Below are 42,906 nucleotides of genomic sequence, written 5' to 3'. Positions count from 1 at the left end.
GCAAGGGGCGCCTCAGCGAGGCGGACATCGACGCCACGGCGCGCGAGATCCGTATCGCCCTGCTCGAAGCGGACGTGGCCCTGCCCGTCGTCCGCGCTGGCCCTCAGCGGGACGAGCGCTCCCGGAGGGCGCCGGCCGCCGCGCGCAGCGCCCCCGGGCGGGAGCGGGCGGCCGCCACGGCCGCCGCCGTCCCGAGGAGCCCCAGAGCGACCGCCGCGACCAGCAGCGGCGGGGGGCCGGTGAGGTGTCCGTCCGCCCGCACCGCTCCGAGGAAGTCCACCGGCGACACCCCGTTGAGGACCAGGTACCACAGCAGCGGGTAGACCGCCTGGAACGGGCGGCCGACCCGGCTCACCACTCCCAGGGCCAGCGCCAGTCCGGGGACGAACAGCGCCCCGGCCGCCCAGGCCGAGGCCCCGGCGGCGTCCCCGGACGCGACCATGCGGACCAGGGGCCCGGCGCCGACCAGCGCGGCGACGGCCACCCCCGCCGTCCACTCGGCCAGGAAGCGCGCGGCGGCACGGGGGTAGGAGGCGAACAGGACGTCGAGGCCGACCAGCCGGGCCCGGGTCCCCAGGCCCGACCAGACCAGGACGGGCCAGATCCAGGCGAGGAGGAGGACCATGGGCGCCGACCGCGCGGGCAGCAGGAGCGCCGCCGCGGTGATCGCGGCCACCCCGCCCCACCACCAGCGGCTCCGGCCGCCGAGCAGCATCCGCAGCTCTCCCGCGACCAGACGCGGGAACACGGCCCACGCGCCGGGGGAGCGGGTCGGAGAGGGCAGGGGCTCCAGCCGCGGCGGAGCGGTCGCGGAACCTCCCTCCCCGTCCGGGGAGGCGTCCTCCGGCCCCGGAGGGGTGTGCGGCGCGGCTCCCCGCGGGCGGGGCGCCCCGCCCGCGGCGCCCCGTGCGGGGTCGAAACGGTCGAACCACAGTGCGGGCAGCACGGCCAGCGCGACCGCGGCGGCCAGGATCACCAGGCGCGTCGCCATCAGCTCGCCGGACGGCTCCCACCCCGGCCACTCGATCGCGCGCAGCGGCTCGTCCACGTAGGTCAGGCCGAGGCTGAACTCGCCGGCGGACGCGTCGACGCCCTGGGCGGCGAGAGACGTGCGGAAGGACTCCGCCACGCTCGCCGCCCCCAGTCCGCCGAGCGGGGCCCGGGGCGACAGCCCGCCGAGGAGCAGGGTGAGCGCCGCCACCGACCACACGACGTTGCCCGCCCCGCCGCGCAGCACGGGCGCGGTCTCGAAGACGACCGCCGCGGCGGCGGTGAGGGCCATCAGCGGCAGGGCCAGCACGAGGTAGGGGGTGAGCAGCCGGACCGGGTCCACCCACACGGCCTCGCCCCGGGCGATCTGCATCACCGCGGCCGTCGCGGCGAGCACGCCGAGCATCGACACCAGGACGGTGAGGTTGCCGCCGAACTTGGCCAGCAGGTAGGCGGGGGAACGCAGCCGCGTGGCGGCCAGCAGCTCCCCCACCCCGGTCTCCCTGTCCCTGGCGACGGTGTTCCGCACGACGTAGAAGCCCGCCAGGGTCAGCCACAGGGCGCCCGCCAGCGCGGTGACGGTTCCGACGTAGGCGCTGTCGTACACGCCCCGGTACCCCGCGACGTCCACCACCGTCCAGTGGGAGTCGACGGCCGGGACCGCGACGTAGCCCAGGCCGACGGTGGCCAGCAGGGTCACCAGGTAGACCGGCCGACGGACCCGCTCGCGGACGTCGCCCAGCACGAGGCGCGCGTACCCCCTCACCACGACGACCCCCGCAGCGCCCCGGCGGGGCCGCCGGAGGTCCCGGCCCGGCCGGGCGGGACGACGAGGAGGTAGAGGTCCTCCAGGTCGGGCCGCACGCCGACGGCGCCGGCCAGCGGGGCGTGCGGGGAGAGGATCCGGACGCGCACCCCGTCCCCGGTGCGCACCATGCGGCTGACGTGGTGGCGCTCCCGCAGGTCCGCCGCGGCGTCGGGGGCGACGACGGCCTCCCACACCCGGCCCTCGGCCTCGCCCAGCAGGTCCTCGGGGGCACCGTGCCGCAGGAGTCGGCCGCCCGCCATCACGGCCAGGCTGGAGGCGGAGGACCCGACGTCGGAGACGATGTGCGTGGACAGGACCACGATCCGGTCCCGGGCCAGGTCCGTGAGGAGGTTGCGGAAGCGCGCCCGCTCCTCCGGGTCCAGTCCGGCCGTCGGCTCGTCGGCGATGAGCACCCGGGGGTCGGTGAGCAGGGCCTGGGCGATGCCGACGCGGCGCAGCATGCCTCCGGAGTACCCGCCCAGTGGGCGCCGGACGGCGCCCGTGAGGTTGACCAGTTGGAGGAGGTCGTCGATCCGGGCCCGCGCGACGCGCGCGGGGAGCCCCCGGGCCGCGGCGAGGTAGCCGAGGAACTCACGGGACGTCAGGTGGGGGTAGGCGCCGAAGTCCTGGGGGAGGTAGCCCAGGCCCGCCCGCAGCGGCCCGGGGCGTGCCACGGCGTCCGCGCCGTCCAGGAGCATCCGGCCCGAGGTCGGCCGGGTCACGGTCGCCATGATGCGCATCAGGGTGGACTTTCCCGCCCCGTTGGGCCCGAGGAGCCCGATCACGCCGGGGGTCAGCCTCAGGGTGAGGTCCTCGACGGCGGCGTGGCCGCCCCGGTAGACCTTGCCCACGCCGATGAGGTCGAGCACGGGCCCCGCGTCCGGCGCACGGCCCTGCGGCGCGGTCGCGGGGAAGGTTCGGTCGTCACTCATGGGGCGTCTCCCGGTGCGGCTTGCGTGCTGGGGCCCGGGGCCGGTCCCCGTCGTCGGTCTCGTCATGGCACCAGCCTGGCCGTGCCGGAGCCGCCTTCCCATCCCGCTGCGCCCCCTCCCGGGGGTGGGGTGCGCCCCACCCCCGGGAGGGTCCCGGTGCGTCGACCGGTCGGCCGGGGGCTCCCCGCACGTGTGGAGGGCCCGCCCGCTACGGGCGCGGGTCCGCGGGGCGCGGCCCTCGGAGCGCCGGGTCCGCGGACCGGTGCAGGAGGTCCGCGAGGGCCGCGGTCCGGCGGGCGAACTCCTCGGGGCCCTCGACCGTGAACGGCAGACCGGTGAGGGCGAGCACGACGGCGATCCACTCGAAGGAGTCCACCCGGGCGGTGTAGCGGGACCGGTCCGCGCCGACCTGCACGAGGTCGCCGTCCACGCGTGCGATCCGTGCGGCGACCTCCCGGGCGGGGGCGTCGAACAGCACCGACACGGCGTGCCCGGCCCCGCCCTCCCGGAAGTCCCGTTCCAGGAGGGCGGCGAGCCCCTCCCCCGGCTCCCCGCCCGGCATCTCCCTCGGGACGAAGGGGACCCGGGCCGGGACGACCTCGCCGACCCGGTCCAGCCGGAAGGTCCGCCAGCCCTCCGCGTCGCGGTCCCAGGCGTACAGGTACCAGCGCCGCCCCGACATCACCAACCGGTACGGGTCCGCCCTGCGGCGGCGCTCCTCCCCGTCCCGTCCCCGGTGGAGGAACCGCACCCAGTGCCCGGCCGCGACGGCCTCGCCCAGGGCCGTGAGGACGTCCGGCCGGACCCCGGGCCAGGAACGGCGCTCCGGCTCGACCGCCGCCCCCAGTGCCTCGGCCCGGCGCGCCGGCCGGGAGGGCAGGACCTGGCCGAGCTTGGCCAGCGCGCGTTCGGCGCTCTCCTCGACCCCCTCCACACCGCCGGGCCCGCCCGCGACGATCCGCAGGCCGAGGGTCGCGGCGACGACCTCGTCGTCCTCGAGCAGCAGCGGCGGCACCGCCCGCCCCGCGGCGAGGCGGTAGTGTCCGCCGGGTCCCCTGAGGCTCTCCACGGCGTATCCCAGCTCGCGCAGCCTGTCGATGTCGCGGCGCAGCGAGCGGGGGCTCGTGCCGAGGGCTTCGGCGAGGTCCGCCCCGGGCCACGCCCGTCCGGTCCCGAGGAGGGACAGCAGGCGCAGGATCCGCTGACTGGTGTCGGCCATGTCCCCATACTGCCCGCCGCCAGGGAGTTCCCGTGCGGGGGCGGCCACGCCCGGGAGCGCGGACGGCGGCGCCCCGGGGGGCGCGCCCGGACGTCCTGCACGACCCGGGGCCCGGTCCCCGCGGTGTCCGCGTTCCGGCGCGACACGCGCCTCGACCTCGGCGGAAGGGGCTTCGGCCCCGCTGCCGCCGACCGCCTCCGGGCGCACACCGCCGGGCTGCCGGGGACGTCGCGGGGTGGCGGCCCCGAGGCGTCCGCCGACGGCCGGTTCGCGTCCGGCAGGATGGGGGGACCCGGGAGGGCGGTGGACCCGTGCGGAGCGCAGGCGTCGCAGCAGAAAACCGTGCCCCAGGACGACCATCCAGCACTCGATCCCCTTACCAAGGCCTTATCCGTCCTGGGTAAGGGGCCGGGGCAACCTATGAAGTGAGAGAGCGATGTTCGACGACCTGATCGGTTGGTTCAAGGGACTCTTCGGCGGCGCCGCCGAGGAGGTGACCCAGGGGGTGACCGACACCCTGGAGGGCGCGGGCGTGGGCACCGCCGTCGAGTCCGCGCAGGGCTTCGGTGAAGAGGCCTACGGCGGCGCGGTCGAGTCCGCGCAGGCCTTCGGCGAGGAGACCTACGGCGGCGCGGTCGAATCGGCGCAGGCCTTCGGCGAGGAGGCCTACGGCGGCGTGGCGGAGGAGGCCCAGGCCTACGGCCAGGAGGCGCTCGGCGGGGTCACCGAGACCGTCGAGGGGGTCCAGGGACAGGCCGACGCGATCGGCGGCGTCATCGAGGACCCGGGCGCCGCCGCGGCCGACGCCGCCCGCGACCAGTTCTACGGCAACAACGGCTAGCCCCGTGCCCTCCCGCCCCGGGAGGGCGCACGTACAGGCCACCCGTGTCCCGGGGCCCGATGCCCGGGTCCCGGGACACGGTGCGTGCGCGGTGGCGTGCCGCCGGGCGCCGCCGGTCCGGCTCCGCGCACGCGGGCCCGTCTGCCGGTGGCGGCCGGAGCACCCGCCCGGCCGGCGGGCTCCCCGCCCTCCACCGACAGCTCACCGTGACCGGCCGGTGCCCCGAGGCGCGGCCCCGCGCCCGTCCCGTGCTCCGTCCTCCGGGGCCTCCGACGGCCCCCGCCTGCCTCCGTGACGCCTCCGGCCGGTGGCGGCCAGCGCCAGCAGCGCCGCCAGGCACGACCACGCGAAGGCGTCACCGATCCGGGAGTAGAGCGTGGTCACCCCCTCCCGGGGCACGTACGCCACCATGGTCTGCTGCCCGGTGGTGAAGTAGTCGGTCGTGGCCAGTGTCCGGCCCTGGTGGTCGGTCGCGTTCGACCGCCCCCTGCTCGCCTGACGGAACAGGGACGCCCCGTTCTCCACTGCTCGGAACACGGCGTTGCGGGCGTGCATCTCCTTGATCCCCTCCCAGGTGTTGGCGCCCACGAGGAGGACGTCCGCGTCGGCGGCGCCGGCCTGCCGGACGAGTGCCGGGAAGTCGCCGTCGTAGCAGATGGCGGTGGCCAGCCGACCCGCGGGCGTGTCGGCGACCGGGATGACGCCGTCGCCGGCCTCGTAGGGTTCGAGCACCGGGATGGGACGGCTCTTGTCGTAGGTCCACGCGACGTCGCCCTCGGGGGTGACCATGACCATCTGGTTGCGAAGGTGCGGTGCGTCCTCGGTGTAGACCGACATCCCCGCGTTGACGTACACACCGTGCTCCTCGGCGACCGCGCGCACGCGGTCCACCAGGTGCTCCTTGTCGGCCTCCAGGGTGAAGGCGGCGGACTCCGGCCACAGGACGACTTCCGCGCCGGCCACGGCCTCGCGCTCGGTCCCGGCGAGGAGGTCGTCGTTGACGGGGGCGAAGCGCCCGCGCATCTCCTCGGGATCGGCCGCGACGATCGCCTCCAGCGAGTCGTACTCGCGGAAGGCCGGGACGACCTCCTCCCACGCGTCCTCGGAGGCGGTGACCCCGGCGATCCGCACCGTGTCCGACGAGGGCGGCGCGAACACCAGGCGTGCCCCTCCCGCGGTCGCGACCAGCACGACCGTGCCGACCGCCCCGGCGGCGACCGAGCGGGCCGCCCGGTCGGAGAGGCCCCGCTCCCAGAGCAGCACTGCGGCCGACGCAACCCAGGCGACCAGGAAGCTCACCCCGAAGACGCCGGTCACCGACGCCACCTGGACGAGGGGGAGGTTCGAGGCCTGTGTGGCGCCGAGGACCCCGTGGACGGTCCCGAAGGGGGTGCCGACGGAGACCGCGAACTCCACGGCGACCGTGGCCAGCGGGAAGACCAGGGAGGCCCGCCACGGGCGGTGCTCCCCCAGCCGGGGGGTCAGGAGCCGGTCCAGGGCGAACGGAAGCGCCCCGGCCAACGCGAGCGGAAGCGCGAGCAGGATCAGCGACGGGGAGAGCAGGTCGGCGAGGGCGAGCCAGACGAGGGTTGCGGCGGTGGTGGAGCCCAGCACCCCGAGAAGGGCGGGAAGCGGTCGGCCGGTGCGCGCGAACCTCAGCAGCAGCACCGGGTGGACCCATGCCAGCAGGGCGATGTCCCATGCGGCCTGCATGGCGAAGAGGGAGAGGACGGTGCCGGCGAGGAGCCAGGCGGGGCGGAGGAGGGGAGGGCGGGGGTTCACTGGTTCCACCGTTCGGTACGGAGCGACAGGGGTCGGATTGCTGTGGTGGGTCTGCGCCCGGCCGGGGCCCCACGAACGCTACGGAACCGCGGGGCCCCGGCCCATGGGTGGTTCCGCCCGGTCGCCTGGGCGACCCGCCACCCCCGGTCATGCGGTGTCCCGCAGTACCCGCGCGCCCCACCGGCCGCTACTCTCCGAACGGGCTCCCGGCGCTCCGGGCGCCCGTGGAGAACCGCGTTCCCGGACCGCGGCGCCGCGGTCCGGGGCGCCGCTCCCGAGGGCCGGATCCGGCGGGGAGAGGGAGGACGGACGTGACCACGGACGACGGGACGCGGCCCGACGGGCACGGCGCCCGGCGGCACGGTTGGGCCCGGGCCCTCGCGGGCGCCGCCGCCGGCACGGCGACGGCCGGGGCCGCCGCGGTCCTCCTCGCCCTCCTCCTCGCGGCCTCCGTCGCTGTCCTGCCGTTCCTCGCGCGGCCCGCGGCCCGGACCCGATCGGCCGGCGCCCTCGGCGCGGCCGTCCGGCCGCTGGTCGCCCTGGAGCGGCGGCGCCTGGCGGCGCTGTTCGGCGTCGAGATCGTCGGCCGGCCCGGGACGGCCCGCTCCCTGGCCTATCTGGCGGCCCGCTGCCCCGTGGGACTCTTCGGCGGACTGGTGCTGGCGTTCCTCCCCGCGGGCCTCTACCTGGCGGCGTCCCCGCTGGAGGTGCTCGACGGGAACGATCCGGGGATCGTGCCCGTCGGCCTGGCGCTCGTCTACCTGAGCGCGCAGGGGACCGTGGGCCTGGTGGGCACGGAGGGCTGGCTGGCACGCCGGCTGCTCGGCCCCAGCCGCCAGGACCTCATGGAGGAGCGGATCGGGGTGCTGGTCGCGACCCGGGCCGGGGTCGTCACGGCCGTGGACGAGGAGCGCCGCCGGATCGAACGCGATCTGCACGACGGCGTCCAGCAGCGGCTGGTCCTTCTGGGCATGGCCCTGGGCCGCGCGCGGCGCGACCCGGGCTCGGAGAAGGGCCGGGCCCTGGTCGAGCAGGCGTACGAGGAGACCCGGAACGCGCTGCGCGACCTGAAGGAGGTCGCCTGGCGGGTCTATCCGGCCGCCCTGGCGGAGGAGGGACTGCGTGCGGCGCTCCACGGCCTGGTGGGACGGTCGGCCCTGCCGATCGACCTGGAGTACCGCCTGTCGGCGGCCCCGCCCCCGGCGGTGGAGACGGCGGCCTACTTCGTGGTCGCCGAGGCGGTGACCAACGCGGTCAAGCACGCCGGGGCGCGGCGCGTGGACATACGGGTGTGGGAGAGGGACGACGGGGGGACGAGGTCGGTGGTGGTGCGGGTGAGGGACGACGGGGCGGGTGGGGCCGACCCCTCGGGGACGGGGCTGACGGGCCTGGCCGGCCGTGTGGAGGCGCTCGACGGCAGGCTGTCCGTGGACAGCCCGGCCGGCGGGCCGACGACGGTCACCGCGGAGGTCCCGTGCGGGTGATCGTGGCCGAGGACTCGGCCCTGCTGCGTGAGGGACTCGTGCGGCTCCTGGAGGACGAGGGGCACCGGGTCATCGCGTCGGTCGGCGACGCGGACTCCCTGCTGGCCGCTGTCGCGGAGGAGGCCCCCGACGTCGCGGTGGTGGACGTGCGCATGCCGCCCACCCATACCGACGAGGGGCTGCGCGCGGCGGTGCGCATCCGGCGGGAACGGCCCGGCGTGGGCGTGCTCGTGCTCTCGCAGTACGTGGAGAAGCGCTACGCCACCCGCCTGTTCAGCGAGAACACCACCGGGGTGGGGTACCTGCTCAAGGACCGGGTGGTGGAGGTGGACGAGTTCCTGGAGGCCCTGGTCAGGGTGGGCGGGGGCGGCGCCGCCTTCGACCCGGAGGTCGTACGGCAGCTGCTGGCGGGAAGCAGCCGCCAGGACCCCCAGGGGCGCCTGACCGGCCGTGAGCGGGACGTGATGGACCTGATGGCGCAGGGGCACACCAATCCGGCGATCGCCGCGCGGCTGTTCGTGTCGCAGAGCGCGGTCGAGAAGCACGCGAACGCGATCTTCGACAAGCTGGACCTCGGTGACACCGCGGGGTACAGCCGCCGCGTCCTGGCGGTGCTCCGCTACATCGGCGCTTGAGGCCCCGCGCCGCGGGCCGGACCGCCGGGCGGCCGAGTGCCGGAGAGGCCGCCCGGCGGGGCCGGGCGCCCGGCCCCGGTCGGAGGCGGGTACGACGGGCCCGGGCGGTCGGGGGTCCCACGGTGGTCGGGCCCCGTCCGGCGCGGGGGGACGACCTCCGGGGACGGCGGCCGCGGGCCGGAGCGCCGGGGGCCGACGGCCCCCGGGCCCCGACCGGCCGCCGCCCCCGGCGCGGGAGCGGTCAGCCGAAGGTGACGTCACTGCACAGGTAGTACACCTGGTCGGCGTGCGAGGCCTTCCAGATCGTGAAGACGACGTGGTCGCCGGTGCGGCCCGACGTGCTGACGTCGATCAGGTAGTCGTTTCCGGGCGGGTAGGACCCGGTCTCCTCCACCAGTTCGAGGTCGTCCCATGCCAGGGACTGCGTGGCCGGGTCGAAGCCCTGCTCGGTGACGTAGACCTGGAAGTAGTCCGCGCCGTGCGAGGCCTGGTCGTACAGGTGGATGGTGAAGTCGTCGGCGACGTCGGTGGTCCGCCACGCCCCGGGGGTGTCCATCGAGTCGTAGCGACCCCCCTCGGTGTTCCCGCCGCTGCACAGGGTCCCGTCCGGGACCTGGCCCTGGTGGTCCCCGCCGACGTTGTCGCGGTAGAGGCCGTTCCAGTTCCACATGGCGTTGGGGTTGTCCTGCCACGCCTGCCAGCACATGGGGTCTTCCTGCTCCATGGCGGGGTTCTGGAAGTCGTCCCCCCAGCGCTCGAAGCAGCCGTAGTTGCGGGAGGCGGGGTCGACGACCGAGCCGTGCGCCGACGCGGGCGCGGCCAGCGCGGTCAGCCCGAGCAGGGGGACGGACGCCAGCACGAGTGCGCGTCCGAACCAGCGGGAGTTGCCGTTGGTCTCGTGGGTCTTGCCGTTCATTGCGTTCTCCATCGTTGTCGGCTGGACCAGCCGATCGACGGGAGCGCTCCCAATCGGTGTGTTACCCACCGGAGCAGACCCGAAACGGAGCGCCGGAAAACCTGTGGATCCGAGCTCCTCCGGGGGTTGCGGTGGCGCGGAACGAGGCCGCCCGGACCGACCCCGCCTCGGCCCCGCGTTCACGCGCCTGTGGTGGGCCTCGGCCCTGACCAACCTCGGGGACGGCGCCCTCGCCGCCGCGGGACCGCTGCTCGTCGCGTCCCTGACCTCCTCCCCGGTCGCCGTAGCCGCCTCGGCGGCCCAGCTCCTGCCCCACCTCCTCTTCTCACCGGCCTCGGGCGCCCTGGTCGACCGGTGGCCCCGCCGCAGCGTGCTCCTCGCGGCGAACCTCGCCCGCTGCACCGTGCTCGCCCTGCTCGCCGCCGCACTCCTCTCCGGCGGCACGAGTGTGTGGCCGCTCTACCCGGCCCTGTTCGCCCTGGGTGTCGGCGAGTCCCTCGCCGACACCGCGTACGGCTCCCTGGTGCCGTCCGTTGTCCACCGCGACTCGCTGGGCAGGGCCAACGCGCGGCTCGCCCTGACGTTCTCGCTCAACAACCAGCTGCTCGGCCCGCCCCTGGGCGCACTGATGTTCGCCGTGGCGTGGTCGCTCCCCTTCGGCTTCGACGCCCTCGCCCACCTGCTGGCGGTGGTGGTCCTCCTGCGGATGGCACCGGTCCTGCCACCGCCTCCGGACGGGGCCGCCCCGGCTCCCCTCCCCCGCCGCGGACCACGCTGCGGCAGGAGGTCCGCGAGGGCCTGTCGTTCGTCCTCGGCTCACCCGGGCTCCGCGTACTGTGCGGCTGCATCCTGGTGATGAACCTGGCGGGTGTCGGCGCCTTCGCGGTCTGGGTGCTCTACGCACGGGAGCACCTGGGGCTGTCCGAAGCGGGCTTCGGGCTGTTCGTGGCGGCGGGAGCCGTGGGCGGCATCGCGGGCTCCCGGGCGTACGGGTGGCTGGAGCGCCGAGTGGGCCGGACCTCCCTGCTCCGCTGGGGCCTCGCGGTGGAGGCCCTCACCTACCCGGCCCTGGCACTCACCACGAACCCCCTGGCGGCCGGCGCCGTCATGGTCGTGTTCGGGGTCCACGCCGTGGTGTGGGGGACGGCCGCCACGACCGTCCGCCAGCTGCTCATCCCGGACCGCCTGCTGGGCCGTGTGGGAGGCGTGTACCGGCTGGCCGACCTCGGCGGGGCCGCCCTGGGCGCGGTGCTGGGCGGGCTCGTCGCGGAGGGTGTGGGCCTGTTGGCCCCGTTCTGGCTCGCGGCGGCAGCCGTCGGCCTGCTCTGCGTGATCTCCTGGAAACCCCTGGTTATTACTGAACAGTTGTGAACCAGATCACCACCTGGCCATTCACCGAACGGGGACAGCGTCCCAGAAACCCCGTGGACATTTGGTGTTTACATATCACCATTGGAGAGCTACGGTTCTGAAAAGCGTTCCGAAATAGTCACCCCCCGTAACCACATACGGAACGCCCTTCGCACCCCTTGTCCAGACAACGCCACCCACCATTCCCGCTTACGACTGGGAGCGCTCCCACCCCCCTTCCGGTCACCATCCCCCCGTTTCTCCCACCTTTTCCCAGGAGAAACACGGACGATCAACCGCCAGCCTTACCCCGGATCTCAGGCCCGCCCATGCCCCGCTCACCACCATGAACACCACCTCTCCCCACCCGCCGGTCCGCCGGGCGCCGTGACGCGCCCGGCGAGCCGCACACTCCTTCTGGTCACCCGCTCCCCATGAGGAAGAAAAACACCATGAGAAATTCCCCCCGCGACAAGCAACGAACTCCGTGGGCACGGCGCGGCCTCGCCACCGCTGCCGGACTGGCACTTACCGCCTCTCTCACGGTCGCCGCCACCAGTGCCTCCTCCGCCGCCGAACGCGTGGACAATCCGTATGAGGGCGCGGATGTGTACGTGAACCCGATCTGGTCGGCCAACGCCGCCGCCGAGCCCGGCGGGGACGCGATCTCCGACCAGCCCACGGGTGTGTGGCTGGACCAGATCAGCGCGATCGAGGGCAACGACAGCCCCACCACCGGGTCGATGGGCCTGCGCGAGCACCTGGACGAGGCGGTGGCCCAGGCCGCGGGCGAGCCGATGGTCTTCCAGGTGGTGATCTACAACCTGCCCGGCCGCGACTGCGCGGCGCTGGCCTCCAACGGCGAGCTGGGCCCGGACGAGATCGACCGCTACAAGCACGAGTACATCGACCCGATCGCGGAGATCCTGGCCGACCCGGCCTACGCGGACCTGCGGATCGTGACGACGGTGGAGATCGACTCGCTGCCCAACCTGGTCACGAACGTGTCCCCGCGCGAGACGGCCACGCCCGAGTGCGACGAGATGCTGGCCAACGGCAACTACGTGGAGGGCGTGGGCTACGCCCTGGCGCAGCTGGGCGCGATCGACAACGTCTACAACTACGTGGACGCGGGCCACCACGGGTGGATCGGCTGGGCCGACAACTTCTCGGCCTCGGCGGCGCTGTTCTACGAGGCGGCCAACACCGCCGGCGCCACCCCCGACGACGTGCACGGGTTCATCGCGAACACGGCCAACTACTCGGCGCTGGTCGAGGACAACTTCTCGATCGGCCAGACGGTGGCCGGAACGCCGGTGCGCCAGTCGCAGTGGGTGGACTGGAACCAGTTCACCGACGAGCTGTCCTTCTCCCAGGCGCTGCGCGAGGAGCTGGTCTCGCAGGGGTTCGCCTCCGACATCGGGATGCTGATCGACACCTCCCGCAACGGCTGGGGCGGACCGGACCGCCCCACGGGCCCCGGCCCCGAGACCAGTGTGGACGCCTACGTGGACGGGGGCCGCTACGACCGGCGGATCCAGTCGGGCAACTGGTGCAACCAGTCGGGCGCGGGGCTGGGCGAGCGCCCGCAGGCCTCCCCCGAGCCGGGCATCGACGCCTATGTGTGGATGAAGCCCCCGGGCGAGTCCGACGGCTCCAGCGAGTTCATCCCCAACCCCGAGGGCAAGGGCTTCGACCGCATGTGCGACCCGACCTATGAGGGCAACCCCCGCAACGGGTACAACATGAGCGGCGCGCTGGCCGACGCCCCGATCTCGGGCCACTGGTTCTCGGCCCAGTTCCAGGAGCTGCTGGACAACGCCTACCCGCCGCTGAACTGATCCCGCCCCTCTCCCCCGGCGCGCCGAGGGGGACCGCCGAACAGGGCGCCCGTCCACCCAGGGGGTGGGCGGGCGTCCGCCACGGCCTGGGATCATGGGCCGGGGCCTTCCCCTGGAGGCCAGGAACCGGATCGGGGAGGAACCGCGTGGCGAACCTGCTGGAGACCGACACCGTCGTGGTCGGCCTGGGGGCGATGGGGGCGCAGGCCCTGTGGCGCCTGGCCCGGTCCGGCGTCGACGCCGTCGGGGTGGAGCAGTTCTCCCCCGGCCACGACCGGGGTTCCAGCCACGGGGAGTCCCGCATCATCCGCACCGCCTACCTGGAGGGCGCCGAGTACGTGCCGTTCGTCCGAGCGGCCTGGCGTGCCTGGTCGGAGCTGGAGGAGGCGTCCGGGGAACGGCTCGTGCTGCGCACCGGGGCACTGATGGCCGGCGCGCCGGACAGTGCCGCCGTCGCCGGGTCGCTGGCCGCGGCCCGGCACCACGGACTCTCCTGCGAGCTGCTCTCCGCCGACGAGGTCCGCACCCGCTTCCCCGGCCACCGGCTGCGCACGGGCGAGGTCGGCGTGTTCGAGGAGGACGCCGGCGTGGTCCTGCCCGAGGCGTCGATCCTGGCGGCCGTCCGGCTCGCCGGGGCGGCGGGGGCACGGGTGCTCACCGGGGCCGTGGCGACCCGGATCGAACCGGATCCGGACCGGCCCCGCGTGGTGGTGGGCGACACGGTGATCCGCGCCCGGAGGGTCGTCGTCACCGCCGGCGCGTGGCTCCCCTCACTGGTGCCCGAGGTGGCCGGCCTGGGCGGGGGGATCACGGTCGAGCGGCGGGTGCTGGGCTGGTTCCGCACCACGGGCGACCCAGCCGCGCACGTGGCCGGTCCGGTGTTCGCCCGGGACGGGGACGACTGCACCTGGTACGGGTTCCCCAGCCTGGACGGGGGCCGGACCGTCAAGATCGGCGTGCACGCCGAGGCCCCCGGCCCGAGGCGCGAGGGGGCGCAGTGGGGTGAGCCGGTGGACCCGGACGCGGGGCCGCGCGAGCCCGGCCCCGCCGACGCCCGCAGGCTCGGCGAGCTGACCTCGGGGCTGCACGGCGTCGAGGCCCTTCCCGAGCGCATGGCCTCCTGCATGTACACGATGACGTCGGACGAGCACTTCGTCATCGGCCACCGCAGGGAGCTTCCCGGGCTGGTGCTCGCCGGGGGCTTCTCCGGGCACGGCTACAAGTTCGCGTCCGCCGTCGGCGAGGCCCTGGCCGACCTGGCCGGGGACGGCCGGACCGACCTGCCGATCGGCCTGTTCGACCCGCACCGCTGGGACTGACGCGGGCGCCGGGGAGGGCTGGACCGGCCGGTCGCGGTGCTCCGTGCGATCATCGCTCACACGCGCGGCGCGAGCGCGCCGACCCCTCCCGGAAGGACCACCATGAACCGTCCCACCGTCCAGCGGACCGCGCTCGTCACCGGCGCGTCGTCGGGTATCGGCGCGGCCGTGGCCGCCGCACTGGTCCGGCGCGGCTACCGCGTGTACGGCACCAGCCGCAGACCCGGGTCGGTGGCCGAGCCGGTGCCGGGCGTGGAGTACCTGGCCCTGGACCTGGCCGACGAGGCGTCGGTCGAGGCGTGCGCCTCCGCCGCCGGCGACGTGGACGTGCTGGTCAACAACGCCGGTGAGAGCCAGAGCGGCCCGTTCGAGGAGTTGCCCCCGGACGCCGTGGAGAGGCTGTTCCGGATCAACGTGTTCGGGGCCGTGCGGCTCACCCAGCTCCTCCTCCCGGGGATGCGCGGGCGCGGGTACGGCCGGGTGGTCATGGTGGGGTCGATGCTGGCGAGCTTCCCCCTGGCGTACCGGTCGTCCTACGTCGCGTCGAAGGCGGCGGTCAAGGGGTTCGCCGACGCCCTGCGCCGCGAGGTGTCCCCGTTCGGGGTGGGGGTGGCCACGGTGGAACCGGGGTCGATCAACACCGGTATCAGCGAGCGGCGGACCCAGTACCTGCGCGACGGTTCCCCGTTCGCGGGCGAGTACCGCACCATGCTCACCGCACTCGACGCCAACGAGTCGGCCGGGATCTCCGCGGGCCGGGTCGCCCGGACCGTCGTGCGGGCGATCGAGGCGGACCCGCCGCGGCCCCTGTACGCGGTCGGCAGCAACGCGCCGGTGGTGTTCGCGCTGCGCAGGCTCTTCCCCCGCTCGCTCGTCCTCGCCGTGGTCGCCCGCAAGCACGGACTGTAGGCGGTCGTCCCGCCGTACCGGAGCGCGACCGGGCGGGGCGCACGGGACGCGGCGCCGGCATCCGCGAGGATGGGGAGCCCGCGACCGAGATCCGAGGAGCACGCCATGAGGCAGCAGGTCCACTTCGTCACGCTCGCCACCCCCGACCTGGACGCGGCCCGCCGCTTCTACCGTGACGGACTCGGCTGGGAGCCGCTCATGGACGTCCCGGACGAGATCGTCTTCTTCCAGGTCGCGCCCGGGCAGGTGCTGGGCCTCTTCGACGCGGAGAAGTTCGACCGGGACCTGGGACTGCCGCCCGGGACGTCGGGGCTGTCGGGGGTGACCCTGTCGCACAACGTCGACGGCCCCGAGGAGGTCGGGCGGACCGTGGACGCGATGGCCGCGGCGGGCGGGACCGTGCTCAAGAGCCCGCGGCGGGGCGAGTTCGGGGGCATCTTCCACGCGCACGTCCGGGACCCCAACGGGGTGGTGTGGGAGGTCGCGCACAACCCGGGGTGGAGCGTGGACGCCTCGGGGCGGGTGGTTCTCGGCTGACCCGCTCCGGGTGTCCGGGGGGGCGGGACGCGGTCGGCTGTTGCCGCGGGGCCGACCGGCGCCGGGGAGGGGGGTGCCCTAGGTTGGGCGGTGAAGGTCGAAGTCAACGGTGGAGAGGTGCCGCGTGAGCAGCGTCGTCAAGTTCAACGTCCTGACCGTCCCCGAGGGTGCCGGGGCCACACTGGAGGAGCGCTTCGCCAAGCGGGCCGGGCTGGTGGAGAACCAGCCGGGGTTCGAGGAGTTCCAGCTCCTGCGCCCGGTCGAGGGCACCGACAAGTACCTGGTGTACACCCGTTGGCGCTCCGAGGAGGACTTCCAGAACTGGGTGGGCGGCCAGGCGTTCAAGCACGGGCACGCCCAGGCCGCCGCCGACGCGGGTCGGAGCGGCGAGGCGAAAGGACACGGGCACGGGCAGGGCGGACCGGCCGCGACCGGCAGCGAGATCTGGGGGTTCGAGGTCGTCCAGCACGTCAGGGCCGGCGCCTGAGTCCCCGGACCGGCCCTCCGCGCCGGACCGCGGTCGCGGGGGCCGGTCCGCCGGCGGGCGGCCTCAGCCCCGGGGCTTTCGGGCCTCGACGAGGAAGCGGGTCGTGGTCGCCGTGAACGCCCTCTCGCGCCGGATGTGCTCGTGCATGTCCAGGAGCCGTTCCCGGTAGGCGTCGACGGTGAACCCCGGCACCATCCAGATCACCTTGCGCAGGAAGTAGACGACCGCGCCGACGTCGAAGAACTCCGTGCGCAGCCGTTCCAGGCGCAGGTCGACGACGTCGAGCCCGGCCGCCCTGGCCGCCTCGCGCGCGTCGTCCGGGTGCCGGGACCGGCGGTCCTCCTCCGGGCGCGGTCCCAGGAAGAACTCCACCACCTCGAACACGCTCTCCGGCCCCACCTGCTGGGAGAGGTAGGTGCCGCCGGGGGCGAGCACGCGGGCGATCTCCTCCCACCACGTGGCGACGGGGTGCCGGGAGACCACCAGGTCGAACGCGCCGTCCGCGAACGGCAGCGGGCGGCCGTCCTCGGTCGCGACCACCGCGACGCCCCGCGGGTGGAGCAGCCGGGTGGCCGCGGCGACGTTGGGCGGCCAGGACTCGGTCGCCACCGCCGTCCTGGGGAGTTCGGGGACACCGGCCAGCACCTCGCCTCCCCCGGTATCGATGTCGAGGGCGGCGGAGGCGCAGGCCATGCGCTCCCCCATCGTGCGCTGATAGCCCCAGGAGGGGCGCTGTTCGGTGGCCCGGCCGTCCAGCCACGAGAAGTCCCAGCCCTCCGTGGGCTCGGCCTCGGCCTCGGCCACGAGTTCGTCGAATGATCGTTCCATGGGTCCATCGTCCCCGGCGGCCCCGTCCGCGGCCACCCGGTTTCGGTCGCCGCCCGGCGGCGGGCCCCGCCCTCCTCCCGCCCCGGAGTCAGCCCCGGGACGGCGGCCGGGCAGGATGGTCGACCATGAGAACCCTCGCCCGCCGCATCGGAAGCGTCGCCCCCGTCCCCGCGGTCGCCGCCGGTCTGATCGCCGTCCTGGTCGGGGTGACCAGCTCGGCGGCGATCGTGTTCACCGCCGCCGAGGCCGCCGGGGCGTCCTCCGGGGAGATCGCCTCGTGGATGCTCGCCCTGGGCGTGGGCATGGCGGTGACCTGTGTGGGGCTGTCGCTGCGCTACCGGGCCCCCGTGGTCACCGCGTGGTCCACGCCGGGCGCGGCGCTGCTGGCGGTGGGCCTGGACGGGGTGACGATGGCGCAGGCCGTCGGGGCGTTCCTGTTCTCGGCCGCCCTGATCACCCTGAGCGGGGTCACCGGCTGGTTCGAGAGGGTGATGGACCGGGTCCCCGTCCCGCTCGCGGCGGGGCTGCTGGCCGGGGTCCTGCTCCAGTTCGGGGTCGGCCTCTTCACGAGCATGGAGGACGACTTCGCGGTGGTGGCCGCGATGTTCGCGGCGTACCTGCTGTCCCGGCGGTGGCTGCCGCGCTACGCCGTGATCCTGTCCCTGGCCGCGGGCGCGGCGGCCGCCGCCGCACGGGGGACCCTGGACCTGGGCGGGGTGCGGCCCGCGCTCGCCGCTCCGGTGTTCGTGGTGCCCGAGTTCTCGTGGCAGGTGCTGGTGAGCGTGGGAGTGCCGCTGTTCGTGGTGACCATGGCGTCCCAGAACCTGCCCGGGGTGGCGGTCCTGCGCGGCGACGGCTACCGGGTACCGGTCTCCCCCGTGATCGGATGGACCGGGGCCACCAACATGGTGCTGGCCCCGTTCGGGTGCTTCGGGATGAACCTGGCGGCGATCACCGCGGCCATCTGCACCGGTCCGCAGGCCCATCCCGACCCGGAACGCCGCTACCTCGCGGGGGTGTGGGCGGGGGTCTTCTACCTGTGCGTCGGCGTGTTCGGGGCGACGGTGGCGTCCCTGCTGGCCGCCCTGCCCGCCACCCTGGTCCTGGGGATCGCGGGGATCGGCCTGCTCGGGACGATCGGGGGGTCCCTGGCGTCCGCGCTGTCGGACGAACGGTCCCGGGAGGCGGCGGTGGTGACGTTCCTGGCGACGGCGTCCGGGTTCACGCTGCTCGGGGTGGGGTCGGCGTTCTGGGGCCTGGTCGCGGGCGTGCTGACGCTGGTGGTGACCGCCTCCCGGCGCGGAGCGCGCGGCGGGGAGGCCTCCCCCGGGCGGAGGCCGGGCGCGTGACCCCGCGGCGGGGGCCGGCCGCGGCCGCCCCCCGCCTCAGGCCGTCGCGAGGATCCGGCCGGCCTCCGCCACCCCCGCGACGAGGTCCTGGGGGTCGGCCGTCATCCCCGCCACCACGAGGTCCACCTCCTCCAGACCCGCCCGGGCCAGGAGCTCCTTGTCGTTGGTGACCCACTCCCCCCGGCCGGCCAGTACCGCGTGCGCCGTGTGGGAGGCCGCCTGGGCGACCAGGCCCGCGGTCTGGGCGACCCTGCCGCGGGGCGCGTGGTTGCGCTCGGCGTAGGCCAGGGTGGCGGAGGCCAGACCGCGCCAGACCGGTGGCGCGGACCGGCGCAGCGCCTCGGGGTAGTCGGGCCGGGGCAGGTCCCCGACGAGGACGCGGCCGATCGCGAGTTCGGCGACGACGAGGTAGCTGGGGATGCCGACCAGGTGGAACATGAGCGGCTCCACCCGGAACCGGCCCGCGCCCGCCTCGGCGAGCTCGTGTTCGACGACGTCGAGGTCGCGGTAGTGCACGTCCACGGCCCGTCCGTCGATCCGCAGCCAGGCTCCGCCGTTGAAGACGCCGCCGCCCCAGTCCCCGAGCTCCGAGACCTCGCCGGGCCAGCCCGTGTCCCGCAGGTCCTGCGGGTCGAACCGGCCCCGGTAGTAGAGGGCCAGGTCCCAGTCGCTGTCGGGCCGGTGGGAGCCCTGGGCCCTGGAGCCTCCGAGGGCGACGGCCCGCACGGCGGGGAGGGAGGCGAGCCGGTCGGCGGTGGCGGCGAGGAAGCGCTCGTCGTCGGAAGTGGTCATCGGACCATCATCGTGCACCCCGACCGGCGGCCTCCACGGGTTTTCCCGCGGCGGACGCGAGCCGTGCTCAGCCGCCGGAGCGCGCCTGCGCCGTCACGGTCGCGGAGCCGGAGCGGGGCTCCCGGTAGGTGCCCCACCGCAGGAGGCGTTCTGCGGGTCCGCGCGCCCCCGTGCGCCGCATGACGTCGGCGATCACCACGGTGGCCAGCCAGACGGCCGCGCCGACCAGGACCGAGCCGAGCTCGGAGAGATCCGACGCCAGGCCGAGCGCGTACGGCGCGAACAGCACGGACCACCCCACCGACTGCAGGAGGTAGCACGTCATCGAGCGCTGGCCGGTGGCCGCCAGTGCCCGGACCACCGGGCCCCGCCGGTCTCCGAGGCGGACCGCGAGCAGGGCGATGAGCGCCGCGTAGCCGAAGCCGCCCGCGTAGCCGGTGAGCAGGTGCAGCCAGGCGAGAGCGGTCTCGGCCGCGCCGGCGGTCTCCCACAGCCCGGCCGAGGCCAGGCCGTACGGCAGTCCCCCCAGAACGGCGACGGGGATGCCGGCGAAGGCGCTCCGGCGCAGCAGGCCGAGGTGGAGACCGGGCTCCTCCATGACGCGGCGGCGGGCCGCCCACACCCCCACGGCGAACGGGAACACCGACGTCATCAGGAGCATCGGGGTCATGACCGGCCACGTGAACAGCCGTGTCACCATGTCCGCCAGCGGGCTCCCGGTGAGGACCCCTCCCCCGGCGGCGGGGTCGGTGAAGGAGGGGAGGGTGTTGAGGAAGGCGTAGACCAGCGTGCCGAGGGCCATCCAGGTGAACCCGTGGGCGAGCAGCCTCCGGTCGCCGACGTGGAGGAGCCCGGCGAACATGAGGGCGATGAGCCCGTAGACGGCGATGATGTCACCGAAGAAGAGCAGGACGGTGTGCAGGACCCCGATGAGGACCAGCCAGCGCCCCCTTCTGCGGACCAGGGAGCGCACCCGCGGCCAGGGCTGCCCCTCGGCCACGCGGCGCAGGTGGATCCGGGCGAGCCCGTAGCCGAACAGCGCGGCGAACATGGGGTAGCCGCGCCCCTCGGCGAACGTCATCACGAAGACCGTGGTGGCGGCGTCGAACGCCGCACCCGGCGCCTGCGGGTCGCCGCCGACCATCTCCTGGAAGATGTGGGCGTGCACGATGGCGATCACCAGCAGCATCACGCCGCGGGACAGGTCGGGCGCCAGGGACCGCCGGCTGAGCGGGACGCCGCCGGAGGCGGTGGTTCCGGGGGGAGGTGGGAGGGACACGGGAAGCTCCGTTCACGCCGCACGGGGCAGGGCGGGGCAAGGTGGATGGGGATTGGATACGATGGCGTATCCAACGACGTTTTTAAGATACGACACCGTTTCTTGTTTGGGAAACCGATTCCCGGCCGGAAGCGGCCAGGGGAGGCAGGGTTGGCGGACGACGCGGCGCGGGACCGGGCCGGGGAGCGCCCCGGCGGACACAAGGAGGCCCCCTCCGGGGGCGGGGGCGCGCGGGACCGCACGCGGCCGGACGCGCCCCGGGCCACGCGCAGGCGCGGGAGGGAACTGCTCGACGCCATCCACGAGGCGGTCCTCGCCGAGGCCGCCGAGGTCGGCCTCTCCCGGCTGTCCATGGAGGGCGTCGCCCGCCGCGCCGGTACCGCGAAGACCTCCCTGTACCGGCGCTGGCCCACCCCCGGCGACATCCTGATCGACGCGATGTACCACACCCTCCCGCAGGAGGTGCCCACGCCCGGGGCCGACGACCTGCGGGGCGACCTCGTCCGCGCCCTCATGCTCCTGCGGGGCGTCATGGTCGACGGCACCCGCGGCCAGGCGATGTTCGCCGTGGTCGCCGAGGCGCAGCACCACCCCGACCTGTACAGGCGGTTCACGGAGGAGGTGTTCGACGCGCGCGGCGGTCGCTTCACCCGCACCGTGCTCGAGCACTACGCCGGGCGGGGCCGGATCGACCCCGCACGGGTCACACCCCTCACCGTCGACATCGGCGAGGCCATGATGATCAAGTACGGCATGGACCACCAGGCCTTCCCCGACGAGGAGTACGTGGCCCGGATCGTGGACGAGGTGATCCTGCCGGCCGTCGGCCAGGACCCGCGCGACGACCCGTCGTAGGTTCCGGCCGACCGCGACCCCGGGGCGCGGCGGCCGGCCCGCCGGGGCGGGACCCCCGCCCGGATCCGCTCACCCGCCGCGCCGCGCCCCGGTCCCCCCGCGGCGCACCCGGGCGCGGACGGCCCCCCTCGTGTCGCGCCGGGCCATCCGGCGGGCCCGGGTGGCGAGCGGGATGTCGCGCGCCCGCCGGACCCCCTCCCCCTCCTCCGCCCGGAGGGAGCGCACGAGCCCGGCCATCATGAAGAAGCCGATCGCGAAGAACGGCAGGCCGAACACGATGATCGTCTGCTGCAGGGCGTCCAGGCCGCCCACGCCCGTCGCGGTGAGGACCGTCGCGGCGACCACGCCCTCGGTGACACCCCAGAACACCCGCTGCCGGACCGGGGTGACGGCGTCGCCCGAGCACAGCATGTCCACGACCAGGGACGCCGAGTCCGAGGACGTGGTGAAGAAGATGACCACGATGAGGATCGAGGCGGCCGAGACGAACGTGGCCATCGGGAAGTGCTCCAGGAACGCGAACAGAGCGCCCGGTATGTCCTGCTCCACGGCCACCTCCCGCACCAGCCCGCCGCCCCGGTTCATCTCGATGTCGAAGGCCGACAGGCCGAAGACGCCGAACCACACGATGCTGAAGGCCGTGGGCAGGACGAGCACGCCGAGCACGAACTCGCGGATGGTGCGGCCCTTGGAGATACGGGCGATGAAGATCCCGACGAACGGCGACCAGGTGATGGTCCACGCCCAGTAGAAGACCGTCCAGGCGCCCTGCCAGCCGGTGTTGCCGAAGGTGTCGTTCCAGAACGACAGCGGGACCAGCCGCTCCAGGTACACGCCGACGGTCTCGATGGTGCCCTTCGCCAGGTAGAGCGGGGAGGACGCCAGGAAGACGAACACCAGCAGGGCGACGGCGAGGACGACGTTGAGCAGCGAGAGCCACTTGATCCCGACGTCGAGCCCCGAGGCCACCGAGGCGACCGCGACGGCCGTGACCACGGCGATCAGGACCAGCTGCGTGAGTCGGCTCTCCTCGATGCCGAACAGCGTGTTGAGGCCGCTGTTGATCTGCATGGTCCCCAGGCCGATGGTGACGGCCACGCCGAACAGCGTGCCGAGGACCGCGACGATGTCGACGGTCCTTCCCAGCGGACCGTCGATCCGGTCGCCGATGAACGGGTGGAAGACCGAACTGACCCGGAACGGCAGGCCCTTGCGGTACACGAAGTAGGCGAAGGCCAGCGCCGGCAGGCAGAAGATCGTCCAGGTGTGCAGGCCGAAGTGGTACAGCGTGAACCCCATGGCCTGCCTGGCCGCCTCCACCGACTCCGGCTCGACGTCGCCCTGAGGCGGGTCCGCGTAGTGGCTGATGGGCTCGGCCACGCCCCAGAACATGAGGATGCTGCCGATCCCGGCCGCGAAGAGCATGCAGAACCAGGCGAGGTTGCCGTACTCCGGCGCACTGCCCGGGGGGCCGAGCCGCACACCGCCGTAGCGGCTGCACGCGATCCACACGAGAAAGGCGAGAAAGGACGTCACCCCGAGGATGTAGAGCCATCCGAGATGGGTCAGGATCCATTGCGAGGCGGCGCCGAAGACGGTGTCCACCGTGTCGGTGAAGACGATGGCGCACACCACGAAGACGACGGTCAGTGCGGCGGAGGTGAAGAAGATCGTCGGGTTCGTGTCGAGCCCGAGCACGTGTGCCAGTTTTTTCGACATGCACTGCCCTCTGGTGTTTCGGGTGCTTTCGGCGCGCGGGCGGGACCGGGGTTCTCGGAGCGGCCCCGGGCAAGGATACGCATCGGGAAAGACAGATTCACCCACGTCCATTTCATAGGAAATGACGTCAATCCCGTTTTAAATAAATATCCCTGCCACACTGTGCTCTTTTAGATCAAAAACACCAGAAAAACCTGAAAGGACGGCGCCGCGCAGGTCGGCCGGGAGCACGGCGGAGGCACGCGGAGGGGCCGTCCGTTCGGCGGCGCGGCGCCGGAGGACGGGCGGACGGAACCGGGGGACGCGGAAGCGGCTCACACGTCCGGCCCGCCGCGTTGGCGCGGGGGGCGGGAGCGCGGCGGCGGGGCCGCGCCCGTGTGCGGCGGGAGGCCGCCACGGGGGCGGGTCAGGCGTCGAGCCCGCGCAGCAGCTCGCACACCCTCTCGGGCTGCTCGTACAGCGACAGGTGGCCCGCGCCCTCGATCGTGTGGACCCCGGTGTTCAGGAACCGGCGGGCCGGCCCGTGCAGGCGCGCGGGGGAGAAGAAGGGATCGTGCGATCCGGTCGCCACGGCGACCGGCGTGTCCGCCCAGGCGCGGAACTGCTCGCCGTGGAGCGGGTTGGGCGTGGTCCCCGTGCGGCAGTAGCGGGCCACCATGGTCAGCCACTCGGCCTCGGCGCGGCGCTCGGCGCACTCCTCCGCGGACGGGCCGCTGAGGAACTCGACGAGGCGACCGCTGGTCTGCTCGTTGGGGTGGATCATCCAGGGCAGCGTCGCGCGCATCGACTCCGAGCTGACACCGGCGGCGGTGAGCCCCGCGGGGTTGAGCAGCAGCATCCCCGCGACCAGCGGGGACGGGGTCGAGGCGAGCGCGATGGCGGCGCCGCGCGAGTGTCCCAGCACCAGGACGGGCCCGTCGGTGATCCGGGGCAGGAGCTCGTCCAGCCACGCGCCGTAGGTCTCGATCCTGGTCCCGCCGACCCGCTGGCTGCAGCTGAGGCCGGGCTGTCCGGGGACGTCGACCAGCAGCACCGGCCGGTCCGCGGACAGGGCGCGGGCGGCGGGGACCGTGGTGGCGGCGTTGAAGTTGGTGCCGGACAGGACCAGTACCGGGGTGCCGGCACCGCCTTCGGCGCGAAAGGCCTGAGTGCTCCCCAGACGGGTCTCCACAGGCGGAAGGGGCCCGAGTTCGGGCCACTGGCTCAGGGCTTTGTGGCACCAGGCGTGGACGGAGCGCTCGGCGTTCTCCGAGCGGTACACGCGTGCGGCACGAAGGGGGACGACGGTCATGGATCTGGTTTCGCGTAGAGGAGAGCTGGTGTCCGCCGTCGTATGTTTCCCGGCGCACCAGAGGGACTGTACGCCTCTGTTCGGCACCACGCCACTCGGGGGCGGCGAAGGTCCTGACCCGAGACGTCCAGCAGGTCCATACCCCTTGCGGACCGGCCCTTGGGAAGGGTGTGGGCCGTGGTGCGCGCGCGTACCGTTTCGTCCGGTTCCGGCCATGCGCAGGGCGAGACGTTTGCTTCACGCCCCAGCCGTTTCGTCCCGCGAAAGACGCTCCCGGGCTGTTTCCACAGCCCGGGAGCGTCGGATGATCCCATCCCCGGGCCCGGTCACGGCCCCGGAGGAGACGGCTCTCAGCCGAGGGTGTCGGGGTCCGGACCGATCCGGCCGTCACGGTTCAGCGACCCGATCTTGTCCATGTCGTCACCGGACAGCTCGAAGTCGAAGACGTCGAAGTTCTCCCGGATCCGCGACGGGGTCACGGACTTGGGGATCACGACGTTGCCGCTCTGGATGTGCCAGCGCAGCACCGCCTGTGCGGCGGACTTGCCGTGCGCGGCGCCGATCGCGCCGAGCACGGGGTCCTGCAGCAGGTCCTTGCCCTGGCCCAGGGGGCTCCACGCCTCGGTGACGACGCCGTGCCGGGCGTTGGCCGCCCGCATGGCCTCCTGGGAGAAGTAGGGGTGCAGCTCGATCTGGTTGACGGCCGGGACCACGTCTCCCTCCTCCACGACGCGGTCCAGGGTCGCGGCGGTGAAGTTGGACACCCCGACGGCCTTGGCCCGCCCCTCGGAGTGGATGCGCTCCAGGGCCTTCCAGGTCTCGACGTAGGCGCCCCTCGCCGGCGCCGGCCAGTGGATGAGGTACAGGTCGACGTAGTCCAGGCCGAGCCGGTCGAGGCTGGCGTCGAAGGCCTTGAGCGCGTTGTCGTACCCCTGGTCGTCGTTCCACAGCTTGGTGGTGACGAACAACTCCTCCCGGGGGAGGCCCGACGCCGCGAGCGCACGGCCCGTACCGGCCTCGTTCTCGTACAGCTTGGCCGTGTCGATGCTGCGGTAGCCGCTCTCCAGGGCGGTCTCGACGGCGGCCTGGGCCGCGTCGTCGGCGACCTGCCAGACACCGAACCCGAGTTGCGGCATCGTGAGGCCGTTGTTCAGCGTGACGTACTGCATGGAAGCCTTTCCGTGGTCACGGAGGTCCGTGGTGGCTGCGGGGCGTGTCACCCATGATGGCAACCTGGAGTGCACTCCAGGCAAGGGCTCAGTCGGCGAGGCGGACCAGCATCTTGCCGGTGTTCGCCCCCCGCATCATGTCGAGGAAGGCCCGGACGGCGTTGTCGATGCCGTCGACCACGGTCTCCTCGGTGCGCAGCTCCCCGTCCGCGATCCAGCCCGCCGCCAGCCGGGCGTACTCGGCCGCCAGGTGGGCGTGGTCGCCGACGATGAACCCGCGCAGGTTGAGCCGCTTGCCGACCGCGAGGAACAGGTTGTCCGGCCCCGGGACGGGCTCGGTGGCGTTGTACTGGGAGATCGCGCCGCACAGGGCGATCCGCCCGTGGTCGCGCATCGCCGCGATGGCCGCCCGCAGGTGGGCGCCTCCGACGTTGTCGAAGTAGACGTCGATCCCGTCGGGCGCGGCCTCGGCGAGCTGCCCCTCCAGGTCGCCCTCGCGGTAGTCGATGGCGGCGTCGAAGCCGAACTGCTCGACGACCCGGCGCCGCTTCTCCGGGCCGCCCGCCGATCCGACCACGCGGGAGGCCCCGAGCTTGCGGGCGATCTGGCCGGCGATCGAGCCGACCGCTCCCGCGGCTCCCGAGACGAACACCACGTCGCCCTCCTTCACGGGGGCGACCTCGACGAGCCCGGCGTAGGCGGTGAGGCCGATCATGCCGAGGACGTTGAGGTAGTTCTCGACGGGGGCGAGGCCGGGGTCGACCACGCGCGCAGCCCCGGCGGGCAGGAGTGCGTACTCGCGCCACCCGGCGGAGTGCAGGACCGTGGCGCCGACCGGGACGTCGTCGCTGCCGGAGGCGACCACGGTGCCCACCGCACCGCCGTCCATCGCCTCGCCGAGGCGGTAGGGCGGGACGTAGGACTTGGCGTCGTTCATGCGGCCCCGCATGTAGGGGTCCACGGAGATCCACGAGTTGCGCACGAGGACCTCCCCGGCTCCGGGGTCGCCGACCTCGGTCTCGACGAGGGAGAAGTCGGCGGGCTCGGGCTCGCCGGAGGGGCGGGCGACGAGATGGACTTCCCTGCTGGTGACTGGCATGGCGCAACCTCCGGACGTCGTGTGCGGTGGACCGGGCTGCCCCGGTCCAGGCAGACACTAGTGCGGCAACGTATTCGTCCACCAATAAAATCGGCAAGGTGACCTATAGAGATTCCAATGGATCGGTTGCCGGGTCGCTGGACCTCCAGCAGCTGCGCACCTTCCTGGCCGTGCACAGGTCGGGCTCCTTCACCGCGGCCGCCCAGCTGTTGCGGCTGTCACAGCCGACGGTGACCACGCAGATCCGCTCGCTGGAGCGGAGGCTGGGCCACGAACTGTTCGACCGGCTGCCCCGGGGCGTGGCCCCCACCGCCGAGGCCAACGACCTGGCCGCCCGGATCGCCGAGCCGCTGGACGCCCTGGAGGCGGTGGCCGGGGAGAACGGCGGCGACGCGGCCTCCCCGCCCGTGCCGCTGCGGCTGGCGGGGCCCGCCGAGGCGCTCCACTGCCTGGTCCTGCCCGCCCTCGCCCCGCTGGTGGAGGAGGGGGTGCGGCTGCGGGCCCGGACCGGACCGGCCGACGACCTCCTGGACGGACTCCGCTCGGGCAGGCACGACCTGGTGCTGTCGACGGTGCGGCCGCGCGGTCGCACGCTGGTCGCCGATCCGCTGGCGGACACGGAGTCCGTCCTGGTGGCGTCGCCCGGGTGGGCGCGGCGGATCCACCGCGAACGGCTGGGCCGCCAGGGCTCCTCGGCGCTGTGCGCGACCCCCCTGGTGGCGTACGACGACGACCTGCCCCTCCTGCGCCGGTACTGGCGCCACGTGTTCGGCGTGCGGCTGACCTGCACGCCCGCGGTCACCGTGCCCGACCTGCGCGGGGTGCTGGCGGCGGTGGTCGGCGGCGCCGGGGTGACGGTGCTGCCGCGGTACCTGTGCCAGTCGGCGCTGGAGGACGGCCGCCTGGTCACGCTCCTGGACCCGGCGGATCCGCCCGTCGACACGGCCTACCTGGTGCGGCGCCCGGGAGCGGGCCATCCGCACCTGGAGAAGGCGTGGAAGCGGTTGACGGAGGCCGCCGCCCGGCCGTGAGTGCGGCCGGAGGGGTCGGCCGTGCGCCGCACCGCGCGGTCTCCGCCCCGTCGGCGAGGGGACCGGGCCGCGCGGCTGCCGGACGCCGCGTCGGCGGCGCGGGAGTCGGCGGGCGCGGGGACGCGGGCCGCGTCGCGCCCGGGCCCGCGAGGGTCCGGGCGGGGCCGGGTCCGAGCGGCGTTCCGCGAGGGGTACGCCGAGGGCCTGCGGTGCGGGACCGCCTGCCCCCGGCGGGCCCCGGGGCCGGTGGGATCGCGCCCCGGCGCTCCTGGCGCGGCTCCCGCCGGAAACCGCCCGAACCCGCCACCCCCGGGGGGAGTCCTATCCGGGGCGGGCGCGACCGTCCGCGGGACACGGAGGTCGGGGTCATGGATCAGGTGGGGACACGGGGAACGGCTCCTGCGGCTCCGGCCGCCCGCCGCCGCTCGGCGGCCGTGACCGTCCTGGTCGCGCTGGCGGCGGCGGGCTTCGCGGTGTTCGCCGCGCTGCGGGGGCTCGGCCTGGAGCGGGGATGGCCGCTGGTGCCCGTGCTGGCCTACACCCCGTACGTGCTGGGGGCCGCGCTCCTGGCGGCGACGGCCGCGGGCCTGCTGCGGCGGTGGGTGCCGCTGGCCGTGCTGGTCGCGGCGGCGGCCGTCCTCGCGGCGGCCGTCGTACCGCGCGCGATCCCCTTCGGGATCTCCGGGGCCGGCGGCCCGGAGCTGCGGGTCATGAGCCTGAACGCCCTCGGCGGCGGCGCCGACGTCGCCGAGGTGGTCGCACTGGTGCGCGACCGCGAGGTGACGGTCCTCGCCCTCCAGGAGGTCACACCTGACCTGTTGGAGGCCCTGTCCGAGGCCGGGCTCGACGACCTCCTCCCCCACACCGTCGACCACTCGGCCGCGGGTGTGCACGGCAGCAGCGTCCACGCGGCCCTCCCCCTCACCGACCTGGGCGACGCGGCGGCGGGGACCGGGGCGTTCGCGATGCCCCGCGCCGGCATGGAGGTGCCCGGGTACTCCTTCCCCGTGGAGGTGGTGTCGGTGCACCCCCTGCCTCCCCTGGCCCCCGGGACCATGGACGGGTGGCGGGACGGGCTGCGCGCCCTGTCCGGTCCCGGGGACGCGGAACCCGCGGCCGCGGACCCCGGGAACCGCCTCCACCGGCCGGGTCTCAGGATCCTGGCCGGCGACTTCAACGCCACCCTGGACCACGCCGAGCTGCGCCGCGTCCTGGACGAGGGCTACGTGAGCGCCGCGACCGTCCACGGCCGGGGGCTGGAGCCCACATGGCCGACGGGGGGCGGGCTGCCCGGCGTCACCATCGACCACGTGCTGGTCGACGAGTCGATGGGCGTCGGCGCGTTCGAGGTCGTGGAGGTCACGGGCAGCGACCACCGGGCGGTCCTCGCCCGGGTGACGCTGCCCGAGGGGCGGTGAGGGCCCGGCGCCGGAACGGGCGTGTCCACGGGGCCGGGGGCCTGGCCCGCCGGAGAGGGTCTCCCCGGGAGCCGGCGACACGGTCTACCGTCGGCTCATGAGCGAGCTGACCGAACCGATCACCGGCACCCGCCTCCAGGTGGTGCTCCCCGACGAGTCCCCGGAGATGCCCCCGGGGACCCTGACCGACCTGGGCGTCCGGGCGGAGGAGCTGGGGGTGGACGCCGTGTGGCTTCCGGACCACCTGCTGCCGCCCGCCCCGTACGGGACCACGTTCGGCGGCGTGTACGAGCCGCTGGTGACCCTGGCGCACCTGGCCGCCCGCACCACGCGGATCCGGCTGGGCACGTCGGTGCTGGTGGCGCCGTTGCGGGACCCCCTGGTCCTCGCGAAGCAGGCGGCGACCCTGGACGCCCTGTCGGGAGGGAGGTTCGTGCTGGGGGTGGGCGTCGGCTGGTCCGAGGAGGAGTTCGCCGCGGTGGGGGCCGACTTCGCCACACGCGGGGCCCGGACGGACGAGACGCTGCGGCTGCTGCGGCACCTGTTCGGGGGCGGCGGCCCGTTCGAGGGCCGGTTCCACTCCTACGGGAGCGGCGTGTTCGAGCCCCGCCCGGCGCGTCCCGTGCCGGTGATGGTCGGCGGCGCCTCCGACCGGGCGCTGCGGCGCGCGGCCGAGTGGGGCGACGAGTGGCAGGGCGTCGGACTGACCGCGGAGAAGTTCGTGGCGGCGCGCAACCGGCTGCGGTGCCTGACCGACCGCCCCGTCCGGTCGGGCACCCGGATCGCCTGGTCCGGGGACGAGGAGGGCTTCGGCCGCGCCGTGGAGCTGTTCCGGGAGCTGACGGCCGCCGGGGCGGACTCGGTGGCGGTGTGGTTCGGCGACGCGGAGGGGTTCGGCGGGCGCATGGAGAGGTTCGTGGCGGCGCTGCGCTGACCGAGCCGCGCGGGGCGGTCCCTACTTCTGGGAGCCGAGGACCCCCCGCCCCCCGTACTTCTTGTGGACGGCCTGCTTGGAGACGCCGAGGGCCTCCGCGACCTCGGCCCAGGTGGAGCCCCGGTTGCGCGCCCGGCGCACGAGTACGGCCTCGACCCGCTCCATCTCCCTGCGGACGCGCATCGTGGCGTCGAGACCGGCCAGGGGGTCGTCGCCGTCGGTGGCGCGGGCGAGGGCGATCAGCTGTTCGGTGTCCATGGGTCAACTGTAATTGACCGCCCTCCGGCGGCCGACCGCGGGCGGGGCGCGTCCCGCCCGTTCCGACCGCCGCGCGCCGCACCGGGTTCTGGCACCCTGGAGGAGCGACCGATCCGGAACCGAGGGGGCGACGTGGGCGGCTACGACGGGGCGACGGTGCTGTTCGACCTGGACGGCGTGCTGGTGGACTCCATGGAGAGCGTCCGCGCCGGCCTCACGGCGTGGGCCGCCGAACGCGGCCTCGACGTGGACGAGGTCCTGGAGCACAGCCACGGGCGCACCGACATCGGACTGGCGCGCCTGGTCGCCCCGCACCTGGACCCGGTCGAGGAGGCCCGGCGGATCGAGGCCCACGAGGCCGCCGCGGGCGACGGGGTCCGGGCCCTGCCCGCGGCCCTGGGCCTGCTCACCGAACTCGACGCCCGCGGGCGCCCCTGGGCGGTCGTCACGTCCGGGGGCGACAGGATCGCCCGCTCCCGCCTCGGGACGGCCGGGCTGCCGTTCCCCCGGGTGCTGGTGACCGCCGACGACGTCACCGAGGGCAAGCCCGACCCCGAGCCGTACCTGCTGGGCGCCGAGCGCATGGGGGTCTCCCCGCAGAGGTGCGTGGTGGTGGAGGACTCCCCCAACGGGGCGAGCGCCGGGATCGCCGCCGGGATGCCCGTGCTCGCGGTGGCGACCACGAGCCCTCCGGCGGAGCTCGCGCACGCGACCACGGTGGTGGCGGACCTCGCGGCCGTCGCCCGGCTGCTGCTCTGACGGTGCGGCGCGGGTCCGACCGGTCGGGCGCCCGTGCGGCGGGCCCCGCGGGGGTGCGCACCGGCGGACCCTGTATCCATGGACCGGACGGACCCGTGCCGGTTCGGGGGTGCCGTACCCCCTTGTCCTCCGAGGAGAGCCCATGCCCACCACCCTCGTCATCGACCGCGCCCGCGCCGAGGACATGGCGGCGATCGTCGCCCTGCTCGCCGACGACGTGCTCGGCTCGCGACGCGAGGACCCGGACGACCACGCCTCCTACCTCGCGGCGTTCGAGGCGGTCGACGCCGACCCCCGGCACGTCCTCGCCGTGGCGCGCCGCGACGGGAGGGTGGTCGCGACCCTGCAGCTGACGATCCTTCCCGGTCTCTCCCACCGCGGCGCGACACGCGCACAGGTGGAGGGGGTCCGCGTGCACGCGGACGAGCGGGGCAGCGGTGTGGGCTCGGAGATGATGGCCTGGGCCGAGGCGGAGGCGCGCGGACGCGGGGCGAAGGTGCTCCAGCTGACCTCGGACTCCACGCGCGGTGACGCGCACCGCTTCTACGCCGGCCTGGGGTACGCCGCCTCCCACGTCGGCTTCAAGAAGCGGCTCGCCTGACCCGTGCCGCCGGCGCGGCCCGTGACCGGTTCCGTCCGGCGGTGGCCGCGCCCGCCCCGCGCGGGCCCGCCACGGGTCGACGAAACCGGGGCGGCAGCGGGCCGGGGCGCGCCCCGGCCCGCGCGGACCGGCCCCTCCGGGCTCAGCCCTCGCGGCGGGCGAGGAAGAGCCTGGACGTGTAGGGGATCCGCACCTCCCCCTCCGGGAAGTGCTCGGCGACGAGCGCGGCGAGGGCGTCGCGGGTGCGCCGCTCCCCGATGTTGCGGACCACCGCGGCCACCTTGCTGGAGGACAGGGCCGTGCCGACGAACCCCTCGGGGTCGAGGACGCGCGTCCAGGAGGCGCTGCTCTCCACCGCGTCGGCCAGGCCGTCGGCGGCGTTCATCTCGCCCGCGGTGTCGTAGGCCCGGTAGTCGCGGCGGTGGTCGTCCCCGTACTCCTCCAGGAGGCCCTCGTAGGCGTCCACGAACGCGCCGGCGGTCCAGTCGCGGTCGTTGTTGAGGACCGCGACGGTCCCGCCGGGCGCGAGCAGCCGCGCGGCCTCGGCGTAGAACGCGGGCCGGTCGAACCAGTGCACGGCCTGCGCCGCGAGCACGAGGACGGCCGAGGAGTCCGGGAAGGGGACCTCCTCGGCCCTGCCCTCGACGAACTCGACCCCCTCGGGGGCGCCCGCCTCGGCCGTGCGCCGCATGGCCCGGCCGGGTTCGACCCCGACGATCCGGGGCGCGGGACCGAACACGCGGCGCAGGGCCCGTGTGGAGATCCCGGTCCCCGCGCCCACATCGAGCATCAGCCACGGCGCGGGCCAGGACCCCCGCTCCCCGGCGCGGACGTGCCCGTCGAGCCGTTCGAGGAGCACCGCGGGGTAGTCGGGGCGGTAGCGGCGGTAGTCGTCGGTGAGCTGGTCGAACGCCTGGGTCCTGTCGGCCACGGGGGTCCTCTCCGTCATGGGCTTCCTGTGCGGAACCTACCGGACACACACCGTGGCGGCCCCGGCGGACGTTCCGCCGCGGCCGGGACCACGCGGGCGAGGACGGGGCTCCGGGGGTCTCAGGACCCGGACGCGGCCCGGCGGTAGGACGACGGGCTCGCACCCGTGTGGTTCTTGAAGGCCGCGCTGAAGGCGAACGCGCTCCCGTACCCGACACGGGCGGCCACCGCCTCCAGGCCCAGCTCGGGCCGGGCCGTGAGCAGGTCCCCCGCGACGGTGAGCCGCCAGGTGCGCAGGTAGGTCATGGGCGGGGTCCCCACCGCCTTCTGGAACCTGGCCGCGAGGGTCGCGCGGGAGACCGCGCACTCCCCCGCCAGGGTGTCCAGGGTCCAGGGGTCGGCGACGCGTTCGTGCAGCGCCTCCAGCGCCCGGGCGACGACGGGGTCGTGCTGGGCGCTCAGCCAGTTCGGCGCGCTGTCCGGGTTGTCCTCCAGCCAGGCCCGTACCGCCATGACCAGCAAGCAGTCGAGGAGCCGGTCGTTGAGGCTCGCCTGGGCGACCCGGCCGGTGGTGATCTCGCGGGCCAGCAGGTCCACCAGCGCGGGGTCGACCCGCCCCGCGGGGAGGAGCGCCAGCGGCGGCAGCGCGGCCAGCGCCAGCCGCCCGACCTCGCTGTCGTCCTCGTACGCCCCGACCACCATCGTGTCCGCGCCGCCGGGGTCGTTGCCCCAGGTCCCGACGCCGTGGCTCATGGCCAGGCGGACCTCCTGCCCGTCCCCGGCGACACAGCGCTGCCCCGGGAGGACGGTGATGGACGGGGCGCGACCGCTCCGGTCCGCGACCGTGTAGGGGGCGGGTCCTCGCACGAGCACGACGTCTCCGGGCCCGGCCTCGGCCTCGGTCCCGGGCCTGCCCACCCAGGCGCGCCCCGAGGTGACCACCACCAGGGCCAGGGCGGCGCCGTCCCGCACGTCGATCGCCCACGGCGGGCTCATCACCGCGCGCAGCGTGAAGGCGCCGCGCGCGCGGGGGCCGTCCAGGAGGTGCACGAGGGGGTCCATACCGGCATCCTAGTCCCACGGATTGCAGTTTCTGGACGTTCTCTTATGAAAATCAGCAGAACCATCATGTTCCATCCGAGTTTGCCGTGGTGGACTGGGGCCATGAACACGAACGACACCGTCCTCGTCACCGGCGGCACCGGCATGACCGGCCGCCGCGTCACCTCCCTCCTCCGCCGCCTCGGCGCACACGTCCGGGTCGGCTCCCGCGCGGGCGCCCCCGCCTTCGACTGGCACGACGCCGCCACCTGGGACGCCGTCCTCGACGACGTCACGTCCGTCTACCTGTGCTTCCACCCCGACCTCGCCTTCCCGGGGGCGGAGCGGGCCGTCTCCGCGTTCGCCGCCCGCGCGGCGGAGCGGGGGGCGCGACGCATGGTCCTGCTCTCCGGCCGAGGGGAGGAGGGGGCCCGGGCCGCGGAGGAGGCCGTCCGCCGGGTGTTCCCCGGGCTGACGGTGCTGCGCTGCTCGGTGTTCGCCCAGGACTTCTCCGAGAGCTTCCTGCTGGGGCCGGTCATGGACGGCACCCTGGCGCTGCCCGTCCCCGACGTGCCCGAGCCCTTCGTCGACCTCGACGACGTCGCGGAGGTCGCGGTGCGGGCGCTGGTCTCGGACGGCCACGCGGGGGTGCTGTACGAGCTGACCGGCCCGGAGGCCGTCACGTTCACCGAGGCCGCCCGGATCGTGGGCGGGGCCTCCGGACGCCCCGTCGCCTACCTCGAGGTCACGGAGGAGGAGTTCGTCGCCGGAGCCGTCGGAGCCGGGGTACCCGTCGAGGTGGCACGGGGCCTGGCGGCCCTCTTCGGGGAGATCCTGGACGGCCGCAACTCCAGTCCGGCGGACGGCGTGGAGCGGGCGCTGGGCCGACCGGCCACGGGGTTCGACGCATACGCCCGCCGTGCCGCGCGCGCCGGGGCGTGGAGCGGGTGACGCCTGCCCCCGGGCGCGGCCCGGCGTCGTCCGCCCCCCGTTCACAGGGCGATGAGGCCCGCCCGGGTGGGGGCGAACCCGCACGCCCGGAGGTAGAAGGGCTCCAGGTGCGGCTCGAAGTCCACGTGCAGCCACCGGCACCCGGCGTCCCGGGCCCGCTCGGTGGCGAGGCGCACCAGCCCGGCGCCGATCCCGGCGCGTCGCAGGCGCGGGTCGGTCACGGTGTCCAGGACGAACGCGTGGACGCCCCCGTCCCAGACCACGTTGACGAAGCCGACGAGCTCGTCCCCCCGGCGGGCGCACACCCAGCCCAGGCTGTGGTCGTTGACGCGCCCCCACACGTCCGCCGCGTCCCCGGGCGCGTACCCGAACCCTCGTGCGTGGAGGGCGTCGACCTCGGCGTTGTCGAAGGCTCCGCGCCAGATGTGCTCCACGGTCATCCGCGTGATCCTAGCGGAGGGGCGTCGCGCCGCAGGGGGCGGGAAACCCCTGGGAGGCGTGCGGCGACTAGCGTGGACACGCCCGTCCCGCCCACCAGGAAGCCGCCGCGTGTCCACGTCAGAGAAGTTCCAGAGTGTGTTCGTGGCGATGGCCGCACTGGGCGGGCTGGGCCTGGGCCTGCTGCTGCCGGTCGGCGGGGCGGCCGGGCACCTCGTGCTGCCCGCCCTGATGCTGATGCTGACAGCGGTGTTCGTGCAGGTCGACGCCGGCCAGGTGCGGGAGGCGCGCTCCGCGCGCTCCGCCGTCGCCGCCGGCCTCGTGCTCAACTTCGTGTTCACGCCGCTGCTCGCGGGCGCCCTGGGCGCCGGGCTGCTCGGCGACTCGCCCGACCTGCGGATCGGCCTCCTCCTGCTGCTGGTCACCCCGTGCACGGACTGGTACCTGGTGTTCACCGGCCTGGCCCGGGGCCACATGGGCATGGCCGCGGCGGTGCTGCCGGTGAACCTGGTCCTCCAACTCCTGCTGCTGCCCGTGTACGTGCTGCTCCTCGGCGGCGACGCGGCGATGGTGGACACGGGGACCCTGGTGGAGGCGGTCCTGCTGGTCCTGGTGGTCCCCCTGGTCCTGGCGGTGGCCGCCCGGTGGGCGGCCCGCAGGTGGAGGGGCGCCGCCTGGCGGGACGGCGTCATGGCGCCCCGGGCCTCCCGCGCGGTGCTCCCGCTGCTGTACGCGGCGGTGCTCGCCATGTTCGCCTGGCAGGCGCGCACGGTCGCCTCCCACCTGGGCGACCTGGCGGGCCTGGTCCCTCCCCTGGTCCTGTTCTTCGTCGTCGCGCCGTCGGCGGCCCTGCTCGCGTCGCGCCTGCTGCGCCTTCCCCCCGACCAGCGGGTCACGCTGGTCATGACGACCGCGGCGCGCAACTCGCCGATCGCGCTGGCGATCGCCGTGGCGGCCTTCCCCGACCGGCCCCTCGTCGCGGTGGCGCTGGTGGCCGGCCCGCTCCTGGAACTGCCGGTGCTGGCCCTGCTCTCCCAGCTCGTGCGGGTGCGCCCGCGAGCCGACGCGCCCGGAACCTGAGCCCCGGGCCGCCTCCCCACCGCGGCCGCCCCGTCCTCGCAGGTGAACGGGGCGCGCACCGGCCGACACCCCGGAACGGGGCACGCCCGCGCCCAGGAACCGACCCGCGTCGGCAACGCAAAGTTAACCAAGGCGTCGCAAAGCACGACAGAGCGTGATCGAATGTCAGGTAAATCTTAAGTTTCCCCCGCGTGACTTGGCCCCCGAACACACCTCGGCGAAAGTTCCTGTGACCCGCCACACAGGACCCTGAAGGAGAGGCCATGCCGAGTTTCGGACGCGCCGCCACAGCAGGGCAGGGCGCCGACAAGGCACCGGCCCCGCCCAAGAAGCCCATCTACCGCCACCTCTACTTCTGGGTGCTCGTCGGCATCGCCCTCGGCATCGCCGTCGGCCTGCTCTTCCCGGCCCAGGGCGCCGAGATGCGCTGGCTCGCGGACCTGTTCATCAAGCTCGTCAAGGTCGTCATCGCGCCGACGATCTTCTGTACCGTCGTGGTCGGCATCGCCAGCCTCGGCAACCTCGCCAAGGCCGGCGGGCTCGCCCTGCGCACGCTCGTGTACTTCACCGCGCTGACCGTGATCGCCCTCGCCATCGGCCTGGTCACCGTCAACATCATGCGTCCGGGCGCCGGCCTGAACATGTCGTTCGACGAGGCCGACGCGGCCGACACCATCGCCGCCGCGGAGGGCGCCGAGGGCGGCATCTCCGGCTTCATCCTGCACATGGTGCCCGAATCCTTCTTCGGGGCCTTCGTCGACGGCCAGCTCATCCAGGTCCTCGTCCTGGCCGTGCTGGTCGCCTGCGCCCTCACCATGCTGGGCAAGCGCGGCCAGACCGCGGTCCGCGCCCTGGACACGATGTCGCACGTCATGTTCGGCGTCATCAAGATCGTCATGTACACCGCGCCGCTCGGCGCGTTCGGCGGCATGGCCTTCACGATCGGCGAGTACGGCGGCCAGGTGCTCGGCAGCCTCGCCTACTTCATGATCAGCTTCTACATCACCTGTGTGCTGTTCATCGTGGTGGTCCTCGGGATCGTCAGCCGCCTGGCCGGGTTCAGCCTGTTCAAGGTGCTGCGCCTCATCCGCGACGAGCTGCTGATCGTGCTGGGCACCTCCTCCAGCGAGTCGGTCCTGCCGCGCATGCTGGTCAAGCTGGAGGCCGCGGGCGTCAAGAAGTCCGTGGTCGGCCTGACCATCCCGACCGGGTACTCGTTCAACCTGGACGGCACCGCGATCTACATGACCATGGGCGCCATCTTCATCGCCCAGGCGACCGGTTCCGACATCTCCGTGTGGACGCAGATCGGCCTCCTGCTGTTCATGCTGCTCTCCAGCAAGGGCGCGGCGGGCGTCAGCGGCGCCGGCCTGGTCACCCTGGCCGCCTCGCTGGCCGCCTTCGGCGACGTCATCCCGCTCGCGGGCATCGCGCTCATCGTCGGCATCGACCGCTTCATGTCCGAGGCCCGCTCGCTGACCAACCTGATCGGCAACGCCGTCGGCACCCTGGTCATCGCCCGCTGGACCGGCGGCCTGGACCGCGACCGCCTGCGGGAGGTCCTGGACAGGCCGAACACCATCGACATGGACGCCCTGATGAGCTACGACGCCGAGGAGGGGGCCGCGGCCCGCGCCCGGGAGGACGGCTCCACGGCGACCGGGTCCGCCGACGCCGACGCCGAGGGGGCCGACGCGGCGCCCGCCGCCGAGGCGACCGCCACGGGCGGGGCGGCCGTGGGCGGCGAGGGCGGGGACCGCACCCCCGCGGAGGTCAAGGGCGGCTAGCCACAGGGCGGGCCGGCCCTCCCGGGACCGCAACCGGCCCGCCGCGGTGTCGCGGCGCCTCCCGAGCCCTCGCTCCGACACCGTTTCCCACCGCCCCGGGCGGGACCCCGTGACCACACGGGTCCGCCCGGGGCGGACCCGTGTCCTGACCGGGGGCGAGCCGCTGCGACCGCCCCCGGTCCGGCGCGTCTGCGCACCGGCCCGGGGCGTCCTGCCGCCCCTCAGGGCCGGGACCGTCCACCGGGAGGGCGGCCGGCGCACGGGGAATCGGCGCCGACCGGTGCGAACGGCCCCGGAAGCGGGTAACGCGCAACCGTGGGTCCCGACCCGCGACCGCCCCCTACCCCCCGGGAGTCCCCGTGAAGCTGTACGCCGACCACCCCGTGCGCGCGTTCGTCCAGATCGCCTCCGACGTGCTCGTCCTGGCCTGGGTCTACGTCTGGGTCCGCGCGGCGCTGTCGCTGCGCGAGACCGTCCTGGCCCTGGACCGTCCCGGCGAACTGCTGGAGGACACCGGCCGGGGGTTCACCGAGCACATGGCCGGCGCCGCCGAGCAGGCCCGGAGGGTGCCCGTCGCCGGGGAGGCGCTCGCCGCCCCGTTCACCGGCATGAGCGGGACCGGGGAGTCCCTGGCCTCCGCGGGCGACTCCTTCCGGGAGTCGGTGGCGTCGCTGGCGCTGACCCTTCCGCTGCTCACCGTCTCGCTCCCCCTGCTGCTGGTCGCGGCGACGTGGCTGCCCGCCCGGGTCCGCTGGGTGCGCCAGGCCGGCGCCACCCGGCGGCTGCGCGGACTCGCCCCTGAGGCCCGCTCGCGGCTCCTGGCCCTGCGCGCCCTGGCGTCGGTGGCGCCGTCGAGGCTCGTCGGCGTGCACGAGGACCCGGCGGGCGCGTGGCACGCCGACGACCGGAGGGCCGTCGACGCGCTGGCCGGCCTGGAGCTGCGGCGTCTGGGGCTGCGCGGGTTCTGACCCGCCCGCCCCGGCCCCGGCCGCGTGCCACGGCGGGCCGGGCGGACACCGGCGCCCGTGCCTACGCTGGGGACGCCACCGACCCACCGGGAGCCGACATGCGCCTCTCCGCCCTTCTGGACCCCGACTCCGTCCCCCTGGACTCCGACGCCACCGTGTCCGTCCTGCTCGACATCACCGCGCCCGGGCGCGCGGAGGACCCCGACACGGCGTGCGCCCCCGTCGCCCGGGAGGCCGGGTACCCCCCGGCCGGGACCGCCCGGGCCGTGTCCCTGCGCGTACCGGTCGGCCCCCGCCTGAACGGCGCCCGGGTCGTCGGGGGGACGCCGTCCCGCCGGTTGCCCGACGGGTCGCTCGTGGTCGAGCTCGGCGACTTCCGCTCGGGGGAGGGCCGGCGCCTCCTCCTGCGCCTGGAGGTCCCCGGCCTGTCCTGCCCGGGACCCGCCACCGTCACCGCCCTCGAAGCCGCCTACGTGGACCCGGCGACCCTCGCCGCGCACACCGCGGTCCTGCCGGTCACCGTCGACGTGGTGCCCGGTGGACGGACGTCCTCGCGGGCGAACCGGTCCGACAGCACCCGCGAGCGGGGACGCGACGGCGCGCCCCCGCGCGAGGGCGTCATCCACGGTGAGCAGACCGACCGCGGCCGCCCCACGCCGGACCGGGCGCCCCCGGCTCCGGGCGGGGGCGGCAGGCGCGGGCCCGGGACGCCACGGGACCCCGGGCCTCCCCCGAACCGCTGACCCCGCCGGCCCCGGAACGGCCGGCGGACTACGGGACCTGGTAGGAGGAGTCCCTGACGTCGGTGATCGCCATGTGGCCGGGAGCGTGCCCGATCGCGAACTCGGGCGCGGACGCGGTCACCGCGGCCTGCGGGGTCACCCCGCAGGCCCAGAAGACGGGGATCTCGCCCGGGCGCACCTCGACCGCGTCGCCGTAGTCGGGCCTGTCCAGGTCCGTGATCCCCAGCGCCGCCGGGTCGCCGACGTGCACAGGCGCGCCGTGCACCGCCGGGTACCGCGAGGTGATGCGGACCGCGTCGGCGACCTGGTGGGCGGGGATCGGCCGCATGGAGACGACGAGCGGGCCCCGGAAGCGACCGGCCGGGCGGCACTCCCGGTTGGTCGCGTACATGGCCACGTTGCTGCCCGCCTCGATGTGGCGGACCGGGACCCCGGCCTCCAGAAGCGGCGTCTCGAACGTGAAGCTGCACCCGATGAGGAAGGCGACGAGGTCGTCCCGCCACAGGTCGGTGACGTCGGTGCGCTCCTCCACCAGCGCGCCGTCGCGGTACACGCGGTAGGCGGGCAGGTCGGTGCGCAGGTCGCCGTCGAACACCGACGCGTCCACCTGCCCCGGCTCCGTGACGTCCAGGATCGGGCAGGACTTCGGGTTGCGCTGCGCGAACAGCAGGAAGTCGAACGCGTCCTCGCGCGGCAGCGCGATGAGGTTGGCCTGCGCGTACCCCGGGCTGTACCCGGAGGTGGGCGCCTTCAGCCCGCCCCTGAAGAGGGCGCGCGCCCGGCTCGGTGAGAGTTCCGCCGGTGAAGTCATGGTGTCTCCTGCCTCTCGTTCTGGCCTGTGGGAGTACCGCGGTCCCGGACCCGCCTCACATGGCGAACCGGATCCGGCTTCCGGGGCGGGCCTGCGCGGCCTTGGGCAGGTCCGCCGTGCGCACGACGGCCACCACCGGGTAGCCGCCCGTGACGGGGTGGTCGGCGAGGAACAGCACCGGCTCCCCGCCGGGCGGTACCTGGAGGGAGCCCACGACCATGCCCTCGCTCGGGAGCTCGCCGGAGCGCGAGGGCGCGCGTTCGAGGACGGGGCCGGACAGCCGGGCCCCCACCCGGTCGCTGCGGGAGGTCACCTCGTACTCGCCGGAGAGGAGCGTGGCGATCGCGTCGTCGGTGAACCAGTCCTCGCGGGGGCCCAGGTCGACCCGGAGGGTCGCCTCGGGCCCGCCGACGGGTGCGACGGCCGCATGGTCGACGCGGGGGAAGCCGGAGGGGGCCGGTCCCACCGGCAGCACCGCGCCCGGCACGGGCGCCTCCGGTCCGAGCCCGGCGAGCACGTCGGTGCTGCGCGAGCCGAGGACCGGCGGGACGTCCACGCCGCCGCGCACGGCCAGGTAGGTGCGCAGGCCCCGGGAGGGCATGCCCATGGTGAGCTCCGCGCCGTCGGGCAGGTGCAGGACCGTGTTCGCGGCGGCGCCGCGCCCGTCCACCGACAGCGGCGCCTCGGCGCCCGTGACGGCGACCGTCACCGCTCCCCGGGCCCGCACGCGCAGCCCGCCCAGGGTCGCCTCCAGCGCCGCGGCGCCCTCCGGGTTGGCGAGCAGCCTGTTGGCGAGGGCGTAGGAGGCCGCGTCGGCGGCGCCGGAGCGGCCCACGCCCAGGTCGGCGTGGCCGAACCGGCCCGTGTCCTGCACCGTGGTCAGGGGCCCGGTGGCGATGATCTCCAGAGCGCTCATGACGCCGTCGCCCCCGTCCGCGCGTCCGCGCCGGCGTCCGGGGATCCCGCGTCCGTGAAGCGTACGCGGACCCCGGGCCGGAGCAGGCCGGGCGGTTCGCGGTCCAGGTCCCAGACCCTGGCCCCGGTCCTGCCGAGCAGCTGCCAGCCCCCCGGGGAGCTCCGCGGGTACACCCCGGTGAACTCGCCGGCGAGCGCGACCGAGCCGGCCGGGACCCGGGTGCGGGCCTCGCTCCTGCGGGGGACGTGGAGGCGCGGGTCGTCGCAGACCATGTAGCCGAACCCCGGCGCGAAACCGCAGAAGGCGACGGTCCATGTGGCCGCGGTGTGCGCCCTGACCACGCCGTCCCGGGTGAGCCCGGTCAGCTCGGCGACGTCGTCGAGGTCCTCGCCGTCGTAGACGACGGGGATGGTGACCGCGTCACCGGCCGCCCGCTCCGCCCCCGGCGCCGGGGACAGCGCGCGGACCGCCGAGGCGATCCCCTCCGGAGGTGTGCCGGGTTCGATCCGCAGCAGCACGGTGCGGGCGGCCGGGACGACGTCGGTGACGCCGGGGACGGGGTGCGCCTCGAGCGCGGAGCGCAGGGCCATCACCTCGGCCAGGTCCCCGACCTCCACGAGCACCCCGCTGTCGGCACACTTCAGGACACGCAACAAGACTCCTCAACCTGGTGGTGGCGGACCTGCCGGCGGCAGCAGGCCGTCTTCGCGCGAAGAGGTGCGCACGCCCCCGCGTGCGCACCTCCCCGGACGGGAACGGTCACGCGTCCTCCGGGGCGGCCGGGGCCTCCCGGGTGAACGGCGCGACGGCGACCCCGGCGGAGCGGAGCCGGTCCGCGACGGCGCGGGCGATCTCCACCGCGCCGGGGCTGTCGCCGTGCACGCACAGGGAGTCGGCGGCGATCACGATCTCCGTCCCGTCAATCGCCTCGACCGGCAGGCCGCGGGCGATCCGCAGGCAGCGCTCGGCGATCGCGGCGGGGTCGTGGAGCACGGCTCCGGGTTCGCGACGGGACACCAGGACGCCCTCGGGGGTGTACGCGCGGTCGGCGAAAGCCTCCCGGTAGGTGCGCAGCCCGGCCTCCTCCGCCAGGGCGAGGAAGCGGGACCCGGGCAGGCCGAGCACGGGCAGGCCGGGGTCGAAGGCGCGGACGGCCTCGACGACGGCGGCGGCCTGCTGCTCGTGGTGCACGATCGTGTTGTAGAGGGCGCCGTGCGGTTTGACGTAGCGGATGCGGTCGTCGGCCAGCCGGGTGAACGCCGCCAGGGCGCCCAGCTGGTAGACGACGTCGTTGGTGAGGTCGGCGGGCGGGACGTCGACGAAGCGGCGGCCGAACCCGGCGAGGTCCCGGTAGCCGACGTGCGCGCCGACGGCCACGTTCCGCTCCTTGGCGTCGGCCGTGGTGCGGCGCAGCACGCTCGGGTCCCCGGCGTGGAAGCCGCAGGCGACGTTGGCGCTGGTCACGACGGACAGCAGGGCCCGGTCGTCACCGAGCTCCCAGCGGCCGAAGCTCTCGCCGAGGTCGGAGTTGAGGTCGATGCGCAACGTCGGTGCTCCTCGTTCTTCTTCGTGCCTGCCGGGGCGTCCGGACCGCGCGCCTCCGCGCCCGCGGCGCCCGCCGCCCCTCGGCACTGCCGTACTGTGCGGGCCCCTCACGGGGCTCCTACCCCGTCCGGTCCGCGAGTCCCGGACCTGACGGCGCAGGGGGGTGGAACGGGGGGCGCGGCGGGGCCCCCCCCCGCCCCCCCCCGCACCCCCGGGCGCGGATTCACCTCAGGCCCCGGCCCCGGAATAGGTGGGGTCGAGAGC

General features: G+C 74.8%; 41 protein-coding genes and 2 pseudogenes. 23 read left to right on the top strand and 20 right to left on the bottom strand.

Annotated elements, in window-relative coordinates; translation table 11 throughout:
* Positions 1-102, top strand: a pseudogene (locus ACWGL3_RS05755) (signal recognition particle receptor subunit alpha); the annotation flags it as partial.
* A gap of 1 nt (position 103) precedes the next feature.
* Here the strand turns inward: ACWGL3_RS05755 and ACWGL3_RS05750 are convergent.
* The 3 genes from ACWGL3_RS05750 to ACWGL3_RS05740 all read right to left on the bottom strand — a co-directional run bounded on the left by ACWGL3_RS05750 (position 104) and on the right by ACWGL3_RS05740 (position 3,949).
* Positions 104-1,759, bottom strand: a complete 1,656-nt coding sequence (locus tag ACWGL3_RS05750) for a hypothetical protein (protein ID WP_452460938.1) — start codon at positions 1,757-1,759, stop codon at positions 104-106.
* A complete protein-coding gene (locus tag ACWGL3_RS05745) occupies positions 1,753-2,730 on the bottom strand; it encodes an ABC transporter ATP-binding protein (protein WP_267948509.1) in 978 nt (325 codons plus the stop codon). The genes ACWGL3_RS05750 and ACWGL3_RS05745 overlap by 7 nt, the downstream gene beginning before the upstream one ends.
* Before the next feature lie 208 nt (positions 2,731-2,938).
* Positions 2,939-3,949 carry a helix-turn-helix transcriptional regulator gene (locus ACWGL3_RS05740; protein WP_452460937.1) on the bottom strand — a complete coding sequence of 337 codons (1,011 nt, stop codon included), beginning with the start codon at positions 3,947-3,949 and terminating at the stop codon, positions 2,939-2,941.
* 436 nt (positions 3,950-4,385) lie between these two features.
* Between ACWGL3_RS05740 and ACWGL3_RS05735 the strand changes: the two genes are divergently transcribed.
* Positions 4,386-4,790, top strand: coding sequence for a hypothetical protein (locus tag ACWGL3_RS05735; RefSeq protein ID WP_267948507.1), 405 nt, complete (start codon positions 4,386-4,388; stop codon positions 4,788-4,790).
* A 201-nt stretch (positions 4,791-4,991) separates the two neighbouring features.
* Here ACWGL3_RS05735 and ACWGL3_RS05730 read toward each other — a convergent pair whose 3' ends face one another.
* Entirely contained in the window at positions 4,992-6,572 is a 1,581-nt protein-coding gene (locus ACWGL3_RS05730; protein ID WP_452460936.1) for an apolipoprotein N-acyltransferase, read from the bottom strand.
* A gap of 311 nt (positions 6,573-6,883) precedes the next feature.
* Between ACWGL3_RS05730 and ACWGL3_RS05725 the strand changes: the two genes are divergently transcribed.
* Positions 6,884-8,056 (top strand): sensor histidine kinase, encoded by a 1,173-nt coding sequence (locus tag ACWGL3_RS05725; protein ID WP_267948505.1) that lies wholly within the window; start codon positions 6,884-6,886, stop codon positions 8,054-8,056.
* On the top strand, positions 8,047-8,691 hold the full coding sequence (locus tag ACWGL3_RS05720) for a response regulator transcription factor (RefSeq protein WP_267948504.1): 645 nt from the start codon (positions 8,047-8,049) through the stop codon (positions 8,689-8,691). The genes ACWGL3_RS05725 and ACWGL3_RS05720 overlap by 10 nt, the downstream gene beginning before the upstream one ends.
* Positions 8,692-8,932: 241 nt before the next feature.
* On the opposite strand, the gene ACWGL3_RS05715 is transcribed toward ACWGL3_RS05720, so the two are convergent.
* Positions 8,933-9,607 carry a lytic polysaccharide monooxygenase auxiliary activity family 9 protein gene (locus tag ACWGL3_RS05715; RefSeq protein WP_267948503.1) on the bottom strand — a complete coding sequence of 225 codons (675 nt, stop codon included), beginning with the start codon at positions 9,605-9,607 and terminating at the stop codon, positions 8,933-8,935.
* Positions 9,608-9,710: 103 nt separating this feature from the next.
* On the opposite strand from ACWGL3_RS05715, the gene ACWGL3_RS05710 reads away from it, so the two are divergent.
* From ACWGL3_RS05710 to ACWGL3_RS05680, 7 genes and pseudogenes are all read left to right on the top strand, one after another.
* On the top strand, positions 9,711-10,463 hold the full coding sequence (locus ACWGL3_RS05710; protein WP_267948502.1) for an MFS transporter: 753 nt from the start codon (positions 9,711-9,713) through the stop codon (positions 10,461-10,463).
* A complete protein-coding gene (locus ACWGL3_RS05705; protein ID WP_267950273.1) occupies positions 10,382-10,978 on the top strand; it encodes an MFS transporter in 597 nt (198 codons plus the stop codon). The genes ACWGL3_RS05710 and ACWGL3_RS05705 overlap by 82 nt, the downstream gene beginning before the upstream one ends.
* Positions 10,979-11,532: 554 nt before the next feature.
* Positions 11,533-12,798 (top strand): annotated as a pseudogene (locus ACWGL3_RS05700) (glycoside hydrolase family 6 protein); the annotation flags it as partial.
* A 194-nt stretch (positions 12,799-12,992) separates the two neighbouring features.
* Positions 12,993-14,117, top strand: a complete 1,125-nt coding sequence (gene solA / locus ACWGL3_RS05695; RefSeq protein WP_431061518.1) for an N-methyl-L-tryptophan oxidase — start codon at positions 12,993-12,995, stop codon at positions 14,115-14,117.
* A 102-nt stretch (positions 14,118-14,219) separates the two neighbouring features.
* The gene (locus tag ACWGL3_RS05690; RefSeq protein WP_267948500.1) at positions 14,220-15,026 is read left to right on the top strand and encodes an SDR family oxidoreductase; all 807 of its coding nucleotides are present in this window, start codon (positions 14,220-14,222) and stop codon (positions 15,024-15,026) included.
* Between the two features lie 105 nt (positions 15,027-15,131).
* Positions 15,132-15,563, top strand: a complete 432-nt coding sequence (locus ACWGL3_RS05685) for a VOC family protein (RefSeq protein WP_267948499.1) — start codon at positions 15,132-15,134, stop codon at positions 15,561-15,563.
* Positions 15,564-15,687: 124 nt separating this feature from the next.
* On the top strand, positions 15,688-16,050 hold the full coding sequence (locus ACWGL3_RS05680) for an antibiotic biosynthesis monooxygenase family protein (RefSeq protein WP_267948498.1): 363 nt from the start codon (positions 15,688-15,690) through the stop codon (positions 16,048-16,050).
* A gap of 63 nt (positions 16,051-16,113) precedes the next feature.
* On the opposite strand, the gene ACWGL3_RS05675 is transcribed toward ACWGL3_RS05680, so the two are convergent.
* A complete protein-coding gene (locus ACWGL3_RS05675; protein ID WP_267948497.1) occupies positions 16,114-16,878 on the bottom strand; it encodes a class I SAM-dependent methyltransferase in 765 nt (254 codons plus the stop codon).
* A 125-nt stretch (positions 16,879-17,003) separates the two neighbouring features.
* On the opposite strand from ACWGL3_RS05675, the gene ACWGL3_RS05670 reads away from it, so the two are divergent.
* Positions 17,004-18,227 carry a benzoate/H(+) symporter BenE family transporter gene (locus ACWGL3_RS05670; protein WP_267948496.1) on the top strand — a complete coding sequence of 408 codons (1,224 nt, stop codon included), beginning with the start codon at positions 17,004-17,006 and terminating at the stop codon, positions 18,225-18,227.
* A 36-nt stretch (positions 18,228-18,263) separates the two neighbouring features.
* On the opposite strand, the gene ACWGL3_RS05665 is transcribed toward ACWGL3_RS05670, so the two are convergent.
* Positions 18,264-19,019 (bottom strand): nucleotidyltransferase domain-containing protein, encoded by a 756-nt coding sequence (locus ACWGL3_RS05665; protein ID WP_267948495.1) that lies wholly within the window; start codon positions 19,017-19,019, stop codon positions 18,264-18,266.
* A gap of 67 nt (positions 19,020-19,086) precedes the next feature.
* On the bottom strand, positions 19,087-20,298 hold the full coding sequence (locus ACWGL3_RS05660) for a DUF418 domain-containing protein (RefSeq protein WP_267948494.1): 1,212 nt from the start codon (positions 20,296-20,298) through the stop codon (positions 19,087-19,089).
* A 285-nt stretch (positions 20,299-20,583) separates the two neighbouring features.
* Between ACWGL3_RS05660 and ACWGL3_RS05655 the strand changes: the two genes are divergently transcribed.
* Positions 20,584-21,153 carry a TetR/AcrR family transcriptional regulator gene (locus ACWGL3_RS05655; RefSeq protein ID WP_267950272.1) on the top strand — a complete coding sequence of 190 codons (570 nt, stop codon included), beginning with the start codon at positions 20,584-20,586 and terminating at the stop codon, positions 21,151-21,153.
* 69 nt (positions 21,154-21,222) lie between these two features.
* Here ACWGL3_RS05655 and ACWGL3_RS05650 read toward each other — a convergent pair whose 3' ends face one another.
* From ACWGL3_RS05650 to ACWGL3_RS05635, 4 genes are all read right to left on the bottom strand, one after another.
* A complete protein-coding gene (locus tag ACWGL3_RS05650; RefSeq protein ID WP_352986039.1) occupies positions 21,223-22,872 on the bottom strand; it encodes a BCCT family transporter in 1,650 nt (549 codons plus the stop codon).
* Between the two features lie 406 nt (positions 22,873-23,278).
* Complete coding sequence (locus tag ACWGL3_RS05645) at positions 23,279-24,163, bottom strand: alpha/beta fold hydrolase (RefSeq protein ID WP_267948492.1); 885 nt, start codon at positions 24,161-24,163, stop codon at positions 23,279-23,281.
* Between the two features lie 350 nt (positions 24,164-24,513).
* Positions 24,514-25,332 carry an aldo/keto reductase gene (locus ACWGL3_RS05640; RefSeq protein WP_267948491.1) on the bottom strand — a complete coding sequence of 273 codons (819 nt, stop codon included), beginning with the start codon at positions 25,330-25,332 and terminating at the stop codon, positions 24,514-24,516.
* 88 nt (positions 25,333-25,420) lie between these two features.
* Positions 25,421-26,431, bottom strand: coding sequence for an NADP-dependent oxidoreductase (locus tag ACWGL3_RS05635; protein ID WP_267948490.1), 1,011 nt, complete (start codon positions 26,429-26,431; stop codon positions 25,421-25,423).
* Positions 26,432-26,529: 98 nt separating this feature from the next.
* Between ACWGL3_RS05635 and ACWGL3_RS05630 the strand changes: the two genes are divergently transcribed.
* The 3 genes from ACWGL3_RS05630 to ACWGL3_RS05620 all read left to right on the top strand — a co-directional run bounded on the left by ACWGL3_RS05630 (position 26,530) and on the right by ACWGL3_RS05620 (position 29,814).
* Positions 26,530-27,462, top strand: a complete 933-nt coding sequence (locus ACWGL3_RS05630; RefSeq protein WP_267948489.1) for a LysR family transcriptional regulator — start codon at positions 26,530-26,532, stop codon at positions 27,460-27,462.
* 368 nt (positions 27,463-27,830) lie between these two features.
* Entirely contained in the window at positions 27,831-28,880 is a 1,050-nt protein-coding gene (locus tag ACWGL3_RS05625) for an endonuclease/exonuclease/phosphatase family protein (protein WP_267948488.1), read from the top strand.
* Positions 28,881-28,977: 97 nt separating this feature from the next.
* Positions 28,978-29,814, top strand: a complete 837-nt coding sequence (locus ACWGL3_RS05620) for a TIGR03619 family F420-dependent LLM class oxidoreductase (RefSeq protein ID WP_267948487.1) — start codon at positions 28,978-28,980, stop codon at positions 29,812-29,814.
* Positions 29,815-29,835: 21 nt separating this feature from the next.
* On the opposite strand, the gene ACWGL3_RS05615 is transcribed toward ACWGL3_RS05620, so the two are convergent.
* On the bottom strand, positions 29,836-30,072 hold the full coding sequence (locus ACWGL3_RS05615) for a hypothetical protein (RefSeq protein ID WP_267948486.1): 237 nt from the start codon (positions 30,070-30,072) through the stop codon (positions 29,836-29,838).
* Positions 30,073-30,204: 132 nt separating this feature from the next.
* On the opposite strand from ACWGL3_RS05615, the gene ACWGL3_RS05610 reads away from it, so the two are divergent.
* Complete coding sequence (locus ACWGL3_RS05610) at positions 30,205-30,831, top strand: HAD-IA family hydrolase (protein ID WP_267948485.1); 627 nt, start codon at positions 30,205-30,207, stop codon at positions 30,829-30,831.
* A gap of 142 nt (positions 30,832-30,973) precedes the next feature.
* Positions 30,974-31,432 (top strand): GNAT family N-acetyltransferase, encoded by a 459-nt coding sequence (locus ACWGL3_RS05605; RefSeq protein ID WP_452460935.1) that lies wholly within the window; start codon positions 30,974-30,976, stop codon positions 31,430-31,432.
* 142 nt (positions 31,433-31,574) lie between these two features.
* Here the strand turns inward: ACWGL3_RS05605 and ACWGL3_RS05600 are convergent, their stop codons facing one another.
* Positions 31,575-32,363 carry a class I SAM-dependent methyltransferase gene (locus ACWGL3_RS05600; RefSeq protein WP_267950271.1) on the bottom strand — a complete coding sequence of 263 codons (789 nt, stop codon included), beginning with the start codon at positions 32,361-32,363 and terminating at the stop codon, positions 31,575-31,577.
* A gap of 119 nt (positions 32,364-32,482) precedes the next feature.
* Positions 32,483-33,424, bottom strand: a complete 942-nt coding sequence (locus tag ACWGL3_RS05595) for an AraC family transcriptional regulator (RefSeq protein ID WP_267948483.1) — start codon at positions 33,422-33,424, stop codon at positions 32,483-32,485.
* A gap of 102 nt (positions 33,425-33,526) precedes the next feature.
* On the opposite strand from ACWGL3_RS05595, the gene ACWGL3_RS05590 reads away from it, so the two are divergent.
* Entirely contained in the window at positions 33,527-34,354 is an 828-nt protein-coding gene (locus ACWGL3_RS05590) for a Rossmann-fold NAD(P)-binding domain-containing protein (protein WP_267948482.1), read from the top strand.
* Between the two features lie 41 nt (positions 34,355-34,395).
* Here the strand turns inward: ACWGL3_RS05590 and ACWGL3_RS05585 are convergent, their stop codons facing one another.
* The gene (locus tag ACWGL3_RS05585) at positions 34,396-34,794 is read right to left on the bottom strand and encodes a GNAT family N-acetyltransferase (protein ID WP_267948481.1); all 399 of its coding nucleotides are present in this window, start codon (positions 34,792-34,794) and stop codon (positions 34,396-34,398) included.
* Between the two features lie 109 nt (positions 34,795-34,903).
* On the opposite strand from ACWGL3_RS05585, the gene ACWGL3_RS05580 reads away from it, so the two are divergent.
* The 4 genes from ACWGL3_RS05580 (at position 34,904) to ACWGL3_RS05565 (ending at position 39,370) form a co-directional block, all read left to right on the top strand.
* Entirely contained in the window at positions 34,904-35,872 is a 969-nt protein-coding gene (locus ACWGL3_RS05580; protein ID WP_267948480.1) for an arsenic resistance protein, read from the top strand.
* A gap of 263 nt (positions 35,873-36,135) precedes the next feature.
* A complete protein-coding gene (gene dctA, locus ACWGL3_RS05575) occupies positions 36,136-37,659 on the top strand; it encodes a C4-dicarboxylate transporter DctA (RefSeq protein WP_267948479.1) in 1,524 nt (507 codons plus the stop codon).
* Positions 37,660-38,018: 359 nt separating this feature from the next.
* On the top strand, positions 38,019-38,627 hold the full coding sequence (locus tag ACWGL3_RS05570; RefSeq protein WP_267948478.1) for a hypothetical protein: 609 nt from the start codon (positions 38,019-38,021) through the stop codon (positions 38,625-38,627).
* A gap of 98 nt (positions 38,628-38,725) precedes the next feature.
* Positions 38,726-39,370 (top strand): hypothetical protein, encoded by a 645-nt coding sequence (locus ACWGL3_RS05565; protein WP_452460934.1) that lies wholly within the window; start codon positions 38,726-38,728, stop codon positions 39,368-39,370.
* Between the two features lie 28 nt (positions 39,371-39,398).
* Here the strand turns inward: ACWGL3_RS05565 and ACWGL3_RS05560 are convergent, their stop codons facing one another.
* The 4 genes from ACWGL3_RS05560 to ACWGL3_RS05545 form a co-directional block, all read right to left on the bottom strand.
* Positions 39,399-40,181 carry a putative hydro-lyase gene (locus tag ACWGL3_RS05560; protein WP_267948476.1) on the bottom strand — a complete coding sequence of 261 codons (783 nt, stop codon included), beginning with the start codon at positions 40,179-40,181 and terminating at the stop codon, positions 39,399-39,401.
* Positions 40,182-40,236: 55 nt separating this feature from the next.
* The gene (locus ACWGL3_RS05555; RefSeq protein ID WP_267948475.1) at positions 40,237-41,097 is read right to left on the bottom strand and encodes a 5-oxoprolinase subunit C family protein; all 861 of its coding nucleotides are present in this window, start codon (positions 41,095-41,097) and stop codon (positions 40,237-40,239) included.
* Positions 41,094-41,750, bottom strand: a complete 657-nt coding sequence (locus ACWGL3_RS05550; RefSeq protein ID WP_267948474.1) for a 5-oxoprolinase subunit B family protein — start codon at positions 41,748-41,750, stop codon at positions 41,094-41,096. Before ACWGL3_RS05550 ends, ACWGL3_RS05555 begins: the two co-directional genes overlap by 4 nt.
* A 106-nt stretch (positions 41,751-41,856) precedes the next feature.
* Positions 41,857-42,642: a LamB/YcsF family protein gene (locus tag ACWGL3_RS05545; protein WP_267948473.1), complete on the bottom strand. Its 786-nt coding sequence runs from the start codon at positions 42,640-42,642 to the stop codon at positions 41,857-41,859.
* Positions 42,643-42,906: the final 264 nt, after the last annotated feature.

This window comes from Nocardiopsis sp. NPDC055824 (assembly GCF_053616335.1).
This window is presented reverse-complemented; position numbering and strand designations above follow the sequence as displayed.

What these genes read in the sequence shown, in the direction of transcription:
- ACWGL3_RS05745 (WP_267948509.1), bottom strand. Translation starts at nt 2,730, where the DNA reads ATGAGTGACGACCGAACCTTCCCCGCGACCGCGCCGCAGGGCCGTGCG.
- ACWGL3_RS05740 (WP_452460937.1), bottom strand. Translation starts at nt 3,949, where the DNA reads ATGGCCGACACCAGTCAGCGGATCCTGCGCCTGCTGTCCCTCCTCGGG.
- ACWGL3_RS05735 (WP_267948507.1), top strand. Translation starts at nt 4,386, where the DNA reads ATGTTCGACGACCTGATCGGTTGGTTCAAGGGACTCTTCGGCGGCGCC.
- ACWGL3_RS05715 (WP_267948503.1), bottom strand. Translation starts at nt 9,607, where the DNA reads ATGAACGGCAAGACCCACGAGACCAACGGCAACTCCCGCTGGTTCGGA.
- solA (WP_431061518.1), top strand. Translation starts at nt 12,993, where the DNA reads ATGGGGGCGCAGGCCCTGTGGCGCCTGGCCCGGTCCGGCGTCGACGCC.
- ACWGL3_RS05690 (WP_267948500.1), top strand. Translation starts at nt 14,220, where the DNA reads ATGAACCGTCCCACCGTCCAGCGGACCGCGCTCGTCACCGGCGCGTCG.
- ACWGL3_RS05685 (WP_267948499.1), top strand. Translation starts at nt 15,132, where the DNA reads ATGAGGCAGCAGGTCCACTTCGTCACGCTCGCCACCCCCGACCTGGAC.
- ACWGL3_RS05675 (WP_267948497.1), bottom strand. Translation starts at nt 16,878, where the DNA reads ATGGAACGATCATTCGACGAACTCGTGGCCGAGGCCGAGGCCGAGCCC.
- ACWGL3_RS05670 (WP_267948496.1), top strand. Translation starts at nt 17,004, where the DNA reads ATGAGAACCCTCGCCCGCCGCATCGGAAGCGTCGCCCCCGTCCCCGCG.
- ACWGL3_RS05665 (WP_267948495.1), bottom strand. Translation starts at nt 19,019, where the DNA reads ATGACCACTTCCGACGACGAGCGCTTCCTCGCCGCCACCGCCGACCGG.
- ACWGL3_RS05650 (WP_352986039.1), bottom strand. Translation starts at nt 22,872, where the DNA reads ATGTCGAAAAAACTGGCACACGTGCTCGGGCTCGACACGAACCCGACG.
- ACWGL3_RS05645 (WP_267948492.1), bottom strand. Translation starts at nt 24,163, where the DNA reads ATGACCGTCGTCCCCCTTCGTGCCGCACGCGTGTACCGCTCGGAGAAC.
- ACWGL3_RS05640 (WP_267948491.1), bottom strand. Translation starts at nt 25,332, where the DNA reads ATGCAGTACGTCACGCTGAACAACGGCCTCACGATGCCGCAACTCGGG.
- ACWGL3_RS05635 (WP_267948490.1), bottom strand. Translation starts at nt 26,431, where the DNA reads ATGCCAGTCACCAGCAGGGAAGTCCATCTCGTCGCCCGCCCCTCCGGC.
- ACWGL3_RS05625 (WP_267948488.1), top strand. Translation starts at nt 27,831, where the DNA reads ATGGATCAGGTGGGGACACGGGGAACGGCTCCTGCGGCTCCGGCCGCC.
- ACWGL3_RS05620 (WP_267948487.1), top strand. Translation starts at nt 28,978, where the DNA reads ATGAGCGAGCTGACCGAACCGATCACCGGCACCCGCCTCCAGGTGGTG.
- ACWGL3_RS05615 (WP_267948486.1), bottom strand. Translation starts at nt 30,072, where the DNA reads ATGGACACCGAACAGCTGATCGCCCTCGCCCGCGCCACCGACGGCGAC.
- ACWGL3_RS05605 (WP_452460935.1), top strand. Translation starts at nt 30,974, where the DNA reads ATGCCCACCACCCTCGTCATCGACCGCGCCCGCGCCGAGGACATGGCG.
- ACWGL3_RS05595 (WP_267948483.1), bottom strand. Translation starts at nt 33,424, where the DNA reads ATGGACCCCCTCGTGCACCTCCTGGACGGCCCCCGCGCGCGCGGCGCC.
- ACWGL3_RS05590 (WP_267948482.1), top strand. Translation starts at nt 33,527, where the DNA reads ATGAACACGAACGACACCGTCCTCGTCACCGGCGGCACCGGCATGACC.
- ACWGL3_RS05585 (WP_267948481.1), bottom strand. Translation starts at nt 34,794, where the DNA reads ATGACCGTGGAGCACATCTGGCGCGGAGCCTTCGACAACGCCGAGGTC.
- dctA (WP_267948479.1), top strand. Translation starts at nt 36,136, where the DNA reads ATGCCGAGTTTCGGACGCGCCGCCACAGCAGGGCAGGGCGCCGACAAG.
- ACWGL3_RS05565 (WP_452460934.1), top strand. Translation starts at nt 38,726, where the DNA reads ATGCGCCTCTCCGCCCTTCTGGACCCCGACTCCGTCCCCCTGGACTCC.
- ACWGL3_RS05560 (WP_267948476.1), bottom strand. Translation starts at nt 40,181, where the DNA reads ATGACTTCACCGGCGGAACTCTCACCGAGCCGGGCGCGCGCCCTCTTC.
- ACWGL3_RS05555 (WP_267948475.1), bottom strand. Translation starts at nt 41,097, where the DNA reads ATGAGCGCTCTGGAGATCATCGCCACCGGGCCCCTGACCACGGTGCAG.